This window comes from Sporosarcina highlanderae (assembly GCF_030433715.1).
In the GTDB taxonomy this organism is placed as follows: Bacteria; Bacillota; Bacilli; order Bacillales_A; family Planococcaceae; genus Sporosarcina; species Sporosarcina highlanderae.
This window is the reverse complement of record NZ_JAROCC010000001.1, coordinates 288,357-346,027: the sequence shown is the minus strand read 5'-3', so window position 1 is coordinate 346,027 and position 57,671 is coordinate 288,357. Positions and strand designations below refer to the sequence as shown.

Below are 57,671 nucleotides of genomic sequence, written 5' to 3'. Positions count from 1 at the left end.
TATGCGAAGGAATTGTCGAAGCGACTGAGTTTGCCTTTTGTTGAGTTGGACTCGGTTGTTTATCATAACGTGGATGGCGTTCGGATTAAGCGGACACCTGAAGAGCAAGTGCAAATCATTCATGAAATTGATGCAAAGGGGACCTGGATTGCAGAAGGAGTATACCGCTCGTCTTATTACCTCCTTTTGGACTTGGCTGATAGGATCATTTGGCTCGATCCACCCTTATGGAAACGGAAATTCCGAATATTGAGCAGGCATGTGAAGCAAGTGATTGGTGTTGAAGAATGTGCGTACGAACCGGATTTTCAAATGTTGCGTAACATGTATGAATGGACGAAGCGGTTTGAAGGGGAACGGGAAGAGTTGGATGGGATTCTACAACCATATTTAGAAAAGTTGATAGTTGTGAGGGATGATCCTGCAAAGAATCAATTGCTTGCAAGTATTGGATGCGAAGAGTGTTTCGATGGTGTATGAATGCAGAGTGAAAGTGGTATAAACTAAGATGCAGCCATGTCTGAATTCAAACAGACATGGCTTTCTATTCTCAGCCTTTGTATTTATCTCTCTCGGCTGTCTCGCGGTGGTTCGGCGTCATCGGCTCACGCTTTGGTTGAAGATTACCAAGCTCGGCCAATTCCATTGAAATCTCTTCTTTTACATCCTGTCGATTCCCTGGTGTTTTTGGATTGGAGTATAAATTGCTGTGCGCGCCTTGTTTCATTATGAAAACCTCCCATATCATTTTTACATTCTTAATATGGTCAAGTTTATTCATTTTGATGTACTTGGCGAATTCTACTTGGTTTCAGCTATTCTTTTCAATTCATTCGCACGGTCAGAGATAAACCTCTTCATGTATTTTTCCAAAAACAGGCGGTCTGCAATTATCCCTAAGATCCCAAAAGGGGATTTGTATGAAAATGTATCTTTCATGATCGTTCCTGTACCACTTTCGATGAATTCATGTGTGTGGATAAAAGAATGGAATGCACCTTTCACCATGACATCAGTGAAATTGTAAGGCTTATTCATCTCAATCACCTTTGCAGTTAGCTTTTGTTTGATTCCAAAATGAACGGCTTCCCATGTAACTGTATCGCCTTTTTCCATCAATCCCGTCGTAACACCGCCAATAGCTCTTTCTTTTGTCTTGGCCGTTGTTTCGGTGTGGACATCCACATTTCTGGCAAGGTCAAAACAGATATGGATTGGTGCGTTGATATGGATTTCGTGTTTAATGGTTGGCATGGTTTCACCTTCCTCAACCAATAAGTTTGATATAGGCTATCAAGTTTTCTTAATAATAACATGATTTCATTCATGGATTTTGGATTTCACCAAATATAAATCCTCCACCAACAACTTATACAAATTTGGCCGGCGTCTGACAGCTAACGGGTGGTAGGCGACGGTTGTTTGATATCCTTTCACGTCATGCCAACTGCCGCGCAAGCCTTTTACCTCAACTTCGGTATTTTCAAAGAAGGATTGAACTGCGACATTTCCTAAACACAGGATGAGCTTTGGTTTTTGAAGTTTAAGCTGTTTATCCAAATGGCGATGCATACAAGTTTCCCGAGTTTTTTCTTTATCATATTTTTTGATTGGCCTTCTCTTTAAAATGTATGTAACATAAATCTGCTCTTTATCCAAACCTACTTCATGCACGGCTTGTTGCAAGGTCTGCCGTGTTCCACACACATATGCATTTCCTTCCCGGTCTTCCCTCGCTCCGGGGTTGTCTAAAATCACCATAATGGGCGCCTTCGGATTCCCTTCTCCCCAAACCATACGAGTCCCTTGCTTGTAAAGTCCGCAATTTTGGCAATCGATTTCACTCGCTGGCGTCGGATCTTCTGGCCAACTTTCTGGACAAAATGGTTTCATGTTACTCACCCTCCTGACTGAGTAGAATACCCTTTTGCTGAATTAATCATGCTTACCCACCATGTAAATTAGTGTTTTGGAAGTATAGTAGGATGGTATATAATATAAAAAGTAAATCCAATTAAGAAAATATATTGGTAGGAAGAGGAAAACATCATGAAAAAAATCAGCGTCTTAGTCGTCTCCCTTTTACTTTTGCTGTCTGTGGTCACGGGTATAACTGTCGTTCATGCGGATACAACACTCCCTTTAAATACAACTATTTCAGGGGAGATTTCTGAACAAAAACCAGTAGATTCGTACACAATATCCGTTCCAAGCGCCGGTACATTGACAGTTACTGCCGATGTTTATTTTAGTGCTGCGATGATGGAACTTCGTGGAGCGAATAACGAGACAATTGATCGTTTAGAAGGGATTTTTCATGGTCGTCCTGAAAATCCTACTTCGCTTAAAAAAGCTTATTACCTTGAATCTGGTGAATATACTTTATTTGTAAAGGATTTTAATAGAACAAGCTTTGGTAACTATAGTGTTTCTACCACTTTTGATCCGGCGAATAATAACGAAACCGAACCGAATAATACATTCGCAGAGGCGATGCCAATTCAAGTGAATGGTGAAAAAATCAGAGGATTTATTAGTCCTGCTGATAAAGAAGAGTATTACAAAGTGGTATTAGATGAGCCCGGCAGATTGAAAGTCAATGTTGACTCGCAGTTGGGACAAGGAAGCCTTTACTTATACGATTCCGGTGAAAAGGAGTTAGTTTCGAGGTCTTTGGGTAGCTATGAAGGCTTGCCGTTACTTCGGAATTTCCATATGGACCTTGAGGCAGGCACTTATTATCTACGTGTGAGGGGCAGCGTATACTTTTATCCAGGAATCTATGAACTGGATGTTTCTTTTCATCCTGCTAACAATGAAGAGATTGAACCAAATAATAGCAGGGGAACAGCAATACCGCTTCAAATCACTGACAATAGGACCCATATCGGCTTCTTAAGCTATTCGGATATGGCTGATTACTATCAAATTGAAATGAAGTATGACGGCTTTCTGACGATTGATTTTTCATCTGAATTCAGCGGGTATGAATGGGTGGATGAAAAGGGTAATTCCCGTGGCTTCTTGCATATAAGTCATGGTGAAGTAGGAAAACCGGAAAAATCATCGAAAAGTTTGGAACTGAAGAAAGGAATCTATTATTTAATCCCCAAAACTATGGACTACCGGGAGGGCGGCGTATATACAATGTCCTTCAAGGTGGAACCTGCATTTAAAGATGTAACTAACAGATATTATGAAGCCGTCATGTACTTGGCAACCAAGGAAGTGACAAATGGAATCTCCCAGAGCGAATTCGGTGTCGGCCATCAAATTAAGCGGGTAGATGCAGCAATTTGGTTAGCGGGAATATTAAATTTGGACTCATCAGAATTGGATTCAAATCCAACCCCATATGTCGACGTACCGAAAAGAGCGTGGGGTGCGGTGAATGCCCTGAAACGGGAAAACATCGTGAATGGGAAGTCGGCGACTCATTTCGGTGCAAATGATACGATGACACGCGGTGAAATGGCGTTATTGCTTAAAAGGGCCTATACATTATCGGGCGACGGAGTGACGCTTCCTTTCACGGATGTCTCTTCACGTTACGAAGAGGCAGTTAAGGCTCTGATGAAAAACAATATTACGCAAGGGAAATCAGCGGATAAGTTCGGAACGGTGGCGGCCATCACTCGTGGCGAAATGGCATTGTTTTTATATCGTGCGGACATGAATAAATGATAGGAAGAGGAAAACAACTTGAAGAAAATCAGCATCTTAGCCATAACTCTTTTACTGTTTTTGTCAGGATTCACAGCAACGACAACCGTTGTACATGCGGACACGGTTTTACCCTTTAATACAACTATTACAGGCGACATCTCCGAACAAGCTCCAAAGGATGCGTATACGATAACTGTTCCGAAAGCAGGTACATTGACGATTACTGCGAACGTATATTTTAATGCAGCGCTAATGGAACTCCGAGATTCCAATAATGAGCTTACGGGTCATACAAAAGGAATTTACAATGGTCGTCCGGAAAATGCTACTTCGCTTAGCAAAGATATTAACGTTGAACCGGGTGTGTATACTTTATTTATTAAGGATGCGAATAAAGATAGTTTCGGAAATTATAATGTGAGAGTTTCATTTGACCCGGCAAATAATAATGAAATTGAGCCAAATCAGACGTTTACAGAGGCGATGCCGATAAATGTGAATGGAAAACGGATCAGAGGATTTATTAGCTGGAATGATACTGCAGATTATTACAAAGTCGAATTGGATGAACCTGGGCGTTTGGTCATCGACATTGACTCCAAAATGTTCAATGGATCAGTCAAGTTGTATGATTCCGAAGGAGAAATGATTTCTTGGGATAGTCTCGGATTCTATAACGGCTTACCGCTACTTTGGAACTCGCATACAGATCTTGAAGCGAATATTTACTATATTAGTATAAAAGGTAATGACTCTTATCAAGGGATTTATGAAATGGACGTTTCTTTCATCCCGGCTAACAATGATGAGATTGAACCGAACAATAGTAGGGAATCAGCAACTCCGATTGTAGTAAACGACAACAAGGTCCATACCGGCTTCCTAAGTCATACGGATAAAGAAGATTATTATCGGATTGAAATGAAGTATGACGGGTTTTTAACGATTGACTTCTCATCCGAATTCAGTGGGTATAGTTTGATGAAAGAAAGAAGCATTTCGTATGATTCCCATTTGAGCAGCGGAGCTGTCGGGAAACCAGAAAAGTCATCTAAAAGAGTTGAACTGAAGAAAGGCACTTATTATTTTATTCCTTCCATAAAAGTGCTTTGGCAGGGCGGCGTATATACGATGTCCTTCAAGGCTGAACCTGCGTTCAAGGATATGACCGGTAGGTACACTCCAGCCGTAACGTACTTGGCAGACAAGGAAGTTGCCAAGGGGATTTCGGTAAGCGAATTTGGAGTCCAGGATAATATTAAACGTGTAGACGCGGCAATTTGGCTTGCGAAAATTATGAATCTGGATCTATCGGATACGTCCCCAACGCCATATGTCGACGTTCCGGAAAGAGCATGGGGTGCGGTGAATGCGCTGAAGCGTGAGAAAATCGTGAACGGAAAGTCGGCGAATCATTTCGGTGCGAATGACACGATGACCCGCGGTGAAATGGCTTTGTTGATCCAAAGAGCATATAAGTTATCGGGCGATGGATTGAAGCTTCCTTTCACCGATGTCTCTCCGCGATACGAGGAGGCTGTGAGGGCTTTGATGAAGAATGATATTACGCAAGGAAAGACAGCGGTCAAATTTGGAACCGATGCAGCAATCACCCGTGGCGAAATGGCGTTGTTTTTATATCGGGCGGATACGAAGTGAGAATGAAGGAGAGTGGTCATTGGACCGCTCTTTTTTTATTTAAAGGGGAATTGTTAGTTGGCATAGAATAGAGTTTGTATAGAAATGTAGAGGTAAGGGGTGGAATCTATGCTGCCGCAGAAGTTGGCTGTTGAAAAGATTGTTGATAGTTTGAAGAAGGACTCACTTGTACAGGCGGTTTTTCTTAAAGGGTCGATGGGAAGGGGGGAGCATGATGCGCATTCTGACATCGATCTTTATTGCTTGGTGAACGAAGAGAACAAGAAGGCGTTCCTTGCCAATCGGGTGAAGCATTTACTGGCGTATCGCGACATCATTTTAATGGATGACATTTTCATCGTCGCCCCGCAGATTATTGCGGTGTTTGATGATTTATTACATATCGATTTTTTCACTGTGACGAAGGAAACATTCGTTGGTGGCGATTATTTCAAGGTGTTGTATGACCCGCAAAGTGTGATGGACGAGTTTAAGGGGACACAAGGGCTAACGCTGTCGGATCAAGAGTATCGGGATGATGTTCTTGATGTTGGGTGGTTTTTGTATCAGTATAGGCAGTCCGCCGCGCGCGGAAATGAAATCTGGTCGGTGAAGATGCTGACGAATGTTGTGCACCATTTGGGGAGGGCGTTGCTTTATCGATATGCGCCTGAGCGAGCGAAGTTGGGTTTGAAGACGATTGAACGGTCACTGCCGGCTGACGTGGTAGCGGAGTTGAAGGAGATTTTGGAGTTCATTACACCGGAGGGGCATGTAAAGGCGGCTGTTCGGATTGGACGGTTGATGGATCGGGAGTATGAGTGGATCCGGTTGCAGTGGGATGAAGATAGCGAGGGGATGAGGTTTTTGAGGAGAATGGTTGATATGTATACATTGGAAAAGGAGGAGGAAGGGATATGACACAGGTTTGTGTGATTAGTATTTATGTACCGGATATGCAGAAGGCGGTTGAGTTTTACACGGGGGTATTGGAGTTTGAGGTGAATAAAGAGTATGGTACGAAAATTGTAACGCTTGTCCACAGGGGGCTACCAATCGTTTTGGAGGAAATGGAGAATGCGGGTTATCATGAAATGTCTTCAGGAGTTGTGCTAACGTTGAAAACGGACGATATCCATCAATCCCTTGCGTTGCTCAAAGAACATGAAGTGGAATTGGTAATCGGAGAGCCCGCCGACTGTCCACCAGGCAAATATATCAGTTTCCGCGACCCGTTTGGGAATGTGTGGGAGTATTTGCAGTTTAATTGAATAATTAGATATCTATTGAATGAATATGATAGACTATTAAATAGCGGAATATTATTTAAGGAGATGAACCATATTCATTCATAAACTACGAAAGGCCCCTCTATTGTTAGAGGGGCTTGAAGCGGCGATGAGGCGATTGCCAAGTCACCATGAAGCAATTCCTGCGTTACGTTTGAAACATGCTGCGGTCAAAGCTGGATTTGGTGGCGAGCAGGAATTGGACAAGGTGTTTGGGGGCTATTCATTTTCAATGAAGCATGGGATTTTCCATGATTTGTCATTGGCATCGAGTACTTACTTTCAAATGGACACGCTATTCATCACGCCTTGGTATGCCGTTTTGTTCGAAGTAAAGAACATTGCAGGCGAGCTAACGGTGACAGAAAATCCCCCTCAATTGATACGGACGTTAGACTCTGGGCAAGTGAGTGGCTTCAAAAGCCCCATCGCCCAATTGCAAAGTAACTGTGAACTCTTTCAAGACTGGCTGTATAGCCGGGATCTTTCATTGCCGGTATACGGCGCCGTCGTTATGGCGTACGCCAGCCAACGCATCGAAGTATTCGACACAAAAACCCCTGTACTATTTCCAAGTTCTGTTCCTTCGTATATACGAAAACTTCCAACAACCTCCCCATTGTTGGACGATGCAACATTTGATCATCTTCTTTTACTATTAAGCAGTGGTCATCGCCAATTCATCCCTTCTCCTATTTGTGGTACTTATTCTATTCGACGTAGTGACATTCGGACCGGTGTGATTTGTCCGGAGTGTGGGTTTATTGGTATGGGCTGGAATAGACGGAGATGGGAATGCATGAATTGTGGATTCCGATGTAGTGAAGCACACAAACAAGCAATCCGTGACTGGTTTTTACTGTTTGGCGGAAAAATGATGAATAAAGACTGTAGAGAGTTTCTCCATCTTGAAAGGCAGCAAAACGCAAATCGGATGCTTCGGGATATGAATTTACATACCGAGGGAGCTAATCGCAATCGAACTTATACGATATGGATTTCGGCAAGCCAAAAAAAGCGCACATAATGTGCGCTTTTTTGTGTGGAAAATTGCTAAGTGGTGATAAACACGTTTTAAGTGGTGATAACACTCTTCTGAGTGGTGATAAAAGCTGTCTAAGTGGTGATAAACCATTTCTGAGTGGTGATAAGTTGGTAATCCCCTTGAAACTGCCATGTTGTCACGCTGAAAATAGGATTTTCACCTTGAAAAAGCGCTAAGTGGTGATAAACCTGTTCTAAGCGGTGATAAAGTCATTCTAAGTGGTGATAACACTCTTCTAAGTGGTGATAAACCCACTTTAAGTGGTGATAACCTATCGTTCAGCGGCGGCGAACACAGCTATAGCTTTGATTTAGCCGCCATGTGACCCAAAAACTACCCCTCAATCAACCCGCTCTCCACCAAAAACTCTTCTGCGACCCTTTCCACCATCATTCCATCATTATCGACTTTGGCGTTCATTTTCTGCATGGCTTCCTCGTCGATCATGCCCTCTAATTGCTTCAGAACTTCTTCGATTTCAGGGTACTCTTCGAGTGTTTCTTTCCGCACAAGCGGGAGTGCGTGATACGGAGGGAAGTAGGACTTGTCGTCTTCTAACACACGAAGGTTGAATTCTTGCAATTGACCATCCGTCGTGTAGGAATTGATGACGTCGACTTCACCTGCATTGATCGAACGGTACATGATGCCGTGATCCATGCCTTTTACATTTTTGAATTTCAATCCGTATTCCTTCTGGAAGCCAGGCAGTCCATCGGGGCGGTCGATGAATTCAAAAACCGCGCCTAATGTGAAATCCTCTGAGTACTTGGCGAAGTCACTGAATGTAACGACTCCAAGTTCTTCGGCTTTTGATTCGTCCAACGCGAGGGTGTACGTATTATTGAAGCCGAATGTGTTGAAGGCGATAATGCCATCTTCGTCAACGAGACGTTTAGTCATTTCCAATGTCTCTTCGGCGTTACCTGGCTCTTGGTGATAATAATTGACGACAATTGTCCCAGTGTAATCGGGGACTACATCGATATTTCCATTCAACATTGCATTCCAGACGACATTCGAGCCGCCAAGATTTTCTTTATAGATAACTTTTATATCTGTTTTATTCTCAATTAACTGCCCCATCACGTGGGATAAAATAATGCTTTCAGTGTTGTTTCTTGACCCAAGTGTAAGCGAATCTTTTTCTATAAAAATGCAGCCGGAAAGCATGCTCATGACAAGCATTGCTAACAGCAAAACAGTGAACTTCTTCTTCATTATGCTTTCAATCCTTTCGGTGTCGTCCAGCGCTCTAATGAGCCGAAGAACACTTCAAGAATTATCGCAAGAAGTGCAGCGGGGACTGCGCCAAGTAGAATTAGTCCATCAATCCCACGAGTGATCCCAAGGAAAATGAAATCGCCGAGTCCTCCTGCCCCGATGAAGGCCGCAAGTGTAGCGTTACCGACATTAATGACGGCGGCAGTTCGAATTCCGGCCATGATGACAGGAATCGCGAGTGGCAATTCCACTTTGAATAAAATTTGCATGCTCGTCATTCCCATTCCCTTTGCAGCCTCACGGGTTGCAGGGTCTACGTCTTTTATTCCCGCGTACGTATTCCTGGCAATTGGCAGTAGCGAATACAGGAAAAGTGCCGCAATCGCAGTTTTGACGCCAATTCCGAAAATGGGAATCATGAAACCTAACAAGGCAAGGCTTGGAATTGTTTGCATGACGCCAGTTCCACCTAACACAAGTGTCGTCAGTTGTGGAACTCGGGTAACAAGGATTCCAAGTGTGACGCCGAGAATAATAGCGATTAACATCGAGAAAAATACGAGTTGGATGTGGACTGATGTCGCTTCAAGAACTTCTTTCCAGCGCATCTGTGATTGTTCGACCAATTGTTGCCAAATTGATAGATTATTCATACAGCGACCACCTCCGCTTCCGTCCATTGGCTGGACAATGCAGCTAACAATGAACCACGCGTAACTAATCCAATGACCTTTTTCGATTCATCCACGATAGGAATCAGGCCGAATGGTGATTCATCCATCATGATAATGGCGTCCTTCGCTGAAGCGGAATCTTGTAAAATGTGACCGATTGGCTGCATTATTTCTGCAATGCTCCGAATACTATTCACTTTTTGGATGACATCATAGGCGGAGACGATGCCTAACAAAGTTTTTGATTCATCCACAATGATGAGATCTGTAATTTTCCTCTGGCGGATAAGTGAAATTGCCTTTTCTGGAGAACTTTGAGGAAGAGTCGTAACGACAGATTCAGACATAATGTCGATGACAGGCATCAGTTCAGGGTTTTGAATGATTCGATGCTTGCCAATGAATTCTTCGACGAAACCGTGGGCAGGTTCATGAAGTAATTTCTCGGGAGTGTCCAACTGTAGAAGTTTGCCGTCTTTCATAATGGCGATACGGTCACCCATTTTGAGTGCTTCGTCCATGTCATGAGTTACAAAAATGATTGTTTTATTCAATTTTTTTTGCAATGAAATGAGTTCGCCCTGCAACTGTTCCCTTGTAAGTGGGTCCAACGCACTGAACGGTTCATCCATTAAAATGATTTCAGGATCGGAGGCAAGTGCGCGAGCGATTCCAACACGCTGCTGTTGTCCCCCCGAAAGTTCTTTTGGATAGCGACTTGCGTAAATTTCAGGATCTAACCCGACCATTTCCAGCAATTCATGCACCCGAGTCTTAATTTTATCTGGCGCCCACCCGTTCAACTGAGGAACAATCGCGATGTTTTTTTCAATCGTATAGTGGGGGAATAAGCCGACCTGTTGGATCACATAACCGATACCCCTTCGTAGCTCGGAAGCGACATACGAGTTGTTATCCTTACCGTTTATCGAAATCTTCCCGCTTGTATGCGGTTCCATCCGATTAATCATTTTCATGGTCGTCGATTTACCAGAACCACTCGGCCCGATAAGAACAAGCAGCTCGCCTTTCGGAATATCAAAGCTAACAGAATCAACAGCCTTGAACCCGTCTTCATACACTTTACTTACGTTTTCAAATTTAAGCATAAAATCCTCCTATGTTTTTTTGCAAAACTGTTTGCCGTTGAATTTGGGATGAAAATATCAAATAACGGCTAAAAAAAGAAGACATATATGCCACCCGATCAGGTGCGATGTCTATGTAAGTAGTATAACATACTTCGGAGGTGGAAGTAGTGGGGATCAGGCAATTCAGTAGGTTATTAGTATGTATCCGGTTTAGGATAAAAGTCCTTTTCTTGATGTAGTTTGGGAATAATCAATTGTAGGAGAAGCCGCATAGATGGCGGTCGAACGGGGGGTGTGGATAGTTGTCAAAATAAACTTTACTAATTGTTGGGATGGATTAGTAAAATGGTATAAAAGTACTGTGTGAATGGTAGATGAAAAGGCCAAGGAAATGGCGAGTCGGTGGTAAATTGCCGTAAGTCGGTGGTAAACGCCGCCAAGTCGGTGGTAACACCCGAGAGTCGGTGGTAAAGTCGCCAAAGTCGATGGTACCTCCAAAAATCTTTCCCAACCTACCACCACATCATTATAATAAACGTAAGAAGGGGTGTGCAGCGGATATGGACATGAATATTTTCATTGTGGAGGACGATCAAGCGATCTACAATTCATTGAAAGAGCGGTTAAGCCAGTGGTCGTTTAATGTGTCAGGGCCAACAGATTTTCATGATGTGATGGGGGCTTTCATTGAAGCGAAGCCTCATTTGGTCATATTAGACATCCAGCTACCCGCATATGACGGGTTCCATTGGTGCCGGGAAATCCGCTCGATATCGAAGGTGCCGATCATCTTCTTGTCGTCGCGGGATCATCCAATGGATATGGTGATGGCGATGAATATGGGGGCGGATGATTATGTGCAGAAGCCGTTCCATACAGACGTGCTTCTTGCGAAAATTCAGGCGACGTTGCGGAGAACATATGCGTATACGGCGGATGAAGCGGCGGATGTGCTTGAATGGAATGGAGCAATGATTGATATGAAGCGCGGCATCATTCGGCTTGATGGCAATGAGGTGGAGCTAACGAAAAATGAGTTTTTCATCTTGGCGGTGCTTGTCCAGTCAAAGGACGAAATCGTATCGCGCGAAGAGCTTATCCGGAAATTATGGGATGATGAACGGTTCGTCAATGACAATACATTGACGGTCAATGTGACGCGGCTGCGCCAGAAACTTGCGGACATCGGACTTGGTGACGCGATTCTCACGAAAAAAGGCATGGGGTATATGGCGGTCAGCTATTAGGGGGGATTCAATGTTCACAGCGTATGTAAAGGATATGAAAAGCTGGATACTCTTGTTTGCCACTTCACTCGTGTTGACAGACATCCTGATTTGGGTTGATAAAGGCCTTGCGATGAGGCTGAGCTCTCTAATTTATCTCAACATGCTTTTGATCGCCATTTTTATTTCATTCCTCATGTGGCGTTATAAAAAAGAGATGCATTTCATGAAAGAACTTCTACGTATTTCAGAAGATCCTTATAGGGATTGGCAGGAAGGATTGCCGGAGCCGCTCTTCGTGAGGGACCAGACGACTAATGATCTGTTGCGGCAAGTGGCAAATGATCATTTGAATGAGCTGTCGGAAATGAAGGCCATAAACCTTAAGGAGAGTGACTATACGGCGGCATGGGTGCATGAAGTGAAGGCGCCGCTCACTTCGATGAAAATGACGATCGATGCGAATCCGCAAGATGCGGTCGTCCGAAAAATCGAGTCCGATTGGCTGCGTGTCCATTTGCTGATCGACCGGCAACTTTATATTTCACGTTTGCCATCGCTTAGTGCGGATTATGTCTTAGAAAAGATTAACGTTCATCAGTTGATCACTCCCGAAATCCGGGAAATTCGGTCTTGGTGCATCGAGAAAAATATTGCTGTTGAACTTGATGACAATGAGTTGGAATTGATCACGGACAGCAAATGGTGTCGCTTCATCATCCGCCAACTACTGACGAACGCTGTGAAATATAGTCCAAACGGAGGCACGATTCGTATTACGGCAGACCATTCGTTAGGGGGACATCCGGTTTTATCAATAAAAGACGAAGGCCCGGGCATCCCTGCTCATGACCTTCCCCGTATTTTTGACAAAGGGTTCACCGGGAGCACAGGAAGGCTTCATAATGCGGCGACAGGACTCGGGTTGTATCTTGCCCGACAAGTAGCTGAGAAGATTGGAATTTCCCTGTCGGCGCATTCCGAAACAGACAAAGGAACAACGATGACCATGACGTTTTCCACTGAAAACGAGTTTGACGCTACACGAACATGACAATAATGTCACATTGCCCGACCTGTTTGTCATCTAAATCAAACGACCGGAAAAAGTTCGCACGTTAAGATAAGGATATAGCAAACAGGGAGGGTACAATGATGGACCAACATAAAACAGTTTTATATGCTCAAAATGTCCGGAAATCATACGGGACGCGGGGCAATGTGCAGCAAGTATTGAAGGGGATCGACCTGCGGGTAATGGAAGGGGAATTCGTCGGAATCATGGGTGCCTCAGGCGCTGGGAAAACGACGTTGTTGAACGTTTTAGCGACGATCGACCGCACGACGGAAGGCTCGATATTCATTGGAGATACGGATATTTCGAAGATGAAAGAGCGTGAGCTGTCTGCATTCAGGCGTGACAAATTAGGCTTCATCTTCCAAGATTATAATCTCTTAGATACATTGACGGTAAAAGAAAATATCCTCTTGCCAGTTTCCCTCGGTAAAATGAAAAAGCGGGTGGCGGAAGATCAATTCAACACAATCGCAAACATATTAGGCATTAAAGAGTTAGCGGATAAATATCCACATGAAATTTCGGGTGGACAAAAGCAACGGACCTCGGCGGCACGTGCGCTTATCAACAAACCGTCCATGGTTTTTGCGGATGAACCGACAGGCGCGCTTGACTCGAAATCGGCATCTTCCTTATTAGGGACATTAGAGGATGTCAATAAACACCAAGGTGTCACAATCATGATGGTGACACATGACCCTGTCGCATCGAGCTACTGCAGCCGGGTTGTCTTCTTAAAAGACGGCAACATCTACTCAGAGCTATACCGCGGCGACAAAACGAGACAGGCCTTCTTCCAGGAAATCCTGAAAGTGCAAGGTGTCCTCGGGGGTGACAGCGTTGACGCTCTTTGAACTTGTCATCCGCAGCATGCGGAAAAACATCAAGCATTATTATTTATACTTTTTTGCGCTTATTTTAAGTGTTGTCCTATACTTCGTCTTTGCGACCTTGCAGCATGATCCTTCGGTTGTTGAAAGATCGGGCGGCAGCATGGGTGCGGCATTCAAAGTGGCAGGAATTCTATTATTATTCATCGCAGGTATTTTCGTCGTCTATGCAAATGCAATCTTCTTGAAGAGAAGAAGCCGTGAAATCGGGTTGTATCAATTGATCGGCCTGACAAAAGGGTCAGTCTCACGTCTGTTGATTATCGAAAATTCCTTGCTAAGCGCCGGGGCGTTAGCCATTGGGATTTGCATAGGAATCTTAGTGTCTCGCGTATTTTTATTGTTGTTAATGAAAACCATCGGATTTGATGGATTTATCGAAGTGGAGTTCTCGACGGCTGCTGTCATCCAAACAGTCATCGTGTTTATAGCGATCATCATTCTGACGTCAATCCAAATGGTTGTCGCTGTTTACCGCAACACATTGTTAGGGTTATTCAATGCCGAGAAAAAAGGTGAGCATCCGAAAAAACCGAAAGCGTTTAGGTCAGCATTTCTTGCGATTTTAGGAATGGTGCTCATCACATTCGGCTATTGGTTGTCTGGCCGGATGTTGAATGCATTGCTATTGATCAATATGATTGTCGTCTTGTTTACGACAATCCTTGGTACTTATTTATTGTTCCGGGTGGCAATCGGCTGGCTGCTTTACCAGATCCGAAAACGGAAACAAGGTCATCTTGGGTTGAATAACAGTTTGTCGATTGCGCCAATCATGCACCGGATGAAGGGCAATGCGAACTCATTGACGATCATCACAGTATTGTCCGCGATGACTTTGACGATGTTGGCGGGTGTGTATTCCCTTTATTATTCGACGGAAAAGGAACTTCGCCTTGTATATCCTTTTGACTTTTCTTTTGATGATTTTTGGTATGAGGACGGTCAAGAAGCGTCCGCAAAGTTTATCAGCGAACTGGACAAGCAAAATATTTCTTATACGTATTCAACGGTTGAGACTCTACAAGTGGAAGGTGAATTTGAAGAGGGAAGTGCACTGGAACTGATATCCACATCATTTAGGGCAACTATTATTAGCGACAAACAATTGCAACAAGCAGGTGTGGACATTGAAGTTTCCGAATCCGATGCCGCGTACCTTTACGATGCGGGCATCTACTGGTTATTGAAAACGATGGATGTGCCGTTCAATGTGGAGTTAACGAATGATGATATAGAATCTATGAAAGTCGTAAAAGTGAACGAAGGAAATGCAGTAAATTCTTCAGCGTCGACACAACTTGTCGTGAAAGACGCATTTTATCAAGAATTAAAAGACTTATTTCTGAAAGATAAAAACGGCTCCCGCATTGCATCTATCTATGCCATCAATGTGTCTGATTGGGACCAACTTGTCGAGGCATCTGCCATCTTTAAGCGCATTAATGAGAAAAATGATCGGGTTAGATTTGATTATTATTCGCAGTATGTCTCTTCGATGGAAAACAATGGACTATACATTTTCATAGCTGGCTTCCTTGGACTCGTGTTCCTCATTTCAACAGGGAGCATTCTGTACTTCAAGCAAATGACGGAGGCGGAGCAGGAAAGAAGCAGCTACGCAACGTTGCGCCAATTGGGCTTCACTGTGCAAGATATTATGCGGGGCATTGTTCGTAAGCAAGTGTTCGTTTTCGGCCTGCCGTTGTTGATTGGTTTGCTACACTCCATTTTTGCGATAAAAGCGGCATCTTTCATGTTCATGTCCGATATTACGGTTCCAGCAACAATCGCTATGGGCATTTACGCGTTGATCTATCTCGTGTTCGCCTTTTTGACTGTCGGGTATTATCGCAAAACAGTAAAAGCGGCACTCTGAGGGGCTGAGTGGTGATAACTTTGCGCTAAGTGGTGATAACCTCGATCTAAGTGGTGATAAAGCCAATTTAAGTGGTGATAACCTCGGTCTAAGAGGTGATAAATCCGCTCTAAGTGGTGGTAAGCCCTTGGTAAGCGTTGATTAGCCCGCTTAAGCGGTGATAACTTCAAAAGCAAGCGAGTCAACGCTGACTCGTTTGCTTTTATTTTTCAATAAGGTGATTTTTGAATGAGATAAGGGTAAAGATTGGGGGAGATGTATGAATTTGAAGGAGTGTTGTTCATGGGGATTTTGGAGTGGCTGGTTGGGCCGGCGAATGATTTTATTTGGACGTACATACTAATTGGACTTCTCTTGCTCATTGGTGTTTACTTTACGTTTCGAACGAAGTTTGTCCAATTCCGCTTGTTTGGGGAAATGTTTCGCCTAATCTTCGAGAAGAAGGGGAGCGACCACGGGGTATCTGCGTTTCAGGCATTTACAATCAGTGCTGCATCACGTGTAGGTACGGGAAATGTCACCGGGGTTGCGCTTGCAATCGGGATTGGTGGACCGGGTGCAGTCTTCTGGATGTGGGTCATTGCCGTAATCGGGATGGCGACGGCGTTCGTGGAGAGTGCGCTTGCTCAAGTATATAAAGTACGCGATGGCAATTCATTTCGCGGAGGTCCGGCCTATTACATGGAGAAGGCGCTCGGACTTCGGAAGTTGGGTGTCGTTTTCGCGATTCTGCTGACATTGTGCTTTGGGTTTATCTTTAATTCGGTTCAATCAAACACGATCAGTCAGTCGTTCCATGATGTTTTCAATCTACCATATTGGGTCGTCGGACTATGTCTTGTTGTACTGACAGCAATCATTATTTTCGGCGGTGTGCATCGGATCGTCAAAGTGACACAGGCGATTGTTCCAATCATGGCGGTATTTTATCTGCTCATCGCCCTGTACGTTGTTTTCGTCAATATAACGGAAGTTCCCACGATGATTGCATTGATTTTTGAACATGCTTTTGGCATTAAAGAAATTGCTGGTGGCGGTGTTGGTGCTGCGATGATGCAAGGTATCAGACGTGGTTTATTCTCAAACGAAGCGGGTATGGGTAGTGTCCCGAATGCTGCGGCGACGGCGACTGCAACGCATCCGGCGAAACAAGGGCTTGTTCAAAGTCTTGGCGTGTTTTTTGATACGATCATTATTTGTTCAGCGACGGCCTTCATCATTATCCTTGCAGGCTTGTACGACAAAGGGGAAGAGAGCGGTATCATCTTGACGCAGTCTTCCATGGCTGTTCACGTCGGATCATGGGCGCCCTATTTCGTCGCGATTGCGATCATGTTCTTCGCATTCAGCTCGATTATCGGAAATTACTATTATGGAGAAACCAATATCGAATTCATTAAAACGCATAAGTCATGGATGACGCTTTACCGAATTGCGGTCCTTGGCATGGTAATGTTCGGTGCGATGGCGAAAGTGGATATCGTTTGGAGTATGGCGGATTTGTTCATGGGCTTGATGGCGATCATTAATCTACTCGTCATTCTGCTTTTGGGCAAGGTGGCCTTTAAAGTGTTGGAGGACTATACAGCACAGCGAAAACAAGGAAAAGACCCGGTATTTAAAGCGAAAACGATTTCAGGGTTGAAAGGCGCGGAATGCTGGGAGGAAGAATAATTGAATAAAAGAAATCGTCCCGCCAGTGAATGGTGGGACGATTTCTTTTTGATTGATCACATCTCTTTCGGCGACTGCATTCCTAACAATCGCATTGATTCCGTTAAGACGATTGTGACAGTTTCGATGAGGGCAGCGCGATAAGGCAAATTTCCATGATCGGTCAATACTTGGACATTCCCGTAAAACGAATTGAACGCTTGTGCAAGGTCAATAGCGTATTTCGCGATAATTGAAGGATCCAAATCGTCAGCCGCCCGTTTGACAGCCTGTGGAAATTGTTCAAGCAGCTTGATTGTCTCCCATTCATGATCGTTCACTTCGTTTATAGTGAATGAATCAATTTCACCGACTCTACGCAAAATCGAATGGGCCCGCGCGTTCGCATATTGGACGTACGGTCCGGTTTCGCCCTCGACCTGCAGCATCGTTTCCAAGTTGAATTCGATATCATGCTTCCGATGTTGCTTCAGGTCACTGAATAAAACGGCCCCGACACCAACTGCTTCAGCTACTTCAGATTGATGGGCAAGCGTAGGGTTCTTCTCCTTGATGTTTTTCTTTGCGAGTTCGATTGCTTCTTTTAACACTTTTTCAAGAAGTACAATCTTTCCTTTACGCGTCGACATCTTCTTCCCGCCTTGCAAGATGAGTCCGAATGGTACATGCACGATTGTCTTTGCCCATTCATGCCCCAATTTCCCCAAAACCTCTTTCACCTGCGTAAAGTGCAGGCTTTGTTCATTCCCGACTACGTATACGGATTTAACAAAGTCATACTTATTTTTCCGGTCAATAGCAGCGGCCAAATCCCGTGTTGCGTACAACGTTGCGCCATCTGATTTTTTAATCAAACAAGGCGGCATTCCTTCTTCAAGTTCCACAACCATGGCGCCGTCAGATTCAACCAATAGACCTTTGTCTTCAAGCTCTTGGACGACAGGTTCCATTTTGTTATTGTAATACGCTTCGCCGTTGTACGAATCGAAAGTTACGCCTAAAAGATCATAAATTCGCTGGAATTCCTTCAACGACTCAGTCTTGAACCAGTCCCAAAGGGCAAGTGCGTCGGTATCGCCATCCTCCAATGCTTTGAATGCTGCGCGTCCTTCGTCGTTCAAGGATGAATCCTTCTCCGCTTCCTCATGAAAACGGATATACAATCTCAGTAATGTCTCGATTGGAGCTTGACGGACATCTTCCTCATTGCCCCATTTTCGATATGCAGTGAGCAGCTTTCCGAATTGAGTTCCCCAATCACCGATGTAGTTGATTTTCACAGGGGTATAGCCATTCTTGTCGAGCAATAAAGCAATAGAATTCCCGATGACCGTGGAACGCAGATGGCCCATGGAAAACGGTTTCGCTATATTCGGAGATGATAAATCAATCGACACAACCCCGCCGTCGCCTTCATTGGTAGAACCAAATGAGGCCGATTGTTGCAAGATTGTTTGAATGAGCGTATGAGCAATGACTTCCCGGTTTAGGAAAAGATTGACGTACCCATTCACAGCTTCGGCTCTCTTTATCAATGGATGTTTAACTGAAGCGACAATCTCCTCAGCGATGGCGACTGGTGATTTCCGCAAGACCCTTGCGAAAGGAAAACAAGGCAATGCAAAATCGCCTAACTGTGCATGCGCCGGGCGCTCCAACATATACTCCTCCAATGGAATCTGGCTGACTGATTGTAAAGCTTGTAGAATTTCCTTTTTCATATACACGAACCCCTTTTTAGATAAAATAAAAAGCCCTCGATCTCAATAAATGAGACGAAAGCTTGTTCCGCGGTACCACTCAAATTGCCCCTGTCAAATATGGGTAGAGGCCCCTTTCTCCTAACGGCGAGACACCGGCTTCTCCTACTTCATTCAGAAAAGCATCTACGAAGTGCGCTTCATAATTCATCTTCGCCAGGCTCCCACCAACCCCGGCTCGCTATGGAAGGGCAGAATCATTACTCTCTTCGTCATCGATATTGTAGTTGAATGTATCAAATCGGTGGCCGGGTGTCAATGGGCGGCTGAAACTTTTGTATGAATCGTCCGTCTAATCCGTTAATGGGAGGTTTTGACATGAATTATAAGTTATCAATTATATTATGTGCTGCTTTATTGTTAGGTGGATGCGGAACAGATGCATCCCCGAAAAATGTCGCGGTTGAAGATAGTGTTGAAGGTAGTGTTGGAGATAGTGTTGAAGAATGGAAAACGTTGAAGACGGTGAGTGGGAGAGAAATCATTGCGGAATTAAAGCAAACCGCTCAAGAGACGCCTAAGCGAGACAAGTCGGCCACCATTGAAACGCCCCCCGAATATGAGAAGCCTAAAAAAGAATTGGTAGAGGATTTGGCGGTCAAAGCAATTGAGGCACCCGCTGCAAGCCAGGCGGTGGAAGAAGTTTACGGGGAAGGTGGCATTCGTGATGTAGGAGTCCTCTTCATCGAACTTCAGACGAGAGGCGCTGAACAATCTGGTGTCTGGATCGGGTTAAAGGAACCGGATGAACGCGTTCAGCAAGTGCTCGATCTATTGCAACCAAAAGTGGATGCGGGCGAAATCTTGGCAGAACCAATCTATTTTTTCCGCAGCCCTCATACGGAAAAGGAATTGTATGATTTACAGGATGAAGTCGCAGAGGCGTTGAAAGGGATGGAATCGGAACAGGGATCTTATGCGCTGTATGTCAATATCATTACTGGTGAGATTGAAGTTTCCCATGATTTTCTCATGCCGGAGCAGCAAGAGGAGCTGCGCCAACAATTCGCCGACCAAACAATCAATTTCACGCAAAATGGAAGAATGGTAGCAGCTCCCGGGGAATCAAGGCTTATTTCTCCTGACCAAATATACACTAACACTCCACTCATGGATGGTGGATTTATACTGTCTGTTAGTGAAGGGCAGTTCTTGGTAGCTGGTCCAGATGAAACTGCTGCGTTTTACAAATTCCCTGAAGCTGACAAGTTGAAAGTCGGCCTGCGAGTGAAAGTGGAAGCATCAGGCCGCATGATGGAATCCTATCCTTCGCAAGGGACTGCAAAATTTGTAGAAATCTTGCCGGACTACAAGCCCGTGAATGCGAAGCTTTCCGAGTCCCAGGTCGTGGCGAAAGCTTTGGAGATTTCGGGTGAAAGGCTATCAAATGGCTATGTCGTAATTAATGAGGTTATTTTTGATGAGAATGAAAAGAAATGGATTTTCGAGCTTCTGCCGGACGACGGAGAAGGAACACTCGAAGTTGCAGATGAATAGAAGTTCTATTGGCAACCGTCCTTTTTAGGGCGGTTGTTTTTATGGTGGAAATTTGTCGAATGGTGATAAGTGCTGCTTAAGTGGTGATAAACTCCCTTTAAGTGGTGATAAATTGTGGCTAAGTGGTGATAAACTTTTTTGCTATGGAAAGTTGTATTGCGGAGAGGCCGAATTGTAAGCAAAACCTCACGAATCTACTTCGCCAGGCTCCCACAAATCGGTGGCCGGGTGTCAATGGGCATTGGCGTAACTTTAGTTTGAATCATCCGTCTAATTTGTTGATTGGGAGGTTTTAGAATGAAAGGTAGATTAATAGTACCGATGTTAGGAATTTTACTCTTAGGCGCATGTGGAACTTCTGAAATGGGGGCATCATCAAAAAACGGCTCGGTTGAAGATAGCGCATGGCGGACATTGAAAAAAGTGAGTGGTCGTGAAATCATTGCTGAATTGAAACAATCTGTACAAGAATCGCCTGATCGCGAGAAAGCAGCTGTTGCACAAACAGAAAGCTACGAATATAAAGAAGGATTATTCGGCAAGCCGACTCCTGAATTGGCAGAGGATATGGCGGTGCAGGCGATTGAAGGACCGACCGCAATAGAGGCTGTTGAAAAGGTTTATGGAGGCTACGAAGGTTTTGAAAACGCAGGAATCCTCTTTTTCGAAAATCAGATGAGTGGGGCGACACAACCCGGTATTTGGATTGGCGTGAAGAATCCGGACGAGCGCGTTCAGAAGTTGCTTGATGAGCTGCAACCGAAAGTGGATGCAGGCGAAATCTTGGCGGAGCCGATCTATATTTTCCGTAGCCCACATACGCAAAAGGAACTGTATACTTTGCAGGATAAAGTGGCGCAAGCGTTGAAGGGGATGAAAATAGATCGAGGATCTTATGGTTTATCCGTCAATACAATTACAGGGATTGTGGAGATAAACCATGACTTTCTGAAACCGGAGCAGCAGAAGGAACTAAAGGGAATGTTCCCGGACAAAAAGTTCCACTTTGAACAAGATGGCCGAATGGTTGCTGAACCGGGTGAATCAAGTATTATCATTCCTGAAAAACAATTCACCGATACCCCTGTGACGGATGGTGGTTTTATTTTATCCGCCGGGGAAGGGAAAATTTTTGTGGCGGGAGGAACGGAAGGCGCCGTCTTCTACAAGTTCCCTGAAGCGGATAAGCTAAAAGTTGGTCAGCGAGTGAAAGTTGAGGCGTCCGGAGGTATCAAGACGTCCTATCCGGGACAGGGAAGTGCAAAGTTCGTGGAGATCATGCCGGATTATAAGCCATCGGGCGCGCGCCTCTCAGAGTCGCAGGCAGTTGGGAAAGTGTTGGAAATGGCCGATGGAGAATCGGCATTTGGCTTTTATGTCATTCAGAAGATTTCTTTTAACGAGAATGAACATATGTGGATTTTTAATGTGATGCAGGATGATGAAGAATTGATGCTGGAAATTGAGGATAAATAGGGATTATTTTTGAAACCGCTCCTATCGGGGGCGGTATTTGGGGGAGAAAATTAGTTAAACGGTGATAAACTTACCTTAAGTGGTGATAAACCCTCGATGAGCGGTGATAACCGCTGCCTAAGTGGTGATAAACCCTGTTTAAGTGGTGATAACCATCTTCCCAACTATACATCACCCTCATCCACCGCTCTCCCGGTTTCCATCCCCTTCCCATGGGTATGCTATCTGCAGAGGAGGGATTGATTTGTCGAAAAAATTGATCGCCGCGATACAGGAGAACGCTTTTCCGTTGAATGATCAAGCGTTTGATACGATAATGGACGCAATTGGGGAAGCCCGGATTGTCCTATTAGGTGAGGCGACGCATGGAACTTCAGAGTTTTACAAAGTTCGCGCGGCATTATCGAAACGGCTTATTCAGGAAAAAGGATTCACCATCATTGCAGTAGAAGGTGATTGGCCATCCGCTCAGGCGGTTAACCGCTATGTGAAAGGCTTTGATGAAGAGGGAAAAACCGCTCGGCAAGTGCTGTCACAATCCTTCAATCGCTGGCCGACATGGATGTGGGCGAATGAAGAAGTTGGGGAGCTTATTGAATGGTTGAAGCGTGAAAATGAAGAAAAGGATGCAGCTGATAAAACAGGGTTTTACGGGATTGATATGTACAGTCTTTATGAGTCGATTGATGAAGTGTTGCATTTTCTTCAGGAAAATCCCACTTATAATGCGGACTTGGAGATGGCAAGAAAGGCATTTTCCTGTTTTGAGCCGTACAACCGAATGCCTGAGCATTATGCATTGTCGACCGTCCATTTTTCGGATGAGTGCATTCGCGAGGTTACGAACTTGCTGACGACCATCCGTAGCCATGAAGATCTTTATTCGAACGAGCAGGAAAAGGATTTGAACATAACGATGAATGCATTGGTCGCGAAAAATGCTGAATCGTATTATCGCGCGATGATGCAGGACGATGCCATCTCGTGGAATATCCGTGATATGCATATGGTGGAGGCGGTCGGTGAACTATTGAACTACCATGGCGATGACGCTAAAATCATCATCTGGGAGCATAATACTCATGTCGGCGATGCGTTGGAAACATCGATGGCCGACCATGATATGATCAATGTCGGGCAGCTCATCCGGGAGAAATATGGGAGGGATAACACATTTGCCATCGGCTTTGGTACGTATGAAGGAACCGTCATTGCCGGCGAAGGTTGGGGCGAACCGTTACAAAAGATGAAAGTCCCACCTGCCAAGTTCAATTCATGGGAAGGTCAGATGCATGCGGCAAAGGCAGATGATCAAGTCATATTATTCACAGAGGAAAACCGTCATTTATTCAACGAATGGATCGGCCATCGGGCTATCGGGGTCGTCTACAATCCGGAGTTTGAGGCGTTTGGAAATTATGTGCCATCAAGGGTCGGCTGCCGATACGATGGAATCATTTTTGTGAATCGGACAAATGCGCTATCGCCTTACGATTTGAATAAATAGGAGCCATGCATTTACTTGCACGGCTCTTTTCTTATAAGATTGCCGCTGCTATGATTTTATCAAGTTTGCGGACATCGACTTTTTTATTAAGATTTAATTTAAACTTTCCTGCCTTCGTCCATAATTCAATTTCAGCGTTAAAGTCTATACGTCCAGCGTTTTCAGATGAATACATATTGATTGACTTGAATGGGATTGTATAAATCTCCACTTTTTTACCTGTCAGACCTTGCTTATCCGCGATGATAAATCGCTTATTCGTTACTACAGCAACGTCACGGATTGTTTTATAAGCAACTTCCGCCACTTCACCTTCGATGAGCATTTCTTTAATCTCGCTAGGAACCGGAACTTCTTCTGTAAAAGTCCAAGCCATCATTGCATTTAAATCAGCCATTTGAAAACCTCCTTTTGACGATTATTGTCACACACGGTGAGTGTAAAGTATAGTGGTACGATTTTGAAAAATATCTTTCTACCTATTTACGATTAAAACACAACATGTTAGGGTAGTGAAGTACATAACAGCACAATATATAGTATTGAACGATGGAATGGTACCGTTATCGGTTTAAAAGGGAATCCGCAAATCGGAGCTGTCCCCGCAACTGTACTCGCTAACAACCGTCTCAAAACCACTGCAGCATTTAGCTGTGGGAAGGGAGATGGAAGGATGAAGCGAAAGCCAGTAGACCTGCCGTCCATCGTCAAGCGACACTTTCTTCGGGGGTTGAGAGGTGGAAGCGAGCGGGTTTTTTGCTTTCATTTTTTAGGCGGGGCCCCGATCTGTTTCCAACATCAAAAACCATGAGCGATGACTCTACCGAAGAGGTGGATTCATCGCTTTTTTGTATTGTGCATTAAAGGAGGAATCACTTGATGACGTTGATTCGTGAAAAATTGGATGTTGCAAGCATATTGGGGAGTTTGGAGATAGAGTTCGAGAAAGCACGCTTGGCCGTGTTGGAAGAAGCCAGTCAGAAATGGCTGGAACGACATCCTGATGGAATAGGATCTGATTGGTCGAAAGCAATGATTTTAGAGGCGCTCAGCAATATTGATGAAGCATCAGCATATTGGACATTCGTTGCTGCAAGGATTTATCTAAAAGAGGTTTATTCCCGCCAGGAAAGCCAGCGTGGTGCGAAAGTGTATACGGATTTCGCACAGAATGTTAAACGGTTAGTAGAAAAAGGCCTCTATGCAAATGAATTATTGGATAAATATTCGTGTGAAGAATTGCAAACGATCGGCAACTTCATCGACCCCGAGCGGGACAAGCTGTTCACCTATATCGGCTTAAAAACATTGATGGACCGGTATGCCGCTGTTGACTTCAATAAACAGCCTGTAGAACTCCCGCAAGAACGTTGGCTTATCATCGCGATGACACTTATGCAAAATGAAACAGAGAACCGTCTTGGAAAAGTGGCTGAAGCCTATTGGGCGATGAGCAATTTGTATATGACAGTCGCGACGCCGACGCTTGCGAATGGAGGCAAGCCGCATGGCCAGCTATCAAGCTGCTTCATCGACACCGTCGACGATTCCCTTCGAGGAATCTATGACAGCAATACGGATATTGCGAATCTATCGAAATATGGCGGAGGAATAGGAGTTTATATGGGTAAAGTCCGTTCGCGCGGGTCCTCCATCCGCGGTTTCAAAGGTGCATCAAGCGGCGTTCTTCCGTGGATTAAACAGCTTAACAACACAGCTGTCAGCGTCGATCAGCTTGGTCAGCGTCAAGGGGCGATTGCGGTTTACCTCGATGTATGGCATAAGGATATATTCACATTCCTCGACTTAAAGCTGAACAACGGCGATGATCGCCTCCGTGCACATGATATTTTCACAGGCGTCTGCTTGCCGGATCTGTTCATGGAGCAAGTCGAAGCGCGAGGTGACTGGCATTTATTCGATCCGCATGAAGTGCGCACGGTGATGGGCTATTCATTGGAAGATTATTATGATGAAAGGAAAGGTGCCGGTTCGTTCCGTGAGAAATACGAGGAATGTGCCAACCACCCGGAATTGTCAAAGGAGACTGTGCCTGCGATTGAAATCATGAAACGCATCATGCGCAGCCAGCTTGAAACGGGAACTCCGTTCATGTTTTACCGGGATGAAGTGAATCGGGCGAACCCGAATAAGCATGAAGGTATGGTGTATTCGAGCAATCTTTGTACAGAAATAATGCAAAATATGAGCCCGACGAAATTTGAATCGGTTACGCTCGAAGATGATATCGTCGTAACCCGATCAAAGCCCGGTGATTTTGTCGTCTGTAACTTGTCGTCCATTAACCTTGGCCGTACCGTGCCGGCAGATGTGTTGGAACGCCTCATCACGATTCAAGTGCGCATGTTAGACAACGTTATTGATTTGAATAAAATACCTGTCGTCCAGGCGCAAAGAACAAACACACGTTACCGGGGCATTGGGCTCGGGACATTCGGCTGGCATCATCTTCTTGCTTTGAAAAATATACAATGGGAATCGGACGAAGCGGTCAACTACGCGGATGAACTGTATGAAAAAATTGCCTATTTAACAATCAAAGCTTCTATGGAATTGGCGAGTGAAAAAGGGACTTATCCTTTATTCGAAGGATCGGATTGGCAGAGCGGGGGATATTTCGAACGACGTGGCTATGACTCGATGGAATGGCGTGAACTGCGAATTGATGTTGCTGCGAACGGAATTCGGAACGGTTATTTGATGGCGGTTGCGCCGAATAGCTCCACTTCGGTCATCGCAGGATCCACCGCTTCCATCGATCCGATTTTCAAGCCGTTCTACCACGAGGAAAAGAAAGACTATAAACTGCCGGTCATTGCGCCGGATCTTGATCACAACACGTATGATGTGTACCGCCGTTCTGCGTATATCGTCGACCAACGCTGGTCCATTAAGCAAAACTCAGTAAGGCAGCGCCATATCGACCAGGCGATTTCATTCAATATATACGTGCCGAATAACATCCGCGCATCCGTCCTCTTAGACTTGCATATTCAAGCGTGGAAATCGGGCATGAAATCGACGTATTATATGCGGTCAACAGCTTCTGATATTGAGGAGTGCGAATGGTGTCATTCCTGATTGCATATGCATCGTGGAGCGGAAATACGGAGGAAGTGGCAGAAATCGTGGAGGAGACGCTGCTATCAGAAGGGATGGACGTGACGGTATATCGGATCGGAATCGGGCCGATGCCGGATCCCTGGGAGTTCGATGCGATAATCATTGGTTCATTCACATGGGACAAGGGCTCTACGCCTGACGAAGTGAAGGATTTCGTCGCGGACGTCGGTTACAAGCCGGAAAATGTCTACGTCTTCGGAACCGGAGATACGCAGTTTGGAGGGGACGATCTGTTTTGCGGAGCCGCCGTAAAGCTCGCCCGATTTTATGGATCAACATATGAACCTCTCAAAATTGAACAAAGCCCCCGTGGCACGCAAGAGAAGAAAGTCATCGAATGGTCGAAAGGAGTTTTTCAACATTGGCGACACTTGCACGCGTTAAAGTATTGAACCCGGCACAACCAAATAAATCAACGGCGATTTTCGGCGGGGAAGCAAGCGGCATTTTGAACTGGAATGACCTTGCGTACCCCCATTTCTATACATTGCGTCAACGTATCCGCTCTCTTTTTTGGACAGCGAATGAAGTCGATATGACGCAGGACGTGAAGCAATTTCCGAACTTATCGAAGGCTGAACAGGAAGCTTTTCTTAAGATTATCGGGTTGCTTGCGACATTGGACGGCCCGCAGACTGTTGTCGCGATGAAGATTGCTGATTTCGCAACCGATCCTTCGGTGAAATCAATCATGGCGACAATCGCCGACCAGGAAAGCGAGCACAATCACAGCTATGCATACGTCCTGTCGTCCGTTACGACACTCGACAAGCAGATGGCTTCATTTGAAATGGGCCGTACGGATGAAGTGCTCATGAAAAGGAATGAACGGATCGTAGCTATTTACAACGAATTTGCGGAGAATCCGACGGTTGAAACGGTGTTGAAAGCGATGGTGTACACAACTTTGTTAGAGGGTTTATTCTTCTATAGCGGCTTTGCATTCTTCTATAATCTTGCACGTCATCAGAAAATGGTCGGCACATCGACAATGATTTCCTATATCAACCGCGACGAGCTGCAGCATGGCAAAGCGATCAGCGACATATTCCGCGCAGCGCTTGCTGAAAATCCGGAGTGTAATACCGAAGCTTTAACAGAATGGATTTATGATCAGTTTCGCCATTCCGTCGAACAAGAAATCATTTGGAGCCGCTATGTCCTTGGAGAAATTGACGGAATTGACCTTGAAGAAATGGCGGGCTACGTGAAATATCGCGCAAATAAAATGCTGCGTATGCTTGGACTTAGTGAAATCTACCCGGAATTCACTGACAACCCAATGAAATGGATCCGTGCGTATGTTGACAACTTCGACGATACGAAAACTGATTTCTTTGAACAGACGTCAAGGCAATACGTGAAGACGAGCGATTTGAACGGGTTTGATGATTTGTAAATGAGAAACGGAGAGCAAGATACAATCTTGGCTCTCCGTTTGTTTTTGAAGTGGATTTAGATTTGCATAAATCGCAAGAAGTATGCGTAATCCAACTAAAAGATTGCTTTGTAAATGTACACGGCAAGTATGCCAATACCGACAGCGAGTAAAAATCTAAGTGCTTGCTTCATTTTAATCGACCATCCTTTTCCGGAAAATGATAACCGTCAGGATGACAGCCGCAATGACCCATCCTAAAATAATTGCAAATTCGACAAGTACATCTCCAAAACCGGCTCCCGCTTCTACTTTTGTAGCCAAGTCGATTAATTGGATATTCGGCAAGTATGTCACCACTTGTAATATCGGATATTTCTCCACTACCAATGTAATGAATGAACCGAGTGAGAATACAATAATGACAGGCATGACGATAACGGACGCTTCCAAAACAGACTTCGAATAAAGACCGAGCATCGTTCCCAATGCAATATAGAAGAATGATGATAAAATGACAGCCAACGTTATAATAGCAATGTTTGCAGGTTTATATTCCGCCAAGAAGGCCGTGAAAAAGACGACAACCATTGTCATAATGAACGTAAGCAAGCTTTTTCCACCAAGAATATCGGCTGTACTTGCAGGGGAAAGCATCAGTCCGCGCAAAGTGTTCTTTTCCTTCTCTTCAGCAATCAAACAGCATTGGACAAACGCAGCGACCATAGCAAACGTCATATTGATAAGCAGAAAATGAGTTTCAATTGATTCAACGCCCATGCGCCCGTAAAAAGCACCTAAAATAATTGGAACAAAAATTACTGACGATACAGCCAGATTCCGAGAAAAGTCCTTAAAGTCTTTTTGCAATATCGCGTTTACACGCTTCCATGAAATCATCATGCTAATTTCCTCCCTGTCACTTGTACAAAAATCTCCCCTAAAGTAAGCTCGTTCGAATGGATTGTTACAACTTGATTCGTATTCATATAGTTGAATAACTGATTTGCTCCTTCAGAACCTGCGGGCAAGATTACCTTTTCTTCATTCGTCAATTCCACTGTAATCGTCGAATCCGAATAGCTCTTTCTCAGTTTGTCTGGCGTATCCAAAAGTTGAATTTTCCCATTATTTAGGAATGCGACCCTGTCACATAATGTTTCCGCCTCCTGCATATCGTGCGTAGTCAAGAATATCGTCGTACCTTTCTCGTTAAGTGCCCGCAATCCGTCATGGATATGAAGTGAATTTGTCGGATCCAGAGCGGACGTTGGCTCGTCAAGGAAAAGTAATTCAGGTTCGTGTATCAAAGCCCGTGCAAGTGTCACACGCTGCGTCATTCCTTTTGATAAGGTAGAAACTTTTTTTGACTTCTCTTGTTTTAAGTTTACAGCGTCAAGCACTTCGTCGATTTTCGAGAGGGGAACATCGTACAGATCGCAATAGAGCTTCAGATTATCGTAGATTGATAATCTTCCGTATAACCCGCTATTATCTGTAAGAACTCCGAAACGCTTGCGGTACTCTGAATTCTTTAACTGAGAAACGGATTCCCCAAATACTTTCGCCGTCCCGCTTGTAGGTGTTAGTTGTCCAGTCAATATTTTAATTGTTGTCGTTTTTCCTGATCCACTTGGTCCAAGGAAGCCGAAAATTTCACCCTTTTTAACGCGGAAGTCGACACTTTCAATCGCTGTTTGGTTACCAAAAACTTTTGCTAAACTGCTCACCTCAATAATGTTTTCCATTTCCATCCTCCTGTAGTAAGTTTCATACGTATTTTGTATTTGCACCTTCAGAATAATTGAACAAGGAATGGATCACATCATATTTCGGGTGAAAAGAGTGTTATAGAGGGTAAGTAGAGCAAATTCGCCTGTGAATAAACCGAATTGTGAAGTTGATTTCCCCCTACGCATCATGAACGGAGTATTTTTAGGGCTGAAACGTCGGATGCTGTCAAAATATTTCCGAGGAAATTATACAATTTTCTACAAAGTCAGAGGCCAAGCATCTCTTTTAGCTCCACCATCTTCGTTTTCGATAAAGGAATTGTCGATTTTTCGGCATCGTCCAAAACAAGACTATAGCTGTTCCTCGTCCAAGTGATGACCTCACGAACCTTCTGCAAATTTACAATGTACGAACGGTGGCAGCGGAAGAAACCAAACGGGAGTAAACGCGCTTCCAATTCATTCAATGTGGAAACAGAAGGAAAGGATTCTCCTTTAATATGTAAAAATGATTGGCCGTCATTGCTTTCAATATAATCGATTTCAGGTGGGTCGAATAACACGATTTTTTCATTCACCTTCGTCGGGATCTTCTCAAAACGGACAGGTACTATTGATTCGGCTATGGAAGGAGGATTTTCAATTTCTTTTTCTGTCTCCACTGAAATATGGACGGGATGCAGTCCGTTCTCATCCAATCGGAAGATTTGGTCGGCGGCTGTTACGGCGCTTTCCATATTCCCTGTTAAAATGAATGCGCTACGACCTTTTTGTTTTAGCAACTGGAGGACAGAAAGGAATATTCGCTTTGATTCTAAATCCATATTTTGATCAGGTTCTTCAAAAATGTAAATTTCCGGGTTTTGTATTAATAAAAGGGCGAGCTGAACCCGTTTTCGCTCCGAATAGGTCAAGTTCTTTATTTTGTTACGTCGTTTAGATTCCAATTGAGCCGTGTGAATAACTTTCTCGATGGATTGATCTGATGTATAAAGCCGCTTTGTGAAACGGATCATTTCCTCCACGGACAACCTCTCATATAGGCCATTTTGAAGGAAGAAAAAGCCAATACCTGTTCGATTTTCTGAAATACCGCTTTTTCCAATACGAATTTCCCCGTTCGACAGCTTAGACTTTTCAAGCAACAGGTCAATCAGCTGCTCCCTTACATTGACACTTGAATATACAGCAACCACTTTTCCAGGTTCCACTGATAAATCAAAAGAAGGGAAGACGACCATATCATTGATCCGTTTTTCTGCACCTATGAATTGAAGTGACATTTAGTTACCCCTCATTTCCAAAAGTTCTCTCTACTACATGTATTATACCAGTTGTTTAATAGCTACCAAGTTGGATTTTGATGGTGTTTTTTAGAGAGTCGGTGATAACCCCCAATTAAGAACAATCTGTGACACTTCAAAATCTGTGATATACATCACATCCCTTACTTCCAACCTCCTCTTTGATGAAGTAGACGAAAGGGAAATAGGCATTTCCCCTATATCTCTTCGAACCCTAATTAGTTACCATTGGTACTGGGAAAAATTATCAATTAAATAAAATAGTTAATAGGAGGAAACAAAATGATTCAACTTACACTCGACACTCAAGTATCAGATATTGTCACGGCACTTCCGCAAAGCGCTGATTTGTTCAGGAACCTACGTATTGATTACTGTTGCGGTGGGAAAATAGCATTGAAGGAGGCCGCGGAGCAACGGGAGCTTAATCCGGAAGAAGTGTTGAAGAAAATACATGCAATTGAAGCAAAAAGAGAAACGCGTAATAGCCTTGAACCTTCATCATTTGGATCGAAAACATTGGTTGCTCACATCCAAGAGAAATATCATGCGAATTTATGTGAGGAACTGCCGATGTTAGCACCGTACATCACAAAGGTTGCGCGTGTGCATGGAGAAAACCATCCCCATCTATTAAGAGTGCAAGAAATCTTTAAGACTTTACGAGCAGAGTTGATTGAACACACTGAGGATGAGGATAAAAACGTATTTCCGTTACTTCTTGAATTCCTTGAAAACCCAACTTCTGAACTGAAGGAAAGAGTGAAGCCGCATGTATTCGAATTGGAAGAAGAGCATGATAACGCAGGCCGCCTTCTTCATGAGTTAAGGGAAATCACTGATAACTTCACTCCTCCTGAAACTGCTTGCGGTACGTATAGACTGGTTTATGCGAGATTGGAACAGTTGGAGAAAGAAACGTTTGAACATGTACACTTGGAAAACAATGTTCTTTTCGATAGGGTTCGTGAATTAATCTAATCGAAAACATATAGATAGGATGAAAAAGTTGCCGAAATGGCATCTTTTTTATTCTTTAGGAGTAACGGTATAGGGAAAACCCAAGCAAATGTCGTTTGTGGCCGTTCACAAGACTCGTCCAATATGGAGTGTCCCGTTGAATTATACGTGCAGGAGCTATATTCTGTATAGAAGGTCACCAGCAAAGGCCAATAAAAGATAATGATTTTCTATAGGGAGTAATGATTATGAAAGAGTGGGTGGGATTTAACTTCCAGCGAGAGATTGAGCGTGTTCGTGAGGCATTTGGATTCGATTATGTAGGAATAGCGCTCGTTCAATCGCCGGAACGAGGATTTGAACTGAAGTGGGCGCACGTCACAGGGAATAAAAGCGAACGGCATCGACGCATTAAACTCCAATCTGGAAAAGGTGTGGCAGGACTTGTTTTTAAGACAGGCAAACCGATATATGTCGGCGATGCATTACAAGAAGTAGGCACTGATAGTCTATTCAACTACCCGATTATTGTAGCGGAAGGGCTTAAAAGCTTCGGTGCCATCCCACTGTATAAATCTTACCGTGTAAATGGCGTCATTCTTGTCGGCTATCGTAAAAACCAAGGGCTGACATTGGAACAATTCGAGGAATTCAAGCGGGAAATCGGCACGGGATTTGGCCCGTTCTATGACAAGGAGATGGTGAGCGATGAATCAGTTCAGCAATGAAAACTTGCCGAGTCTTCTAATGAACCTATATGGCAACTCAGGTGAAGCCATCTTCTTTTTTGATCGGAACGGGAAGGTACTTACCATGAACTCGGCTGCTAAGGATATTTTGGATAAAGATGTCTACGAGCAAATGATGGCTGGAAGCACGGGAGCAATTTGCAGAACATGCAGAGGGTATACCAGCTCCGATGAATTGCAGACCTGTCACTCATGCTATATGTCGAACCCGGATGAAAATATCAGTTCTTTCCAAGTCTATTTCGACACGAAAGGGAAGGGTGTCATTCCTTATTCCGGAAGCATCCATACCATAGACGAAGAGTCCGGAATCCGGGTTTTCATGCTGCGGGATTTAACGCAGCAATTCAAAACACAAGAAGAACTAAATCAAAAACTAATGATGAAAAGGGTAATCAAGGCGCAAGAAGATGAGCGTAAACGTCTATCCCGCGAATTACATGACAGTGTTGCACAGGAAATGCTGAGTTCATTAGTCGATTTACGTGTATTGAAATATATGAATATCGATGAAGAAGTGCTGAAGAAAGTGCAACAGACGGAAGGCTCACTCATGCGGCTTTTGGATGATATCCGTCACCTTTCCGTTGAATTGCGCCCGGCTACCCTTGACGATCTCGGACTGGAAGCGGCTTTTCGAACTCACTTTAAGTGGATTGAAAAGAACTATGGCCTCATTATACATTTTCATCCAGAGTTGGAGTCGAAACGGTATGAGGGAGAAGTCGAAACGGTCGTCTATCGGATTTGTCAGGAAGCTGTATTCAACGCGTTAAAATATGCAGAAGTCGATGAACTCGTTGTCCGTTTGTATGAAGCGGTTGGATTTCTTTATCTGGTTGTGGTGGATGAAGGGAAAGGGTTCGAATTGAAAAATACGGATCCGAAAGGCACGGGACTTGGCATTTATAGTATGAAAGAAAGAGCAGAACTCGTTGATGGCAATCTTCAAATCCGTTCCGAAATTGGAAAAGGAACTGTAATCCAATTGGAAGTTCCAGTTGTTGAAGGAGGGGGCAACAAATGAAAATCATCATTGCAGATGATCATGCGGTCGTTCGTAGCGGTTTTATGCACATATTGAACTATCAAAATGATATGGAAGTAGTAGCAACCGCTGCTGACGGGCTAGAGGCGTATGACCAGGTGGCGAAGCATCGCCCCGACGTTCTGCTCATGGATTTAAGCATGCCTCCCGGCGAGAGTGGTTTAATCACGACGGGAAAGATAAAAGAAGATTTTCCTGAAACGAAAATTGTCATTCTTACGATGTACGATGATGAAGAATACTTATTTCACGTATTAAAAAACGGGGCTTCCGGCTATGTATTGAAAAATTCCCCCGATGAGGAATTGCTTTCCGCAATCCGAACGGTCTATGACGGAGGCACCTATATCCATCCTTCCATGGCGACGTCCCTTGTCCGTCAATTCGTCAAAAAGGACTTCGATGAAGTAGAGACTGACCCCTATAAGATTTTATCGAAAAGGGAAATTGAAGTCTTGCCCCTTGTAGCAAAAGGCTATGGGAATAAAGAAATTGCGGAAATGCTCTACATTTCCGTCAAGACAGTCGAAGCGCATAAGTCCAAAATCATGGAGAAATTGAACTTGAAAAGCAGACCGGAACTTGTTGAATATGCGTTAAGAAAGAAGTTTCTAAACTTTTGATGAGGAAGGCTGGCAGACATTGCGGAAGTTGATGGTCGAATTCATCGAACCCTGCATTTTCAGAGTTAACAGGCTATACTGAAGAGGAAGTGCTTGGGAAAAATTCAAACATTCTCAGTTCAGGAAGACAGCCTAAGGAATATTACGCTCAAATGTGGAAAGCCATAAGCGGAAAGATGGAAGGGAATATCTCGAATTACTAACCATCAACACCGTTATAAATAATTCCGGCGATATCGAACGCTACGTAGGAACATTTTGCGATATTACACCAACGAAACCGAAGGGCGACCAATCTTAATGACTGGAAGCCCCAACTTTATTTAAAGAGCAGGGGAGTGTAGGGGGAAGTGGAAAATAGATATTCACGTCAGACGCTGTTCAAGCCGATTGGCCAAGAGGGGCAAAAACGTTTGCAGGATGCACATGTCGTCATAATCGGCTGCGGCGCGTTAGGCTCGCCCATTTCTGAAATGCTCGTCAGGGCTGGTGTTGGCAAACTGACCATTGCGGACCGGGATTATGTGGAGATGTCCAACCTGCAAAGACAGCAACTCTTTACGGAACAAGATGCGCTTCAAGGCACACCGAAAGTGGTTGCTGCAAAAAGTAGATTAAAAGAAATCCGGCAAGATTGCATTATTGAGACAGTTCTTGACCACGTGGATGGCCCGATGCTTGAAAAAATCGCTGAGGACGCCGACTTGATCATGGACGCGACGGACAATTTCGAAACGCGACTACTCATGAATGACGTAGCATGGATAAGGGGTATCCCTTGGATTCACGGTGCATGCGTCGGCAGTTCGGGCACAGTATTTCCTTTCATTCCAGGAAAGACAGCCTGTTTCAGATGTCTTTTGCCAGTTCTCCCTTCGGTCAATGAAACATGCGATACCGCAGGCATCATTGCTCCTGCCGTCCAAACCGTTGCAGCAAGGCAAACCGCGGAAGCGCTGAAATGGCTAACGGGCAACCGGGATGCAATGATGACAAAGCTCCTTCATTTCGATTTATGGAACAACACGCAAGTCGAAGCAGGAATTTCTCGAATTCGGAAAGAGCATTGTGAAACTTGCGGTACGGAACCAACCTATCCTGCACTCAATAAACCTGAAGGTCCGAACTACGCTGTACTTTGCGGAAGAGAAACGGTTCAAGTCATACCCGATAGTAGCAGGTCACTATCTTTGAAGGACGGTGAGCAAGTTGCAAAACGATTGGGCGCGGGGTATAAAATGACTCCGTACTTCGTGGAGTTCCATGCGGAAGGGTACCGCTGTGTTTTGTTTCAAAACGGGCGGTTACTCATTCATGGTTTACGAGATATGAAGGAAGGCAGGAAATTGTATCATCAATTTTTTGGATAGGGGGAGTAGGGGTTGTCTCAACTATCGGTGTTCGAAAAGAAAGATGCAATAGCAATCTGCGTATTAACGGTGAGCGATACGCGGAATAAAGAAACAGATAAAAGCGGTGGAACGATCATCCAAATGGCTGAAGATGCCGGTCATCGCATTGAAGATTACCGGATCTGTACAGATGAGCCGGCAGAGATTTCCCGTAATGTGGAAGAATGGCTCGGCAATGAAGCAGTCGAAGCAATCATCATAACCGGAGGCTCCGGAATCGGATTCCGCGATGTGACCATTGAAACGGTGACACCGTATTTCACGAAAACAATTGATGGTTTCGGAGAATTGTTCAGGTTTTTAAGTTATACAGAAGATGTAGGATCGAAGGCTTTATTGAGCCGTGCAACGGCGGGCTCGATTGAGGAGAAAGTGTTATTCGCACTGCCGGGTTCATCAAAAGCAGTGAAGTTGGCGATGGAAAAACTGATTCTTCCCGAGCTTCATCATATTGTCCACGAATTGACGAAGCATCGGAAGTGACCGGTGTGGCGGGAGTTCTCGTTTAAAGTGATAGAACGCGAAAGAATGGGCCCTTGTTGTAAAGAGTAGACCTTCAACGCGAAAGAATGGGCCCTTGTTGTAAAGAATGGACCTTCAACGCGAAAGAATGGGCCCTTGTTGTAAAGAATGGACCTTCAACGTGAAAGAATGGGCCCTTGTTGTAAAGAATGGACCTTCAACGCGAAAGAATGAGCCCTTGTTGTAAAGAATGGACCAAGAGTTTTCGTTTAACGCCAAAAAGCTCTTATTCCCGCGCGGTCCGCTCAAAATCGCCGTTCTTCCCGCCGGTTTTCCGGAGCAACATCGTCGGGCCAATGACCATCTCTTTTCCAGCAGCCTTGCACATATCGTAAATGGTAAGGGCTGCGGCTGAAGCGGCAGTGAGGGCTTCCATCTCGACACCTGTTAAGCCTTTCGTCTTCACTTCGGCTTGAATGAGCACTTCATAATGGCTTTTCGATTCATCGATATTCCATTCGAAGCGGACATCTACGCCAGTCAATGCAAGTGGGTGGCACATTGGGATGATCGATGATGTGTTTTTGGCTGCCATGACGGCGGCGACTTGCGCGACGGCGAAGACATCCCCTTTTTTATTAGTCCCCTCCGTAATTTGGGAGTGGATCAGTTCGTTTACAATGATGGATGAAGTGGCGATTGCGGTTCTTGTAGTGACGGCCTTGTCGGAAACGTCGACCATTTTGGCTCGTCCTTGTTCGTTGAAATGCGTCAATTCAGACATTGGATTCATTCCCCTCAAACATAGTAACCTAAGTATAGCAGAAGATAGGAGAGGATTCAGAATGGTGGAAATGAGAAAACCGATTCCGGTTGCAGAAGCTGTCCGACTAATAGTGGAGCATGTAAATCCAATCGGAACCGAAGTTATCGACCTTGAACAATCTTATGGAAGAGTGTTAGCTGAACCGATTATCGCAAAGCACGATGTACCTCCTTTTGACCGATCACCTTATGACGGATTCGCAATCCGGTCGCTCGATTCGAAGGGAGCATCTGGCGAAAACCGGGTCCCTTTTTCAGTAATTGGCGAAATCGGCGCCGGTTATCTCGGAGACAAGCCGATCGGTGAAAAGGAAGCATATCGAATTATGACTGGCGCGCAAATTCCGGAAAATGCAGATGCGGTCGTCATGTTAGAGCAAACGAGCGAAACGGACAACGGATTTACATTGAGGAAGCCGTTTGAAGCAGGTGAAAATATCTCCTACAAGGGTGAAGATGCAAAAGAGGGCGAGCTCTTAATCGAAGAAGGTGCCCTCATCCATCCGGGAACAATTGCCTTGTTAGCCACATTCGGTTACGCGAAAGTGAAAGTTGCGAAACGTCCTATTGCAGGAATTTTATCGACAGGTACGGAATTGCTTGAAGTCGGAGATGAACTTGTTCCGGGGAAAATCCGAAATTCCAATGGCCCGATGATCAAGGGGCAGCTCACTCGGATGGGGATTTCCTATCGTTCATACGGATTGGCGGCAGATGATCTTGATGCCTGCACAAAAATTGTCGAGCAGGCGATTGCAGGGACGGATTTCCTCATAACGACGGGAGGCGTGTCTGTCGGTGATTATGATTATTTACCGGCAATTTATGAGCGGCTTGGTGCCAAGGTTTTATTCAATAAAGTAGCGATGCGCCCAGGAAGTGTGACGACTGTCGCGGTTTTAGACAATAAATTCTTGTTCGGACTTTCCGGCAATCCATCCGCTTGCTTCACAGGTTTTGAATTATTTACAAGACTAGCCGTACTTGCGATGATGGGTGGAACAGCGCCTTATATGCCAAGGATGACGGCTAAGTTGGGTGAGGATTTCACGAAGCCGAATCCGTTTACACGCTTCATCCGCGCCACTTGGACATTTACCGAATCCGGCATTGAAGCCGTGCCAGCAGGGTTTAATAAATCAAATGCGGTCTCTTCAATTGCAAGAGGGAATTGCCTGATTGTCTTGCCAAGCGGAACACGAGGATATACGACAGGTGACGACGTGGATATCCTACTTTTAGGCAGCGAACAAGGCGTAAGCGAGTGGACGTTGTGAAGACGCTGCATGTTGTGGGCTTTAAAAATAGCGGCAAGACGACTCTTGTTGCAAGATGGGTCCGTTTATTGAAGGAAAAAAGTTTGACGGTAGCTGTGCTGAAGCATCATGGGCATGGTGGGAAGCCTGAAATGCCTGACACGAAGACGGATACGATGCAGTTCCTAACTAATGGTGCGGATGCGACGCTTGTTGCGGGTGGCGGCGCAGCACAATTGATTTTGAATGAAGAACCTGATTTTGAGACGTTGAAACGGATGGTTTCATTAGGAAAACCTGATGTTTTATTGATAGAAGGATATAAGAAGGAATTTGGAGATAAAGTGATTCTGCTTCGCAATCAAGAGGATTGGGTCCCCTTGAGTGAATTACAGGGAAGGCAGCTCGTAATTGGATGCCCTGAAATCGAAATGGATGGCCCCCATATTCATTCGCGCGAGGAAACGGAGCTTATCGATAAATGGTTTTTGGAATGGATTGGAGAGGAAGATGGAGATGAAGCCTTTTGAGATTGTGGAAACGCCGATAGATGTTCAGAAATATATGGACTATGTGCTGCATCCATCTGCGGGCGCCGTCACAGTATTTACCGGCAATGTGCGGGAATGGACGCATGGTGTGAAAACGCTATACCTTTCATACGAAGCCTACATTCCGATGGCGGAAAAAAAGATGGCGGAAATCGGGGCGGAAATGGAAGCGAAATGGCCAGGAGTGCGTGTTGCGATAGCGCATCGAATTGGTGAACTGCAAATTTCGGATATTGCTGTTGTCATCGCAGTTTCGTCACCGCATCGTAAAGCGGCGTATGATGCGAATGAATACGCGATTGATCGGATAAAAGAAGTGGTGCCTATCTGGAAAAAGGAAATTTGGGAAGATGGGGAAGAATGGATTGGTGCACAGAAGAAATATCCAGAAAAGGGGGTTGAGCAGAAATGATCAAAGTGAATTATTTTGCGAGATTGCGTGAGTTGACTGGTAAAGGGGAAGAGTCACTTGAACGCGAATCGATGACAGTCGCTGAATTGCTGGACTGGGCAGAGGAAACGTACCCGGGTTTCGGGGCGGATAATGTGCAGGTGGCTGTGAACGAGGAGTATGCGTTGAAGGATGACGTCATCAAATCGGGTGATGTTTGTGCTTTCATTCCTCCGGTGAGCGGCGGCTGATGAAGATGGCGGGGATTGTGTTGGCTGGCGGATTATCGAGTCGGTTCGGTTCCCCGAAGGCGTTTGCCGAATGGGGGAATCGGCATTTCTACGAACTGTCGTTGCAAGCTTTGTCGCCGTTTTGCGAGAATAACGTAATTGTAACACGTCCGGAATTAGTGGAAAGGTTCCCGGATGAATTGATTGTTACGACAGATATTGCGGAGTTTGCTGGACAAGGTCCAGTAGCAGGGATTCTGTCCGGGATGCAAAAGATTAAGGCTGATCGATATATCGTTTTGCCTTGTGATATGCCGTTTATGACGGCTGATGTAATCAAGCGATTGTTTGAGTGCCATAGTTCAGGTGTGACAGCCGTTGTGTTAGATGGAAAATATCATCCGCTAGTTTCGGTTTGGGATAAAACTGTACTTCTGGATTTGCAGGAAGCGCTTGAGAACGGAAGGCGTCGGGTCATGGACGTTCAGGAAAAACATGGAGTCCGATGGATTGAGGGCGAATTGCTGACGGAAGATGATGCAGAGCGGGTTTTCATGAACGCGAACACGCCGACGTTCTGGAAAGGAGTTGTCGATAATGGAACCGATTGTTGATAAATTTGGTCGTCCAATCCGCGATTTACGAATATCGGTAACTGACCGCTGTAATTTCCGTTGCACGTACTGCATGCCGAAGGAGATTTTCGGTGATGATTATGTGTTCCTGCCGAAAAACGAATTGTTGTCATTCGAAGAAATGGAACGTTTTGCACGTCTTTTCGCATCAATCGGTGTAAAAAAACTTCGCCTGACGGGAGGCGAGCCGTTGATGCGACGTGGCCTTCCTGATTTGATCGCCAAGCTTACGAAAATCGATGGAATTGAAGATATCGGTTTAACGACGAACGGCGTGCTGTTGGGACAATATGCGCAACCGTTGTATGACGCCGGCCTTCGTCGGTTGAATATAAGCTTGGATGCGATGGATCCGGAGCTTTTCGGGAAAATGAACGGACGGGGAATTAAACCAGAGTTGATTCTCAAAAATATCGATCGTGCAAAGGAAATCGGGTTTACGATTAAGATGAACATGGTCGTTCAAAAAGGGGTCAATGAAAGTGAAATCCTACCGATGGCGAAGTATTTCAAGGAGCGCGGCATCACATTGCGTTTCATCGAATTCATGGACGTCGGAAACGACAACGGCTGGAGCTTTGAAAAAGTCGTGACGAAGAAGGAAATCTACGAAATGCTGCGTACGGAATACGAGATGGAGCCCGCCGAAGAGGAGTATTACGGTGAGGTTGCGAAGCATTACCGTTATTTAGACAATGGCGCTGAAGTCGGCTTCATCACATCGGTTTCGGAATCATTCTGTTCGACATGCACGCGTGCAAGGCTTTCATCCGACGGAAAGTTGTACACTTGCTTGTTCGCTTCCGGTGGATTTGATTTGCGTGAATTGATCCGCAGCGGCTTGTCTGATGAAGAATTGCTTCAGGCGATAACAGGTGTCTGGAAAGGACGCGCTGACCGCTATTCCGATGAGCGGACGGAACAGACCGTGAAAAATCGCAAGAAGATTAATATGAGTTATATTGGTGGATGAGTTTTGTGACGCCCCGCAGCCATTTATTGGCTTGCGGGGTGTTTTTTGTTTGCGGTGTATGGGTCGAAGATCATGAAATGACAATATATTGTTGGGTATAACCCATAAAATGTTTTCTACATAACACTGACAGCTCCTTAGAACCATTTTATTTTATTTGATAAATAACAATGATTTTTCAAATAATTGTGATATAGTAGAATTTAAGGTTCAGGAAAAAATTGGAGGGTGTTTATTGAAAAATATACTAAAAGTCTTTATTGCTACTATGTTGACCTTTGGATTTCTGCAAAGTTTTGTTCTTGCGGACGAAACACTTGTAGAGTCTGATGAAGTGGAAGCTTTAAATTACAAAATAGTAAATGCCTTAGTTTATTACGAGATCCGGTTTGATACATTAATTGAAACTTCAACTCAAATTAATGAAAGATATCAGGAGATTCAATATCAAGAATACGCCTACAGCATTGGTGAAACACATTTAGGTGGAAAATGGGCGCCCTTTCCGTTAGTTTACATTGATATGTACCAAGTTAACTGGAGATATAAATAAACTAATAGTTAAGCAGCTTTAATCTATCACCATACCTGAACCTACTTTTTCAAGAAAGGATGATTTACTTATATGCTGATAGCCAATCATATTTCTTTCCAATATCATACTAACCAAGTTTTAGAATCGGTTAATCTTCAATTAATAGAAGGGAAAATCACCGCCTTGGTAGGACCGAATGGTGCAGGGAAGACGACATTGATGGGGATATTGAGTGGTCTTATACCCTTGCAAGGCAATGGCAATGTGGAAATTGCTGGTTTCTCACTTCGGTCACAAAGGAAGGGATACAAGGAACGGATTGCATTCATGCAAGATAACGGTGTTTTATACCCTTTCTTAAGTGGTTATGATCACATCGAATTCATTGCTAAAGCATACGGGAAAGGGAAGAAGGAAGTGGAACAAACGATTCACGAATTGCAAATAGGTGAATTTATTAATAAGAAAGTTAACAAGTATTCGCTTGGTATGAAGCAAATGCTTCTATTTGGCATGGCTCACGTTACGGATGCAACTGTCTATTTACTAGATGAACCTATGAATGGTCTTGACCATACGAACCGTAAACAAATTATTGACCTTATAGAAAAGCTAAAAAGTAAAGGCAAAATTATTTTATTGTCCACACACTTATTGGATGATGTAGATAAAATAGCGGATGAAATTTACTTTGTTAAAGATAAAAATGTTTTTCTTTCCGAAAGTGGGAGCTCAGAATTTATAACATATCGAATTTCAATTGGCGGAGAAGTTGACATGAAAAGTTTTTTCGAAGAACGTGCTCTTTCCTTTGTGCAAGTTAACCCCCTTCTTTATGAGGTGAATTTGAAAGAGTCTGAAGTTCCGGCTCTCCATAAAGCTTTTGTATTGCATGATATCCCGTTACTCACGTTTGAAAAGTCTATTGCCACTGCTGAACAGAAATACAGTGATATGTACGAAAAGGAGAGGCGGTAATGGGCAATCTCTTGGGTTTTGAGTTCAGGAAATTTTTCAAACAGAAAAAATGGCTATTTGTGACTATCGTCTTCCTTTTATTAATTATTGGTTTTTTCGGTACCGAATGGTTCATGGAAAACAGCGGTCGTAACAAATACGCGGAAGTTACAGAACGTAACCTCCAATATATACAAAATAATTTATCCGCCCCTATTCCAGAAAAGGAGAAACTATTCTTAAAAGAACTTTTCAGCATTCAGGAGAAAAAACTTGATGCTCTAAAAGCGAATGCCAAAAAGGATGTTTTACGTTTGGAATTGGAAGAGTTACGTCTTGAATTGGAGGGAAGAGAAAAAGGAACGGGTCAATCATCGGTCCCCTACACAGAAATGGAACATCAATTGGAATTGAAAACTCGTATTTTGGAAGGCGATCTTCTCCCGAGGAATTTGAAATTTGATGGTACCGGTTTTGTTATGAACGTAATGGAAGCATTACTCCCATTACATTTCTTTTTACTAATCATACTGTTACTTGGGGATATTACTGGGTATGAAAACGACAATGGGACAATAAGACTTCTAAAAAACACCCCATACTCGACGTTTAAAATTTTTCTTGGCAAGCTAATTGTATCGATTAGCGTGGGGATGCTATTTCTTGTTAGTCTATTTCTACTTCCTTACCTGTTGGCGGGTGTTTTTAAAGGGTTCGGCGGATTTCAGTACCCCGAATATGTCAACGGTGAGTGGGTAACAACCGGGAAATTGATTACGGAGTACTTTTTCTATAGCATTCTATTGGTTATATTCATTTCGATAGTCATACAGTTTGTACATGTTTTCATTCGGAAAGGGCTTATTACTCTGTTGGCGTTATTCATCCTTTTCGCTATCCAATTTTTTATTAGACCGGCTTCTATTGAGAACACTCCAATAATTTCATGGAATCCAATAGTATACTTACATCCAGGTTTAACTATACTGGATGGATTTTACTATTATTCACAGGCCCTTCTAACGCTTGGATTGTTCACAGGCATTCTTTTTATCATCACAGTAGGTATCCTTCGGTTTAACCGAAGGACATATCCTGGGCTTTAGGAGATGAAAGATGAAAAATATGATGCGATTTGAATTAAAGAAAAGTGTCAGTATAAGGAAGAATTGGTTTGTCTTCATAGCACTAGTTTTTGTTTTTTTATTGTATTTTGGATCTCTTAATAATGTAAATCAAAAACAATGGGCTTTGGAAGAGCGTTCATTGAATGAACAGATCAGGCTATTGAATGATTCGATTCGACATGAGAAAAGCGAAGTATCCACCGATGCAATGTCTTTTCAAATGGAGGAATTGAAATTATTTCAAAAAATACTGAGTGCCCACTTATCCGGGGACTGGAAAGATAAAGCGGCAGCGGAAATAGAGATGCTCGATTTACGCATTAACCAATCTCCGGAAATGGTTGCTGACGAAGTGAGGCGGGTTGCTGAAGAAAGGGTTGATTTTCTGACAATTCTGCTCACCGACAGTATTAAGCCAGTTTATGAAAGAACATCTGTGGACGGGGCACATTTATTGTGGAATATAAGTCTTCTATTCCTTCCTGTGTTATTTTATTTACTATTTTTCATCCTTGTCGGTGATATATATGGTTATGAACAGGAGGGAGGCACGATCAGGTTATTACGCAGTACGCCATATTCTCAACTTATGATTCAATCATCAAAATGGATTGCCTCATTGGTCCTGTCCATGCTTTATATTCTGATTACGATAACCATTCCTTTTATTATAGGCTCATTAACAAATGGGGTCGGAAACTTTTCCTATCCGATTAAAGTAGGGGGAGAGTGGAGTACGATCGGGGCAACACTAAACCTTGTATGGCTGTTAGTATTAGCAACACTGATTTTCTCGATTTGTCTAATACAATTTATTGCCTATTTCATGAAAAGTGGTACTTTCACGATATTTTTAGGAATGACGCTATTTTTAGTCTTCCGTTTCATCCCTGAGAATTTAATTCCAACAAATGTCCTTCAATGGATTCCATTTTATTATTTTAAAGTAAATATACTGGTGGATGTTGGTAATGATTTTTTCCGGCAGGGGATGTTTTGTCTTTCTCTTGCCTCTGTAGCACTTCTGGTAATTCCATATGTAATCCCTTATATACGGAATAAAACTTTTTGGTATAGAATAACATAGTAGTGTTGATTGTTTTTTTTTTATGTAGAACTAACTTATGCGACGCCCCACAGCCATTTGTTGGCTTGCGGGGCATTTTTTGTTTGGTGGATGTAGGTCTTAGGTCATGAAATGGTGATATAATGTCATATTCAATCGATAGATATCTATATTCAATAGATATCTTGCCGTATACAATAGATATCTTAAGGAGTACTTTCCTTGTTCATGTTAACTTAGACATAAAACCCGCTATCGCTTCATTCACAAAATAAGCACCCAACTTCACGGTCCGCCCGTTTTCATCCAACGTCGGATTCACTTCGCAAATGTCGAAAGAACGCGTATTTTCATGTGCCGCTACTTTTCGAATAATAGCACGCACAGTGGACGGATCCAGTCCAAAGGGTGAGGTGGCACTCACGCCCGGTGCGAATGCAGCATTGACAACATCCGTGCATAAAGTAAGCATTACCGCATCATGTTCATTCATGAAATCTTCCAATGAAGACATTAAACTTTCAAGACAGCCGGGAATCATTTCATCTTCCATTACATAAGTTACGCCAAGCAGATCCGCCCGATTAAACAGTTCCTGTGTATTGCCGTAGCGCTGGATGCCAGCGACGAAATAGCGTGCATTCGGGTCTTGCTCTAAAATCTGCCTGAACATCGTACCGGATGAAGGCTGTTCATCATAAGGGCGTAAGTCAAAATGCGCGTCGATATTAATGATGCCGAGGGTTGCTTCCTTGCCAAGCGATTCACGTACACCTAAATAATGTCCATATAACGTTTCATGGCCGCCACCTAAAATGACCGGTTTTGACCCTTTCAATAAAATCGCAGCCACCGCATCACCTAATTGCTGTTGTGCGGACTCTAAATCTTCGCCATCACAGACGATATTGCTGACATCGAATAGACGGGCAGTCTCCGGGAATCGCCAAGGCAAAGGCGCAAGTCCACTTCGGAGTGCATTCGGTGCTTTGGCCGCGCCTAAACGACCTTTATTCCGCCGGACGCCTTCTTCACATTCGAATCCAATAATCGTACATCCGCCAGAAACTTTCTCAATATCCACAACTTCAACGACTTGATGATAACGGAAGCTTGACCGGTCTTCCGTATGATCAACACGACCGGACCAGATAGATTCATTGACTTTATTCACAAAACCAACCCTTTCTGAATGAATACTTCTTGCCATCAGTATATAGTGAGATTCAGATAAATCCAATTCGAAAAAGGTGATCGCATGAAAATTCTACTCCTCGTCAAAGACTCACTCGAAGCACAAGGACTGAAATGGTTGCTCACATCTCAATGGAGCGATATGCAGGTGGAAATTGCTAAAAATGCAAATGTTACTACTGAAGCCGACCTTTATATTGTCGATATGTCCTACATTTTGGCGGACGGATTTGAACTGCCTCCGCAAGTAGCCTGGCTTGGAATCTCTTCCGAACGAACATTCCAGACGGTTTATAAAGCACTTTCTTTGAAGGCAGAGGATGTTTTATTCCGCCCATTTCAACCTGACCGGCTCATCAAACAAGTCCAGCAAATCCGATATAGGTGGCGGAATGAAAGGGCACAGCTCAAAAGCACAGTCCCGAAAAGGGAAGAACTTGTCACGTATGAAAACCTTTTGGTCGGCGAAAGCCGTGCGGAACACTTAGTGCTTTTAAGTTTAATCGCGCCATCGCGGGCAGAAGAACTCGATCATCTCGTCCGCGAACTGGAAAAGCATGATTTCCCTACTATCTATGACATCTTTCCATTCTCGGATTTTGTTCTCGTCGTCCATCGTTTAAGGGAGATTCAATCCTTACAAGAAGCATATTCCATCTTTTTTGCACAGTGGAAACGCCAATCGGATGCGTTGTTGACCATTTATTTATATGCCGATGAAAGGCACACAAGTTATCGGGATTTGTATATGAAAATGCGTCGCTTTCATGAACGGATCTTCTATGACGGCTATGACATTTTAACAGTTGAGAAGGATGACCTTCTTTGGCGGGATATGGATCCATTCCTATCACCACTTGAGCAGCGTGAATGGGTGGAAATGCTTGAGAAACGGCAAGTGGCGGCAATTAGACAATGGATGGAACAGGATTTCCTTACGTTGGAAGCGCCATTCCCGGATCCCGAAATGGTCCGTGTCCGTTTGACGAGTATCCTTGCCCAGATTCGCCGCTACATGACCGCTAATTCATTGAAGACGCAGAAAGTGGAGCAGGCTTACGATTCGCTATTCGAAACGATCATCCGTGAACCGGTCATGTATCATATCGTTCAATCGTTCACCGCATTTATTTCGGAACTTCTCCAGACTTCTGCTGATGAATCCAAACGGGAAGGTAACCTTGTAGAGAAGGTACAGGAACGGATTGCCGCAAATTATTGGGATGCGACTTGGAACTTGGCGGCATGCGCAGACGAGTTGAAACTACATAAAAGTACATTGAGCCGAAAGTATGCAATGGAGGCGGGGGAGCCGTTCAGCGATGCATTGTTAAGAATGCGGATTGAGGAAGCAAAGCGTTTATTGACAGAGACCGACTTATCGATTGCCGAAGTGTCAAGTTCAGCAGGCTTCACCCACTCCACCTATTTTAGTCGGCGGTTCAAAGAGGAGACAGGTATGACCCCTTATCAGTTTAGAATGAAGTGGGTATAGGTTTTATAAAAAAAGCAGTGAAGATTGGCTATGGCCTCTCTACACTGCTTCTCTATTTGACTTTTTCTGTATTAAAGTTTTTTCCGGAAGAACGGTGTCTTCTTCAATGTAATGCATAATGGAATTGCAATCAGGAGACCAACGACGTTCTGGATGATGTCGCCAGGAATCGACGCGAGCGGGGCAACCCAGTTGTTATACATGATTCCCTGCCCGATATAGTAGACGCCTAACATGACTGGCATGGAGGCAAGGGCTCCTATGATGTTAAGTTTAATGCTATCCCCTTTGTGTCCATTCGACCAAGCGATCTTTCCGACAATGAAGCCTTGTAAAGCACGGGCGATAATTGTTGTCGGCGCCCAAATCATCCAACCGCCAAAGATATCGAATAAGCCCATTCCAATTGCGCCTGCTAGCGCTCCCTTTTTCGGGCCGAATAAAATAGCTACAATGAACAGCATCGCTGTACCCAAATGGATCAGGCCGCCTTGGCCGATTGGAAGTTTGATGTTGATGAACATCGTTGAAATAAGGACAAGTGTGGATAGTATAGCTGTTAGCACCAAGTCGAATGTTCTTGCAGTTGTTTTCGTTTGGGGCTGGCGTTGTAAAAGTACTACGTCACTTGTTTTTACATGATTTTTTGATTGTTTACTACGTTGTACATTTTGCACGGCTTTGTATAGGACCTCCTCTTTCTCATCTTGTAAGTTTTTTTATTAATTTCATTTTACAAAATGACTGACCATCATAAAAGTGCCAGATTGGATAAAGTAATAGTGGTCAGATGAATGGAGAAGAAATTGCAAATCCATATATTCTTGCTTTTCCATTCATGTGTTACGATGGAGTTAGTAAAAGTACGGATGAATTAGGTGGGAGAAGTGTAATGAAAAAAGTTGCGGTTATCCAAGATATGTCTTCATTCGGGAAGTGCTCGCTAACGGCTGCGATTCCGGTCCTTTCCGTCATGGGTGTGCAGGCAGTGCCGCTGCCCACAGCGGTTTTAACATCACAAACAGAGTACCCAAGCTATTATTGTGAGGATCTGACGGCTAAGATGGGGCATTTTACAAATGAATGGAGCAAACTGCGTGTAACATTTGACGGCATTCATACAGGGTTCGTTACAGGAAAAGAGCAGATTGAAAACATCTTTTCATTTTTAGATACATTTTATAAAGAAGAGACGATGCTCCTTGTCGATCCGGTAATGGGTGACCGGGGGGAGATGTATGATGTATTTACGGATGAGCTGATCGGCTATATGAAGGAGCTTGCGAAGCGCGCGGACATCATTACGCCAAACGTGACGGAATGCTGTTTGCTGACGGGTTTGCCGTACGATAAGTTACAAAGCTATCACTCGAACGAGGATTATCTAACTGCGATTAGGGAGGCTGGGCATCAGCTTCAGTCAATGACAGGAGCACGTGTCATCATTACCGGTTTGAATCCACCGGCCGTTTCGGAAACGGAGTACGTCGGCAATATGTATATCGATGGGACGCATTCGTTCCACAGCCTCCTTGAATCTAACGGCAAGAGCTATTCCGGAACGGGTGATTTATTTGCATCCGTCATCATGGGGGGCATGATGCGCGGTCAGGATGTGGAGGAAACGATGAGACTGGCGGAAAAATTCTTATCAGCTGCGATTGAAGCGACTGCAGAGGAACTGATTCCAACAGTTGACGGTGTGAATTTCGAAACGTTTTTAGGGATGTTAATTTGAAATTGGAATTTTTGAAATTAAACTTAGATTAATCTTAATGAAGCAAGCTGCTCCTTGATTTATTCAAGAAGCGGCTTGTTCTATTTAAAGGATGATCAATATAGTGCAGTTCAATTAACTCGTGCCGTCAATAAAGTGAAAAAATATAATCTATTCATAAATAATTATCTGAAACTTTCCTGTAGAATGATAGTAACGAAAAAGGGGGCCATTCAATTATGAAAGCGGATACAATGGAAAAGGTTATTCAATACAGAGGGACTAAACTAAATACAAAGGGGTGGCAGCAAGAGGCGGCGCTCCGTATGCTTATGAACAATTTGCATCCAGACGTAGCGGAGCATCCTGAAAAGTTGGTCGTTTACGGCGGAATCGGGAAGGCGGCACGTAATTGGGAGAGCTTTGACGCGATTGTTCGTTCATTGAAAGAGCTTGAAAATGATGAGACATTATTGATCCAATCTGGTAAGCCGGTTGCGATTTTCAAATCGCATACTGATGCGCCACGGGTTTTGATTGCCAACTCGAATATCGTTCCTGCCTATGCAAATTGGGATACGTTCCATGAGCTTGATAAAAAGGGCCTTATGATGTACGGACAAATGACGGCTGGCAGCTGGATTTATATTGGATCACAAGGGATTGTGCAAGGGACATATGAAACTTTTGCTGAACTTGCGAAACAGCATTTCGGCGGTTCATTGAAAGGAACAATCACGTTGACAGCGGGCCTTGGCGGCATGGGTGGGGCGCAGCCATTGGCGGTGACGATGGCGGGTGGCGTCTGCATCGGTATTGAAGTCGATGAAACGCGTATCGATCGCCGGATTGAAACTCGTTACACAGATGTAAAGACGGACTCATTGGATGAAGCCATTCGACTTGCAGAAGAGGCGAAGGCGGAAGGCAAGGCTTTATCGATTGGTCTCCTTGGGAATGCAGCGGATTTATTGCCTGAGATGATTGCTCGTGGGTTCAATCCGGACGTGCTAACTGACCAAACATCAGCGCATGATCCATTGAACGGCTATATTCCATCCGGTATGTCGCTTGAAGAAGCGGCAGTACTTCGCGATTCCGATCCGGAAGAGTATGTAAGACGTTCGAAGGCGTCGATGGCGAAACATGTTACTGCTATGGTTGAGATGATGGATAAAGGTGCTGTCACGTTCGACTATGGCAATAACATCCGTCAAGTGGCGAAGGATGAGGGTGTTGAGCGTGCATTCGATTTCCCTGGTTTCGTTCCAGCTTACATTCGTCCGCAGTTCTGCGAAGGGAAAGGGCCTTTCCGTTGGGTGGCACTTTCCGGAGATCCAGAAGATATTCGTAAAACGGACGAAGTCATCCTTCGCGAGTTCAGCTATAATACGCATCTTTGCAATTGGATTAAAATGGCACAAGAGAAGATCCAGTTCCAAGGTTTGCCTTCAAGGATTTGCTGGTTAGGATACGGCGAGCGTGCTCGTTTCGGTAAGATCATCAATGATATGGTCGCAAGTGGGGAATTAAGCGCGCCAATCGTCATCGGCCGTGACCACCTTGACTCAGGATCTGTTGCGTCCCCGAACCGTGAAACAGAAGCGATGAAGGATGGATCGGATGTCGTTTCAGACTGGCCGATTCTGAATGCGATTATCAATGCTGTTGGCGGAGCAACTTGGGTCTCTGTCCACCATGGCGGCGGTGTCGGAATGGGGTATTCACAGCATGCGGGAATGGTCATTGTTGCGGACGGAACGAAGGAAGCGGAAGCGCGTCTTGAGCGTGTGTTGACTTCTGATCCTGGAATGGGAATTGCCCGTCATGTTGATGCGGGTTATGACTTGGCCATTCAAACGGCGAAGGATAAAGGGGTTAATATTCCGATGATGGAAGGTGACAAGTAATTGAAACCACTTTGGATAAAACATGCAGCACAGCTTGCGACAATCGCGGGGGAAAACGCACCGCGAAAGCGTAAGGAAATGTCGGAGTTAGGCATTATCGAAGACGGAAGCATTTGGATTGAAGATGGTGTGATTCAGGCAATCGGTACAACGGAAGAATTGGAGCATCAGTATGGTGATCGTGCAGCTGAAGCAGAAATCATTGACGCAACTGGCCGTCTGGTGACACCGGGGCTTGTCGACCCACATACGCATGTCGCATATGGTGGCAGCCGCGAACGTGAATTTGAAATGAGGCTCGAAGGCGCAACCTATATGGAAATCATGAATGCGGGCGGCGGAATCCATGCGACGACACGGATGACACGCGAATCGACGGAAGAAGAACTCGCGGAGCAAACGGTACGTAGGCTTGATTCATTCCTGAAGCACGGAGTTACTACTGTCGAGGGGAAGAGCGGCTATGGGCTGGATCTTGAGACTGAGCTTAAGCAACTTCGGGTCATGAAACGGTTGAATGAAATCCATCCGATTGATCTTGTTCCAACTTTCATGGCAGCACATGCCGTTCCGCAAGAATATAAAGGCAATGAAGATGAATATATTGATAGCATCATCAATGACATGCTTCCTGTCGTGGCGAAAGAGGGACTCGCAGTTTTCAATGATGTGTTCTGTGAAGTGGGCGTGTTTACACCTGAGCAGTCCGAGCGCATTTTGGAGGCTGGGAAGAAGCACGGTTTGATCCCGAAAATCCATGCGGATGAAATCGAATCGTATGGTGGGGCGGAACTTGCCGCGAAAGTCGGTGCAATTTCGGCGGAGCATCTATTGAAGGCATCTGACGAAGGGATCAAGCAGATGGCGGAAGCAGGAGTGATCGCTTGTTTATTGCCAGCGACAGCGTTGTTTCTGCGCGAAGAAGCTGCGAAAGGGCGTAAGATGGTGGATGAAGGGGTTGCTGTTGCGATTTCAACAGATTGCAATCCGGGTTCGTCGCCGACGACTTCAATGCCACTCGTCATGAACTTGGCATGCATCTCAATGCGCTTGACACCTGCCGAAGCACTTGTTGCTGCAACTATGAATGCTGCTTGCGCAATCAAGATGGAAGATAAAGTTGGGTCGCTTGAAGTCGGCAAGCAAGGCGATATCGTCATGTGGAATATCTCGACCTATCAAGAGTTGCAGTATTTGTTCGGGGTTAATCATGTTGACAAGGTTTGGAAAAAGGGAGCACGGGTTTTAGGGTAAGGACTTGTAGCGTAGGAATAGAAATTTTATCTCACAATGATTGAAGTTTATGAGTATTTTTGGTGATTTATGTGTTTATGAGCGGATTTTAGGATTTATGCGTGTTTGGCAAAGTTTATGCGTGGATTTCAAAATTTATGCTTCATTTCATGGAATTATGCGTAATTATGGCATTTTATGCGTATTTCGCACAAGAAAAAACCGGGACGACGAAAGCGTCCCGGTTTTTCTCACTCATTTTCCGCCTAACATATTGAACAATCCACCTGCGATACTGCCTTCATCCCGTGAGCCGCCACCTGGAGTTTGCGGAGCTGCTGCGAAGACGCGGCTTGCGAGTCGGGAGAATGGCAATGATTGAATCCAAACTTTTCCGGGCCCTTTCAGCGTTGCGAAGAACAATCCTTCACCGCCGAACAATGCAGTCTTTACGCCTTTCACCATTTCGATATTATAATTAACGTCCTGCGTCATGGCGACGAGGCAACCTGTGTCTACACGCAATATTTCCCCAGGCGAGAGTGTCTTCTCGATAATTGTTCCTCCCGCATGAACGAAAGCCATGCCGTCTCCTTCAAGCTTCTGCATAATGAAGCCTTCGCCACCGAAAAAGCCGACTCCGACTTTGCGTTGGAATTCGATTCCGACAGAGACGCCCTTTGCCGCTGCTAAAAACGCATCCTTTTGGCAAATGATCTTGCCGTCAAGTTGGCTTAGATCCATCGGGATGATTTTGCCGGGATACGGTGCTGCAAAAGATGCATGCTTTTTTCCGGATCCTTCGTTCGTGAATGTCGTCATGAAGAGACTTTCGCCGGTCAACAGGCGTTTACCAGCTCCCATCAGTTTACCCATTATTCCGCCCCCGGAGTTGCCTGAGCCGTCCCCGAAGATGGTCTCCATTTCAATTCCGTCTTCCATCATCATCAAAGAACCAGCTTCTGCGACAACTGTCTCCCCCGGATCGAGTTCCACCTCAACAAATTGCATATCGTCTCCATACAGTTTGAAATCGATTTCGTGGTTATTCATAAAATAGCCTCCTCAAGTTTAGTTGCTGACTACTTGTACGGCGGGCATCGACGAAAGTTTCATGAACTTGTTTTAATTATGTCGACATATTTCCATAGAAGATATAAGGCTTCATTCACCCGATCAGAGAATCGGGTACCATTACTTGCTTCGCGGAATGAACGGCCGACCGCTTCCAAAAGGGCCACCCTTGGGTTTTCGGCTTGCAACTCGGTTAATAGGAAGTCTGTGTATACATGACTGTTTTCATCAGGCTCTAACTTCTTTTTCAGTGCGATAAGTTCGACTTGGATCTTCCCCTTCAGTTCTTCGTGAGAAATCCCTAAAGGTGCAATCATCTGCTTTTCCAATAATACTTCCTTCTGTTCCATTAAATCAGCCATCAGCGCATCCATCCTTCTAAGCGTGAATTGGACAAGTTTTTCGATGTCCAATTCCTTGGAAGTACCGGCTGTCCAGAAATGGCGCAATTGTTGGATCATCCCGAACGTCATAACTGAACAATCGAAAGAATGGGGCTCCGCCTCTTCTCCATAGACATCGATGAGTCGGGCTGCAAACCATTTTAATTCATTAATATGATACGTTTTAACAAAATTCCGGAGCTCTTCATCATTGGAATAAAAAACTGCCTCATAAATCGGAAGCAAATTCAACTCCCGGTTTACTTGCATCCGGACGATAATCTGTTCAGCTAATATGTCCTTGTCTCTTTTATCCCGACCGACTAACAGTTCGCGCCTCCGGATGATGGATTCATTATTAGCGTCCTCTAAAATGGCCATGAGACACTCGTTTTTGGAAGTGAAATAATTGTAAAACGTTCCTTTGGAAATCTTCGCATCCTCCAAAATATCCTGTACGGACGTGGATGCAAATCCTTTCTCAATAAATAGCTTTTTCGCGGTCAACATGACTTTTCGTTTACGGTCATTCATCTATATCACCTTATAATTAGACTTAGGGTACAAAATAATTTTATCAGAAAAAACATCATACTTACAGCGTTAAAAACTTTTTTTCTTGGAAATTAAATTTTTTGCTTGCTCATTTTGGACTGTGAGTATAAACTATTAAAATGTGAATGGGATTTGAATGAAATTGAATGGGGGAATTCTCATGGAAATGGATATAAAGAAAATGCACGAAAAGCCTCCTTACGGAATGATAGCTATTTTATTCTTCGGGGCATTCGTCGCCTTCTTGAACAATACATTATTGAATATTGCCTTGCCGGTCATTATGAATGAGTTTCAGGTGAAGCCGTCGGCCGTCCAATGGCTCACGACAGGCTTCATGCTTGTAAACGGGATTATGATTCCGGCAAGTGCCTTCTTTGTACAGAAATTTACGAACCGCAGGCTATTTCTGACGGCGATGACATTATTCTCGATTGGAACCGCTCTTGCAATATTTGCTCCGACTTTCGGATTGTTAGTTGCAGCACGTATGATCCAGGCTTCGGGTTCCGCATTGATGATGCCGTTATTGATGAACGTTATGCTCGTCGCTTTCCCGATTGAAAAAAGGGGATCTGCGATGGGGATATTCGGGTTAGTCATGTTCACTGCCCCTGCAATCGGACCGACACTATCTGGATGGATTGTCGAACATTATTCATGGCGCACACTTTTTGAAATCGTGTTGCCGTTTGCGATTCTGTCAATTGTCTTTGCACTCTGGAAACTGAAGAATATAACGCCAAATACGAATGTGAAACTTGATGTTTTCTCCCTTGCTTTGTCGAGCGTTGGTTTCGGCGGATTGTTATATGGATTCAGCTCGGCTGGAGAGAAAGGGTGGGATGCACCGATTGTGTACGGAACAATCGCAATTGGAGCGATTTCACTGATTGTGTTCATTCTTCGCCAATTGCGGATGGAAAATCCGATGCTGGATTTCCGAATCTATAAACATCCGATGTTCGCGCTTGCATCCGTCATTTCCATCGTTCTATCAGTGGCGATGTTCTCGGGTATGATCCTGACACCGTTATACGTTCAGGAAGTGCGTGGTATTTCACCATTTGAAGCAGGTATCCTTATGTTGCCCGGCGCGGTTGTAATGGGGATTATGTCACCGATCACGGGTAAGCTTTTTGATAAATACGGAGCGAAAGTGCTTGCGCTGACAGGCTTAACAATTACGGTTATAACGACATTCTATCTAAGCAGACTTGAATTGACATCTGGTTACTATTACTTGATGATGCTTTACACAGTCCGGATGTTCGGGATGTCAATGGTCATGATGCCAATCATGACAAACGGTTTGAACCAACTGCCGATGCGATCCAATCCGCACGGTACTGCGATGAATAACACATTGCAACAAGTTTCTGGAGCCATCGGTTCCGCGATTCTTCTTACAATCATGACGAAACGGATGGAGAGATCCGGCATGTCACTTGCACAGGAAGCTGCAACATCCGGCAATATACCATCTGATCAGAATGCGTTGGCGGCATTTCAGCACCAAATCGAAATAAAAGCGATGCTTGATGGTATCAATTTCTCATTCCTAATTGCAACAGTTATCGCTGTTGTAGCATTATTCCTTACTTTATTTATTAAAAGGGTTCTCCCTCCGAAATTTGAAAACGGGAAAATGGCAACAGACGATAAAGTAGATTCAAAGACGGCGCAGGATTAATCTCCTGCACCGTCTTTTTTTGTTAAATGAAGGAATCACTCTTGATAATGTCGAAATGGATAGAGTGAGAGCGTTTTCAAAAAGTTCGTGTTGGAAAGGGGAAATGAAGACATGCAATTGAACAACTTTATCGGGGGTTCTTGGCAAGATAGTGGTGGAGCTGAATACACAGCCGTCACCAATCCGGCAACTGGGGAAGAGTTAGCTCAAGTACGTTTATCGACTAGTGTTGATGTGGACCTCGCTGTCAAGGCGGCTAAGAGTGCGCAAAAGAAATGGGCGCTTGTTCCGGCTCCGAAACGAGCGGATTACTTATATGCAATCGGCAACCTAATGAAGGAAAGAAAAGAGCATTTAGCCCAAGTCCTGACGAAGGAAATGGGGAAAGTCATCGAAGAAGGCCGTGGAGAAGTCCAAGAAGGCATTGACATGGCATTTTATATGGCAGGGGAAGGGCGCAGACTTTTCGGGGAAACAGTGCCTTCCGAGCTGCAAGATAAATTCGCAATGAGTGTTCGGGCACCAATCGGAGTTGTGGGTCTGATTACACCATGGAATTTCCCAGTCGCAATCGCGACGTGGAAATCCTTCCCGGCAATTGTCGCTGGAAACACGTTCGTTTGGAAACCGGCTACGGAAACGCCGATGATGGCTTATGAAATGGCTCGAATTTTTGAAGAGGTCGGCCTGCCGGCAGGTGTTGCAAATATCGTATTCGGATCAGGTTCCGAAGTAGGCACAGCGATGATTGAACATCCGGATATCCGTGTCATTTCATTTACAGGGTCAACAGAAACAGGTCGTCATGTTGCGGAAACAGGCGGACGCCATTTGAAGAAAGTGTCCCTTGAGATGGGTGGCAAAAATGCAGTCATCGTCATGGATGATGCGGATATCGACCTCGCTGTGGAAGGTATTCTTTGGAGCGCATTCGGAACTGCGGGCCAACGTTGTACGGCATGTAGCAGGGTCATCGTGCATAAAGATGTAAAGGAAGAACTTGAGCAGAAGCTGTTGGATTCGATGAAGAATCTGACGATTGGTAACGGCCTGGACGAGTCTGTGAAAATCGGGCCAGTCATCAACCGGAAAGCACTCGAGAAGATTCAAAGCTATGTTGAAATCGGTAAGGGTGAAGGCGCGAAACTGTTGGCAGGTGGTAATGTTCTGACAGAAGGGGAATTCGCAAACGGACACTACTTCGAACCGACTTTATTCACAGACGTGAAATGGGATAGCCGTTTAGCACAGGAAGAGATTTTTGGACCGGTTGTGTCCCTTATTGAAGTTGGCAGTTTGGACGAAGCGATTGAAGTAAACAATAGCGTCATTTATGGTTTATCCAGCTCAATTTTCTCAAAAGACGTGAACAAAGTATTCCGTGCGCAGCGGGATTTAGACACAGGAATCGTCTATGTGAACGCCGGGACGACAGGGGCGGAAA

56 protein-coding genes, 1 pseudogene, 1 riboswitch and 1 other annotated feature (2 of these 59 cut by a window edge) are annotated in these 57,671 nt (G+C 44.4%); of the genes and pseudogenes, 41 read left to right on the top strand and 16 right to left on the bottom strand.

The window, feature by feature from the left end; genetic code table 11:
- Window positions 1-480, top strand: the 3' portion of a protein-coding gene (locus tag P5G49_RS01535) for a P-loop NTPase family protein (protein WP_301241701.1). The gene continues 45 nt to the left of window position 1, outside the view; 480 of the gene's 525 nt are visible here — the last part of the coding sequence; the start codon falls outside the window, past its left edge; the stop codon is at window positions 478-480.
- A gap of 70 nt (window positions 481-550) precedes the next feature.
- Here P5G49_RS01535 and P5G49_RS01530 read toward each other — a convergent pair whose 3' ends face one another.
- The 3 genes from P5G49_RS01530 to P5G49_RS01520 all read right to left on the bottom strand — a co-directional run bounded on the left by P5G49_RS01530 (window position 551) and on the right by P5G49_RS01520 (window position 1,893).
- Window positions 551-727, bottom strand: a complete 177-nt coding sequence (locus P5G49_RS01530; RefSeq protein WP_301241700.1) for a hypothetical protein — start codon at window positions 725-727, stop codon at window positions 551-553.
- Window positions 728-801: 74 nt separating this feature from the next.
- Window positions 802-1,254, bottom strand: coding sequence for an SRPBCC family protein (locus tag P5G49_RS01525; protein ID WP_301241699.1), 453 nt, complete (start codon window positions 1,252-1,254; stop codon window positions 802-804).
- 66 nt (window positions 1,255-1,320) lie between these two features.
- Complete coding sequence (locus tag P5G49_RS01520; RefSeq protein WP_301241698.1) at window positions 1,321-1,893, bottom strand: uracil-DNA glycosylase; 573 nt, start codon at window positions 1,891-1,893, stop codon at window positions 1,321-1,323.
- A gap of 156 nt (window positions 1,894-2,049) precedes the next feature.
- On the opposite strand from P5G49_RS01520, the gene P5G49_RS01515 reads away from it, so the two are divergent.
- From P5G49_RS01515 to P5G49_RS01495, 5 genes are all read left to right on the top strand, one after another.
- The gene (locus P5G49_RS01515; RefSeq protein ID WP_301241697.1) at window positions 2,050-3,684 is read left to right on the top strand and encodes an S-layer homology domain-containing protein; all 1,635 of its coding nucleotides are present in this window, start codon (window positions 2,050-2,052) and stop codon (window positions 3,682-3,684) included.
- A gap of 18 nt (window positions 3,685-3,702) precedes the next feature.
- A complete protein-coding gene (locus P5G49_RS01510; RefSeq protein ID WP_301241696.1) occupies window positions 3,703-5,325 on the top strand; it encodes an S-layer homology domain-containing protein in 1,623 nt (540 codons plus the stop codon).
- Window positions 5,326-5,433: 108 nt separating this feature from the next.
- Window positions 5,434-6,225 carry a nucleotidyltransferase domain-containing protein gene (locus P5G49_RS01505; protein WP_301241695.1) on the top strand — a complete coding sequence of 264 codons (792 nt, stop codon included), beginning with the start codon at window positions 5,434-5,436 and terminating at the stop codon, window positions 6,223-6,225.
- Window positions 6,222-6,575 carry a VOC family protein gene (locus P5G49_RS01500; RefSeq protein WP_301241694.1) on the top strand — a complete coding sequence of 118 codons (354 nt, stop codon included), beginning with the start codon at window positions 6,222-6,224 and terminating at the stop codon, window positions 6,573-6,575. The genes P5G49_RS01505 and P5G49_RS01500 overlap by 4 nt, the downstream gene beginning before the upstream one ends.
- A 103-nt stretch (window positions 6,576-6,678) precedes the next feature.
- A complete protein-coding gene (locus tag P5G49_RS01495; RefSeq protein ID WP_301241693.1) occupies window positions 6,679-7,620 on the top strand; it encodes an NERD domain-containing protein in 942 nt (313 codons plus the stop codon).
- A 351-nt stretch (window positions 7,621-7,971) separates the two neighbouring features.
- Here the strand turns inward: P5G49_RS01495 and P5G49_RS01490 are convergent, their stop codons facing one another.
- The 3 genes from P5G49_RS01490 to P5G49_RS01480 are packed head-to-tail and all read right to left on the bottom strand — an operon-like array spanning window position 7,972 to window position 10,645.
- On the bottom strand, window positions 7,972-8,859 hold the full coding sequence (locus P5G49_RS01490) for a glycine betaine ABC transporter substrate-binding protein (protein ID WP_301241692.1): 888 nt from the start codon (window positions 8,857-8,859) through the stop codon (window positions 7,972-7,974).
- Window positions 8,859-9,515, bottom strand: coding sequence for an ABC transporter permease (locus tag P5G49_RS01485; protein WP_301241691.1), 657 nt, complete (start codon window positions 9,513-9,515; stop codon window positions 8,859-8,861). Before P5G49_RS01485 ends, P5G49_RS01490 begins: the two co-directional genes overlap by 1 nt.
- Window positions 9,512-10,645, bottom strand: a complete 1,134-nt coding sequence (locus P5G49_RS01480; protein WP_301241690.1) for a betaine/proline/choline family ABC transporter ATP-binding protein — start codon at window positions 10,643-10,645, stop codon at window positions 9,512-9,514. Before P5G49_RS01480 ends, P5G49_RS01485 begins: the two co-directional genes overlap by 4 nt.
- A gap of 542 nt (window positions 10,646-11,187) precedes the next feature.
- On the opposite strand from P5G49_RS01480, the gene P5G49_RS01475 reads away from it, so the two are divergent.
- From P5G49_RS01475 to P5G49_RS01455, 5 genes are all read left to right on the top strand, one after another.
- Window positions 11,188-11,874 (top strand): response regulator transcription factor, encoded by a 687-nt coding sequence (locus P5G49_RS01475; protein WP_301241689.1) that lies wholly within the window; start codon window positions 11,188-11,190, stop codon window positions 11,872-11,874.
- Window positions 11,875-11,884: 10 nt separating this feature from the next.
- On the top strand, window positions 11,885-12,907 hold the full coding sequence (locus P5G49_RS01470; RefSeq protein WP_301241688.1) for a sensor histidine kinase: 1,023 nt from the start codon (window positions 11,885-11,887) through the stop codon (window positions 12,905-12,907).
- Between the two features lie 101 nt (window positions 12,908-13,008).
- Window positions 13,009-13,785, top strand: coding sequence for an ABC transporter ATP-binding protein (locus P5G49_RS01465; protein WP_301241687.1), 777 nt, complete (start codon window positions 13,009-13,011; stop codon window positions 13,783-13,785).
- Window positions 13,763-15,700: an ABC transporter permease gene (locus tag P5G49_RS01460; RefSeq protein WP_301241686.1), complete on the top strand. Its 1,938-nt coding sequence runs from the start codon at window positions 13,763-13,765 to the stop codon at window positions 15,698-15,700. The genes P5G49_RS01465 and P5G49_RS01460 overlap by 23 nt, the downstream gene beginning before the upstream one ends.
- 282 nt (window positions 15,701-15,982) lie before the next feature.
- On the top strand, window positions 15,983-17,374 hold the full coding sequence (locus P5G49_RS01455) for an alanine/glycine:cation symporter family protein (protein ID WP_301241685.1): 1,392 nt from the start codon (window positions 15,983-15,985) through the stop codon (window positions 17,372-17,374).
- A 56-nt stretch (window positions 17,375-17,430) separates the two neighbouring features.
- Here P5G49_RS01455 and argS read toward each other — a convergent pair whose 3' ends face one another.
- Window positions 17,431-19,095 (bottom strand): arginine--tRNA ligase, encoded by a 1,665-nt coding sequence (argS, locus tag P5G49_RS01450; protein ID WP_301241684.1) that lies wholly within the window; start codon window positions 19,093-19,095, stop codon window positions 17,431-17,433.
- A gap of 47 nt (window positions 19,096-19,142) precedes the next feature.
- Window positions 19,143-19,359 (bottom strand) — a binding site (T-box leader).
- A gap of 93 nt (window positions 19,360-19,452) precedes the next feature.
- On the opposite strand from argS, the gene P5G49_RS01445 reads away from it, so the two are divergent.
- From P5G49_RS01445 to P5G49_RS01435, 3 genes are all read left to right on the top strand, one after another.
- On the top strand, window positions 19,453-20,631 hold the full coding sequence (locus P5G49_RS01445; protein ID WP_301241683.1) for a DUF3221 domain-containing protein: 1,179 nt from the start codon (window positions 19,453-19,455) through the stop codon (window positions 20,629-20,631).
- A gap of 297 nt (window positions 20,632-20,928) precedes the next feature.
- Window positions 20,929-22,107, top strand: a complete 1,179-nt coding sequence (locus P5G49_RS01440) for a DUF3221 domain-containing protein (RefSeq protein WP_301241682.1) — start codon at window positions 20,929-20,931, stop codon at window positions 22,105-22,107.
- A 244-nt stretch (window positions 22,108-22,351) separates the two neighbouring features.
- Window positions 22,352-23,614 carry an erythromycin esterase family protein gene (locus P5G49_RS01435; protein WP_301241681.1) on the top strand — a complete coding sequence of 421 codons (1,263 nt, stop codon included), beginning with the start codon at window positions 22,352-22,354 and terminating at the stop codon, window positions 23,612-23,614.
- Between the two features lie 31 nt (window positions 23,615-23,645).
- On the opposite strand, the gene P5G49_RS01430 is transcribed toward P5G49_RS01435, so the two are convergent.
- Entirely contained in the window at window positions 23,646-24,011 is a 366-nt protein-coding gene (locus tag P5G49_RS01430; protein ID WP_301241680.1) for a PH domain-containing protein, read from the bottom strand.
- 140 nt (window positions 24,012-24,151) lie between these two features.
- Window positions 24,152-24,330, top strand: a riboswitch (cobalamin riboswitch).
- Window positions 24,331-24,493: 163 nt separating this feature from the next.
- Between P5G49_RS01430 and P5G49_RS01425 the strand changes: the two genes are divergently transcribed.
- The 3 genes from P5G49_RS01425 to P5G49_RS01415 are packed head-to-tail and all read left to right on the top strand — an operon-like array spanning window position 24,494 to window position 28,157.
- Window positions 24,494-26,716 carry a ribonucleoside-diphosphate reductase subunit alpha gene (locus tag P5G49_RS01425; RefSeq protein ID WP_301241679.1) on the top strand — a complete coding sequence of 741 codons (2,223 nt, stop codon included), beginning with the start codon at window positions 24,494-24,496 and terminating at the stop codon, window positions 26,714-26,716.
- Window positions 26,701-27,150: a flavodoxin gene (locus tag P5G49_RS01420; protein WP_301241678.1), complete on the top strand. Its 450-nt coding sequence runs from the start codon at window positions 26,701-26,703 to the stop codon at window positions 27,148-27,150. The genes P5G49_RS01425 and P5G49_RS01420 overlap by 16 nt, the downstream gene beginning before the upstream one ends.
- On the top strand, window positions 27,096-28,157 hold the full coding sequence (locus tag P5G49_RS01415; protein ID WP_435877166.1) for a ribonucleotide-diphosphate reductase subunit beta: 1,062 nt from the start codon (window positions 27,096-27,098) through the stop codon (window positions 28,155-28,157). The genes P5G49_RS01420 and P5G49_RS01415 overlap by 55 nt, the downstream gene beginning before the upstream one ends.
- Before the next feature lie 174 nt (window positions 28,158-28,331).
- Here P5G49_RS01415 and P5G49_RS01410 read toward each other — a convergent pair whose 3' ends face one another.
- The 3 genes from P5G49_RS01410 to P5G49_RS01400 all read right to left on the bottom strand — a co-directional run bounded on the left by P5G49_RS01410 (window position 28,332) and on the right by P5G49_RS01400 (window position 31,152).
- Window positions 28,332-29,039: an ABC transporter permease gene (locus P5G49_RS01410; protein ID WP_301241676.1), complete on the bottom strand. Its 708-nt coding sequence runs from the start codon at window positions 29,037-29,039 to the stop codon at window positions 28,332-28,334.
- The gene (locus tag P5G49_RS01405) at window positions 29,036-29,884 is read right to left on the bottom strand and encodes an ABC transporter ATP-binding protein (RefSeq protein WP_301241675.1); all 849 of its coding nucleotides are present in this window, start codon (window positions 29,882-29,884) and stop codon (window positions 29,036-29,038) included. Before P5G49_RS01405 ends, P5G49_RS01410 begins: the two co-directional genes overlap by 4 nt.
- Before the next feature lie 251 nt (window positions 29,885-30,135).
- A complete protein-coding gene (locus tag P5G49_RS01400; protein WP_301241674.1) occupies window positions 30,136-31,152 on the bottom strand; it encodes a LytTR family transcriptional regulator DNA-binding domain-containing protein in 1,017 nt (338 codons plus the stop codon).
- A 303-nt stretch (window positions 31,153-31,455) separates the two neighbouring features.
- Between P5G49_RS01400 and ric the strand changes: the two genes are divergently transcribed.
- The 8 genes and pseudogenes from ric to P5G49_RS01365 all read left to right on the top strand — a co-directional run bounded on the left by ric (window position 31,456) and on the right by P5G49_RS01365 (window position 36,448).
- Window positions 31,456-32,154, top strand: coding sequence for an iron-sulfur cluster repair di-iron protein (gene ric / locus P5G49_RS01395; protein ID WP_301241673.1), 699 nt, complete (start codon window positions 31,456-31,458; stop codon window positions 32,152-32,154).
- Between the two features lie 98 nt (window positions 32,155-32,252).
- A pseudogene (locus tag P5G49_RS17540) lies at window positions 32,253-32,356 on the top strand (respiratory nitrate reductase subunit gamma); the annotation flags it as partial.
- Between the two features lie 25 nt (window positions 32,357-32,381).
- Window positions 32,382-32,861: a GAF domain-containing protein gene (locus P5G49_RS01390; RefSeq protein WP_301241672.1), complete on the top strand. Its 480-nt coding sequence runs from the start codon at window positions 32,382-32,384 to the stop codon at window positions 32,859-32,861.
- A complete protein-coding gene (locus P5G49_RS01385) occupies window positions 32,842-33,909 on the top strand; it encodes a sensor histidine kinase (protein WP_301241671.1) in 1,068 nt (355 codons plus the stop codon). The genes P5G49_RS01390 and P5G49_RS01385 overlap by 20 nt, the downstream gene beginning before the upstream one ends.
- Window positions 33,906-34,553 (top strand): response regulator, encoded by a 648-nt coding sequence (locus P5G49_RS01380; protein WP_301241670.1) that lies wholly within the window; start codon window positions 33,906-33,908, stop codon window positions 34,551-34,553. The genes P5G49_RS01385 and P5G49_RS01380 overlap by 4 nt, the downstream gene beginning before the upstream one ends.
- 89 nt (window positions 34,554-34,642) lie before the next feature.
- Window positions 34,643-34,756, top strand: coding sequence for a hypothetical protein (locus P5G49_RS01375; protein ID WP_301241669.1), 114 nt, complete (start codon window positions 34,643-34,645; stop codon window positions 34,754-34,756).
- A gap of 147 nt (window positions 34,757-34,903) precedes the next feature.
- Window positions 34,904-35,923: a ThiF family adenylyltransferase gene (locus P5G49_RS01370; RefSeq protein ID WP_301241668.1), complete on the top strand. Its 1,020-nt coding sequence runs from the start codon at window positions 34,904-34,906 to the stop codon at window positions 35,921-35,923.
- 12 nt (window positions 35,924-35,935) lie between these two features.
- Entirely contained in the window at window positions 35,936-36,448 is a 513-nt protein-coding gene (locus tag P5G49_RS01365; RefSeq protein WP_301241667.1) for a MogA/MoaB family molybdenum cofactor biosynthesis protein, read from the top strand.
- A 265-nt stretch (window positions 36,449-36,713) separates the two neighbouring features.
- Here P5G49_RS01365 and moaC read toward each other — a convergent pair whose 3' ends face one another.
- Window positions 36,714-37,211 carry a cyclic pyranopterin monophosphate synthase MoaC gene (moaC, locus tag P5G49_RS01360; RefSeq protein ID WP_301241666.1) on the bottom strand — a complete coding sequence of 166 codons (498 nt, stop codon included), beginning with the start codon at window positions 37,209-37,211 and terminating at the stop codon, window positions 36,714-36,716.
- A 61-nt stretch (window positions 37,212-37,272) separates the two neighbouring features.
- Between moaC and P5G49_RS01355 the strand changes: the two genes are divergently transcribed.
- The 10 genes from P5G49_RS01355 (at window position 37,273) to P5G49_RS01310 (ending at window position 44,994) form a co-directional block, all read left to right on the top strand.
- Window positions 37,273-38,529, top strand: coding sequence for a molybdopterin molybdotransferase MoeA (locus P5G49_RS01355; protein WP_301241665.1), 1,257 nt, complete (start codon window positions 37,273-37,275; stop codon window positions 38,527-38,529).
- On the top strand, window positions 38,517-39,038 hold the full coding sequence (mobB, locus tag P5G49_RS01350) for a molybdopterin-guanine dinucleotide biosynthesis protein B (RefSeq protein WP_301241664.1): 522 nt from the start codon (window positions 38,517-38,519) through the stop codon (window positions 39,036-39,038). Before P5G49_RS01355 ends, mobB begins: the two co-directional genes overlap by 13 nt.
- Window positions 39,025-39,471 (top strand): molybdenum cofactor biosynthesis protein MoaE, encoded by a 447-nt coding sequence (locus tag P5G49_RS01345; RefSeq protein ID WP_301241663.1) that lies wholly within the window; start codon window positions 39,025-39,027, stop codon window positions 39,469-39,471. Before mobB ends, P5G49_RS01345 begins: the two co-directional genes overlap by 14 nt.
- Window positions 39,468-39,701: a molybdopterin converting factor subunit 1 gene (gene moaD / locus P5G49_RS01340; protein ID WP_301241662.1), complete on the top strand. Its 234-nt coding sequence runs from the start codon at window positions 39,468-39,470 to the stop codon at window positions 39,699-39,701. The genes P5G49_RS01345 and moaD overlap by 4 nt, the downstream gene beginning before the upstream one ends.
- Before the next feature lie 5 nt (window positions 39,702-39,706).
- On the top strand, window positions 39,707-40,294 hold the full coding sequence (gene mobA / locus P5G49_RS01335; protein WP_301241661.1) for a molybdenum cofactor guanylyltransferase: 588 nt from the start codon (window positions 39,707-39,709) through the stop codon (window positions 40,292-40,294).
- A complete protein-coding gene (gene moaA, locus P5G49_RS01330; RefSeq protein ID WP_301241660.1) occupies window positions 40,278-41,288 on the top strand; it encodes a GTP 3',8-cyclase MoaA in 1,011 nt (336 codons plus the stop codon). Before mobA ends, moaA begins: the two co-directional genes overlap by 17 nt.
- A 235-nt stretch (window positions 41,289-41,523) precedes the next feature.
- Window positions 41,524-41,841, top strand: coding sequence for a hypothetical protein (locus P5G49_RS01325; protein ID WP_301241659.1), 318 nt, complete (start codon window positions 41,524-41,526; stop codon window positions 41,839-41,841).
- 72 nt (window positions 41,842-41,913) lie between these two features.
- Window positions 41,914-42,801 (top strand): ABC transporter ATP-binding protein, encoded by an 888-nt coding sequence (locus P5G49_RS01320; RefSeq protein ID WP_301241658.1) that lies wholly within the window; start codon window positions 41,914-41,916, stop codon window positions 42,799-42,801.
- Window positions 42,801-43,886: an ABC transporter permease subunit gene (locus tag P5G49_RS01315; RefSeq protein WP_301241657.1), complete on the top strand. Its 1,086-nt coding sequence runs from the start codon at window positions 42,801-42,803 to the stop codon at window positions 43,884-43,886. Before P5G49_RS01320 ends, P5G49_RS01315 begins: the two co-directional genes overlap by 1 nt.
- A 10-nt stretch (window positions 43,887-43,896) precedes the next feature.
- The gene (locus P5G49_RS01310) at window positions 43,897-44,994 is read left to right on the top strand and encodes an ABC transporter permease subunit (protein ID WP_301241656.1); all 1,098 of its coding nucleotides are present in this window, start codon (window positions 43,897-43,899) and stop codon (window positions 44,992-44,994) included.
- 205 nt (window positions 44,995-45,199) lie between these two features.
- On the opposite strand, the gene hutG is transcribed toward P5G49_RS01310, so the two are convergent.
- The gene (hutG, locus tag P5G49_RS01305; RefSeq protein WP_435877170.1) at window positions 45,200-46,183 is read right to left on the bottom strand and encodes a formimidoylglutamase; all 984 of its coding nucleotides are present in this window, start codon (window positions 46,181-46,183) and stop codon (window positions 45,200-45,202) included.
- A gap of 48 nt (window positions 46,184-46,231) precedes the next feature.
- Between hutG and P5G49_RS01300 the strand changes: the two genes are divergently transcribed.
- The gene (locus P5G49_RS01300; RefSeq protein ID WP_301241654.1) at window positions 46,232-47,662 is read left to right on the top strand and encodes a response regulator transcription factor; all 1,431 of its coding nucleotides are present in this window, start codon (window positions 46,232-46,234) and stop codon (window positions 47,660-47,662) included.
- A gap of 71 nt (window positions 47,663-47,733) precedes the next feature.
- Here P5G49_RS01300 and P5G49_RS01295 read toward each other — a convergent pair whose 3' ends face one another.
- Window positions 47,734-48,231, bottom strand: coding sequence for an ECF transporter S component (locus P5G49_RS01295; RefSeq protein WP_301241866.1), 498 nt, complete (start codon window positions 48,229-48,231; stop codon window positions 47,734-47,736).
- A gap of 323 nt (window positions 48,232-48,554) precedes the next feature.
- Here P5G49_RS01295 and P5G49_RS01290 point away from each other — a divergent pair, with 323 nt between their 5' ends.
- The 3 genes from P5G49_RS01290 (at window position 48,555) to hutI (ending at window position 52,543) form a co-directional block, all read left to right on the top strand.
- The gene (locus tag P5G49_RS01290; protein ID WP_301241653.1) at window positions 48,555-49,400 is read left to right on the top strand and encodes a pyridoxamine kinase; all 846 of its coding nucleotides are present in this window, start codon (window positions 48,555-48,557) and stop codon (window positions 49,398-49,400) included.
- A gap of 218 nt (window positions 49,401-49,618) precedes the next feature.
- A complete protein-coding gene (gene hutU, locus P5G49_RS01285) occupies window positions 49,619-51,289 on the top strand; it encodes a urocanate hydratase (protein WP_301241652.1) in 1,671 nt (556 codons plus the stop codon).
- Window positions 51,290-52,543, top strand: a complete 1,254-nt coding sequence (gene hutI / locus P5G49_RS01280) for an imidazolonepropionase (protein ID WP_301241651.1) — start codon at window positions 51,290-51,292, stop codon at window positions 52,541-52,543.
- Between the two features lie 234 nt (window positions 52,544-52,777).
- Here the strand turns inward: hutI and P5G49_RS01275 are convergent, their stop codons facing one another.
- Both P5G49_RS01275 and P5G49_RS01270 read right to left on the bottom strand, forming a co-directional pair.
- Window positions 52,778-53,575, bottom strand: a complete 798-nt coding sequence (locus tag P5G49_RS01275; protein ID WP_301241650.1) for a TIGR00266 family protein — start codon at window positions 53,573-53,575, stop codon at window positions 52,778-52,780.
- A 59-nt stretch (window positions 53,576-53,634) separates the two neighbouring features.
- The gene (locus P5G49_RS01270) at window positions 53,635-54,513 is read right to left on the bottom strand and encodes a TetR/AcrR family transcriptional regulator (protein ID WP_301241649.1); all 879 of its coding nucleotides are present in this window, start codon (window positions 54,511-54,513) and stop codon (window positions 53,635-53,637) included.
- A 181-nt stretch (window positions 54,514-54,694) separates the two neighbouring features.
- On the opposite strand from P5G49_RS01270, the gene P5G49_RS01265 reads away from it, so the two are divergent.
- Both P5G49_RS01265 and P5G49_RS01260 read left to right on the top strand, forming a co-directional pair.
- Window positions 54,695-56,227 carry a DHA2 family efflux MFS transporter permease subunit gene (locus P5G49_RS01265; protein WP_301241648.1) on the top strand — a complete coding sequence of 511 codons (1,533 nt, stop codon included), beginning with the start codon at window positions 54,695-54,697 and terminating at the stop codon, window positions 56,225-56,227.
- Between the two features lie 111 nt (window positions 56,228-56,338).
- A protein-coding gene (locus P5G49_RS01260; protein ID WP_301241647.1) for an aldehyde dehydrogenase family protein crosses the window boundary here: on the top strand, window positions 56,339-57,671 show its 5' portion. 146 nt of this gene lie beyond the right edge of the window; the window shows 1,333 of its 1,479 coding nt (coding positions 1-1,333); the start codon lies at window positions 56,339-56,341; its stop codon lies off the right edge, out of view.

Coding starts and splice junctions, on each gene's coding strand:
- moaC (WP_301241666.1), bottom strand. CDS start 37,211: ATGTCTGAATTGACGCATTTCAACGAACAAGGACGAGCCAAAATGGTC.
- P5G49_RS01470 (WP_301241688.1), top strand. CDS start 11,885: ATGTTCACAGCGTATGTAAAGGATATGAAAAGCTGGATACTCTTGTTT.
- P5G49_RS01385 (WP_301241671.1), top strand. CDS start 32,842: ATGAATCAGTTCAGCAATGAAAACTTGCCGAGTCTTCTAATGAACCTA.
- P5G49_RS01400 (WP_301241674.1), bottom strand. CDS start 31,152: ATGTCACTTCAATTCATAGGTGCAGAAAAACGGATCAATGATATGGTC.
- P5G49_RS01265 (WP_301241648.1), top strand. CDS start 54,695: ATGGAAATGGATATAAAGAAAATGCACGAAAAGCCTCCTTACGGAATG.
- argS (WP_301241684.1), bottom strand. CDS start 19,095: ATGAAAAAGGAAATTCTACAAGCTTTACAATCAGTCAGCCAGATTCCA.
- P5G49_RS01290 (WP_301241653.1), top strand. CDS start 48,555: ATGAAAAAAGTTGCGGTTATCCAAGATATGTCTTCATTCGGGAAGTGC.
- P5G49_RS01485 (WP_301241691.1), bottom strand. CDS start 9,515: ATGAATAATCTATCAATTTGGCAACAATTGGTCGAACAATCACAGATG.
- P5G49_RS01465 (WP_301241687.1), top strand. CDS start 13,009: ATGGACCAACATAAAACAGTTTTATATGCTCAAAATGTCCGGAAATCA.
- P5G49_RS01310 (WP_301241656.1), top strand. CDS start 43,897: ATGAAAAATATGATGCGATTTGAATTAAAGAAAAGTGTCAGTATAAGG.
- P5G49_RS01500 (WP_301241694.1), top strand. CDS start 6,222: ATGACACAGGTTTGTGTGATTAGTATTTATGTACCGGATATGCAGAAG.
- P5G49_RS01420 (WP_301241678.1), top strand. CDS start 26,701: ATGGTGTCATTCCTGATTGCATATGCATCGTGGAGCGGAAATACGGAG.
- P5G49_RS01320 (WP_301241658.1), top strand. CDS start 41,914: ATGCTGATAGCCAATCATATTTCTTTCCAATATCATACTAACCAAGTT.
- P5G49_RS01355 (WP_301241665.1), top strand. CDS start 37,273: ATGGTGGAAATGAGAAAACCGATTCCGGTTGCAGAAGCTGTCCGACTA.
- P5G49_RS01440 (WP_301241682.1), top strand. CDS start 20,929: ATGAAAGGTAGATTAATAGTACCGATGTTAGGAATTTTACTCTTAGGC.
- moaA (WP_301241660.1), top strand. CDS start 40,278: ATGGAACCGATTGTTGATAAATTTGGTCGTCCAATCCGCGATTTACGA.
- P5G49_RS01515 (WP_301241697.1), top strand. CDS start 2,050: ATGAAAAAAATCAGCGTCTTAGTCGTCTCCCTTTTACTTTTGCTGTCT.
- P5G49_RS01405 (WP_301241675.1), bottom strand. CDS start 29,884: ATGGAAAACATTATTGAGGTGAGCAGTTTAGCAAAAGTTTTTGGTAAC.
- P5G49_RS01475 (WP_301241689.1), top strand. CDS start 11,188: ATGGACATGAATATTTTCATTGTGGAGGACGATCAAGCGATCTACAAT.
- mobA (WP_301241661.1), top strand. CDS start 39,707: ATGGCGGGGATTGTGTTGGCTGGCGGATTATCGAGTCGGTTCGGTTCC.
- P5G49_RS01520 (WP_301241698.1), bottom strand. CDS start 1,893: ATGAAACCATTTTGTCCAGAAAGTTGGCCAGAAGATCCGACGCCAGCG.
- hutG (WP_435877170.1), bottom strand. CDS start 46,183: ATGGCAAGAAGTATTCATTCAGAAAGGGTTGGTTTTGTGAATAAAGTC.
- P5G49_RS01300 (WP_301241654.1), top strand. CDS start 46,232: ATGAAAATTCTACTCCTCGTCAAAGACTCACTCGAAGCACAAGGACTG.
- moaD (WP_301241662.1), top strand. CDS start 39,468: ATGATCAAAGTGAATTATTTTGCGAGATTGCGTGAGTTGACTGGTAAA.
- P5G49_RS01425 (WP_301241679.1), top strand. CDS start 24,494: ATGACGTTGATTCGTGAAAAATTGGATGTTGCAAGCATATTGGGGAGT.
- P5G49_RS01490 (WP_301241692.1), bottom strand. CDS start 8,859: ATGAAGAAGAAGTTCACTGTTTTGCTGTTAGCAATGCTTGTCATGAGC.
- P5G49_RS01270 (WP_301241649.1), bottom strand. CDS start 54,513: ATGAATGACCGTAAACGAAAAGTCATGTTGACCGCGAAAAAGCTATTT.
- P5G49_RS01345 (WP_301241663.1), top strand. CDS start 39,025: ATGAAGCCTTTTGAGATTGTGGAAACGCCGATAGATGTTCAGAAATAT.
- P5G49_RS01410 (WP_301241676.1), bottom strand. CDS start 29,039: ATGATGATTTCATGGAAGCGTGTAAACGCGATATTGCAAAAAGACTTT.
- P5G49_RS01445 (WP_301241683.1), top strand. CDS start 19,453: ATGAATTATAAGTTATCAATTATATTATGTGCTGCTTTATTGTTAGGT.
- P5G49_RS01525 (WP_301241699.1), bottom strand. CDS start 1,254: ATGCCAACCATTAAACACGAAATCCATATCAACGCACCAATCCATATC.
- P5G49_RS01315 (WP_301241657.1), top strand. CDS start 42,801: ATGGGCAATCTCTTGGGTTTTGAGTTCAGGAAATTTTTCAAACAGAAA.
- P5G49_RS01275 (WP_301241650.1), bottom strand. CDS start 53,575: ATGAATAACCACGAAATCGATTTCAAACTGTATGGAGACGATATGCAA.
- P5G49_RS01480 (WP_301241690.1), bottom strand. CDS start 10,645: ATGCTTAAATTTGAAAACGTAAGTAAAGTGTATGAAGACGGGTTCAAG.
- P5G49_RS01390 (WP_301241672.1), top strand. CDS start 32,382: ATGAAAGAGTGGGTGGGATTTAACTTCCAGCGAGAGATTGAGCGTGTT.
- P5G49_RS01380 (WP_301241670.1), top strand. CDS start 33,906: ATGAAAATCATCATTGCAGATGATCATGCGGTCGTTCGTAGCGGTTTT.
- P5G49_RS01455 (WP_301241685.1), top strand. CDS start 15,983: ATGGGGATTTTGGAGTGGCTGGTTGGGCCGGCGAATGATTTTATTTGG.
- P5G49_RS01505 (WP_301241695.1), top strand. CDS start 5,434: ATGCTGCCGCAGAAGTTGGCTGTTGAAAAGATTGTTGATAGTTTGAAG.
- ric (WP_301241673.1), top strand. CDS start 31,456: ATGATTCAACTTACACTCGACACTCAAGTATCAGATATTGTCACGGCA.
- P5G49_RS01530 (WP_301241700.1), bottom strand. CDS start 727: ATGAAACAAGGCGCGCACAGCAATTTATACTCCAATCCAAAAACACCA.
- hutU (WP_301241652.1), top strand. CDS start 49,619: ATGAAAGCGGATACAATGGAAAAGGTTATTCAATACAGAGGGACTAAA.
- P5G49_RS01430 (WP_301241680.1), bottom strand. CDS start 24,011: ATGGCTGATTTAAATGCAATGATGGCTTGGACTTTTACAGAAGAAGTT.
- P5G49_RS01415 (WP_435877166.1), top strand. CDS start 27,096: ATGGTCGAAAGGAGTTTTTCAACATTGGCGACACTTGCACGCGTTAAA.